Origin of the sequence: uncultured Bacteroides sp., assembly GCF_902472605.1 — a bacterium.
Classification (GTDB): Bacteria; Bacteroidota; Bacteroidia; order Bacteroidales; family Bacteroidaceae; genus Phocaeicola.
Genome location: NZ_CABROP010000013.1, coordinates 1 through 57,671 on the forward strand (window position 1 = coordinate 1; position 57,671 = coordinate 57,671).

Consider the following 57,671-nt stretch of genomic DNA (forward strand, 5'->3'; position numbering starts at 1 on the left):
TTATCTTTGGGATATATTGCTTGATTCCCTAAGATACAAAAAATTAGGGAGACGGGCAAGTCCTGACTGAGCGAAGTTGGGGCTTGCCCGATTTTTTTTCCAGACACAAAAAAGGCCATCTCAATTATATTTCAATTTGAGACAGCCTCTTTTTTTTTGCCCTGACGGGAAGGGAAACGGAAGCTTCCGAATGATGGCCGAAGAGGTTCTCCTATTGTACTCTTTTCCTTTTGGCTACTGTGTCGGTAGAATATATCGCTTTAAAGTTCTTTTCCTTCTTTCTTACGCCGTTTCGGTTCTGTGATAATATCTCTTTGTCTTTTCCTCTTCACCTTTCTTATAGCGCCTTAAATGGCTGAAGATTTGAATTTAATCCGTTTTTCTTGTTAAAAGTTTCGTTTATGCTTGTGGATTTAAGAAAAAGCATTACATTTGCGGTGTACTATTAAACTATTACACTAATATCATTAATCAACAACATGAACACGTCTATGATAAGAATCGAAGGATTGACCTTCAGTTATGGAAAGAGAGCTTCCATTTTCCAGGATTTTTCCCTGGAAATGGAGGCAGGAAAAGTGATAGGCCTTTTGGGAAAGAATGGGACGGGCAAGTCAACTTTACTTTATTTGATAAGCGGTTTGTTGCGTCCGCAAGGTGGTAATGTCTGGATGAAGGGGGTAGATGTACAGAAGCGTCTGCCGGTGACTTTGTGCGACCTATATCTGGTTCCGGAAGAATTTACCTTGCCTAATTTGAGTCTGAAACAGTTTGTAAAGGTAAATGCTCCGTTTTATCCTCGTTTCAGCTGGGAACTGTTGCGGACCTGTCTGAATGATTTTGAGCTGAATGAGGAGATTCACTTGGCAGAGCTGTCCATGGGACAGAAGAAAAAGGCTTACATGTGTTTTGCCTTGGCCACCAATACTTCCTTACTCCTGATGGATGAACCGACCAACGGACTGGATATTCCTTCCAAAAGTCAGTTCCGTAAAGTCATCGCTTCGGGTATGACGGAAGAGAAATCGGTGGTGATTTCTACGCATCAGGTAAGAGACATTGACCGTTTATTGGATCAGGTAGTGGTAATCGATGGGAATGAGGTGTTGCTGAATCGTTCGGTGGTAGACATTACGGACAAACTCTTATTTGCGGAACAAGGGATGAATGAGCCAACGGATGATGCCCTTTTTGTACAGCCATCCGTACATGGAAACAGCGTGATATGGCCTAACCTTTCGGGAGAAGAAAGTCCGTTGAATCTGGAATTGCTGTTCAACGCCCTGTTGACGGAACGTGGGAAAATACAAGCGATATTTAATGATAAATAAACGACACGACATGATGGATACAACTTTTAGTATAGTACGCGTGCGGAATATTATGCGACGCGATTTGATAGAGAACTGGAAAAGTAACCTTTATGGTTTGCTGGGTATTTTTGCGGCCTTCTTTTTCCCGATGTTGGGCCTTTTACAGTCGGCAGAGGAAGGCTTTCCAGAGATTTATTCCTTTCATCGCTTTTGTGGCAATATGTTAGGAGTAATTGGCATGGTAGTAAGTTTTGCGATGCTTTTTTATGCTTCCCGAATTATGAAATGCATGGACAGTAAGGAGAAACGCATCTCTTATTTGCTGCTTCCGGCTACGAAGCTGGAAAAATTCTTTTCACGGGCTGTATTTGTGACCATAGGTACTTTGTTGATGGTGCTGGTAGCCTTGCTGGCATTGGAACTTACTCATTACCTGTTGCTGCCTTTGTTTGATTTACCGGCGATATATAGCCAGCCAATATTAGTGGAAGTCTTTTCCATGAAATGGACTACACATGCTTCGGTAGACGCAACAGGCGAACCCGTATATTCTTGGTGGCTGATGCAACTGCTCGGATGGATATTCTGCCTGTGGAACCATTCTCTCTTTATCTTGGGAGGAAGTTTCTGGTATAAACATCCTTTCCTGAAAACCATTGGAACCTGTCTGGCAGTGACGATTCTCGGAGGAATCTTGTTTGCCAGTCTGGCAGAAGGAGGAGCTTTAATTCGTCTTTCAGAGTGGATAAAGGAGCACTTTCAGGATACCCCTCAATTTGTAGATGGTGTGTTGGCTATAATTACTATTTTCTTCTTTTTATTTACTCTTTTCAACTGGTGGCTGTCGTACCGACTGTTTACCCGTTCACAAGTAATTAAACGAAAACTGTGGCGTCTATGACTTTTAAAGAGAATAAACCGATTTATTTGCAGATAGCCGACCGCATCATGGATGAGATTCTTCAGCATGTATATGAGGAAGAGGGACGCATCCTGTCGGTCCGTGAATATGCGGGCGTAGTGGAGGTCAATGCCAATACAGTGGTCCGTACGTACGACTACCTGCAAAATCAAGGTATTATTTACAACAAGCGGGGATTAGGCTATTTCGTGTCCCCTGGGGCTGCACAGAAGATTGTGGCACTTCGGAAAGAGACCTTCCTCCAGCAAGTATTGCCTGATGTATTCAAGGAGATGTATTTGCTGCATATCCCGATGGAAACCTTGGCAGAAATGTATGAAGCTTATCAAGAAGAACGGAGGAAGTCTGAGTAAGTCTGGGGAAGATAAAACTGGTACTGATGATTTTTGTAAGGAATCGGTGTTACAACAGGAAAGATATATAATCGCTGATAAGAAGACCAGACATCGCAGCAAGCCCAATCGTAAGAGCAATGTTGAGATGACGGTTCTTTTGAATGCTGTTAGATAAAAAGAAAGGAGCTGAAGTAGGAAAGAAATCAAATATTCCTCTCTTCAGCTCCTTTTTATTTTATGTGCATTATAGTCGGATTATAGCGTCACTGTATGCATAATTTTGTCTAAGGCACCGGCATTGTCTCGTACATAGTTTCCGGCTTTCTTGCCTGCTTTGTCCAAGGCCTCGTAATTGGTCAGGAACTCGTCCATGATTTTCTTGAAGTCTTCCGCTCCCTGTATTTCGAAGCCACCCTTGCATTGCAGCAAGCCCTGTGCTTCGCGGAAACGTTTGTTGTTCGGACCGAAGATGACTGGCATACCGTATACCGCCGCTTCCAGTACATTGTGGATACCGACTCCAAATCCTCCTCCGATGTAGGCGATTTCTCCGTAGCGGTAGATAGAAGACAACAGACCGAAACAGTCAATCAGCAGGCAGTCGGCTTCTTTCACCTTTTCCTCTGTGGCCTGCGTGTAACGCACGACCGTACGGTCCAGCTTGCCGATAATCTCTTTCAAATGGCTTTCGTCAATCACGTGGGGAGCGATGATGAGTTTCACCTCCGGATGTGCGTTGAAGTACGGGATGAAAATATCCTCATCCGGTCCCCAAGAACTGCCGGCTACAAAGGCGGTATGGTTTCCTTTGAACAGTTCCACCAAAGGAAGTTCTTTGGCCTGATGACAGATTTCCAGTACGCGGTCGAAGCGAGTGTCACCGACAATCGTTGTATTCGTGATGCCGATGGACTGCAACAGTTTCACGGATGCTTCATCCTGTACAAAGAGGTGGGTAAACGTGTTCAGTACCTTGCGGTAGCTTTTCCCATACCAGCGGAAGAAAATCTGTTCTTTCCGGAAGATGGAAGACACACTGTAGACCGGAATATTCCGTCGTTGCAGTTCCGTCAGGTAATTCTGCCAAAACTCATACTTGATGAAGAAAGCCATGTAGGGCTGGGCCAGATCCAAGAAATGCTTCACGTTGCCCGGCGTGTCCAGCGGAAGATAGCAGACGATGTCCGCTCCTTTGTAGTTCTTCCGTACCTCGTATCCGGAAGGCGAGAAGAAGGTCTGGAGAATCTTGTATTGCGGATATTTTTTCCGGATTTCCTCAATCAGCGGACGGCCTTGTTCAAATTCTCCCAAGGAAGCCGCGTGAAACCATAGGTACTTTTCGCCGCGCACAATTTGTTTTTCCAGTATGCCGAATGCTTCTTTTTCCCCTTTGACCATCAGGGCCACCTTCTTATTAAAAAGTGCAGCCAATCTGACTGCACTTGTATAAAGGGCGATAATAAGATTATAAATCATGTCTTCGTTTATTTGAGTACCTCTACTGCACGGCGCATACGTGCCACTGTTTCTTCCTTGCCCAATACAGCTGAGATATCAAACATGTGAGGACCTTTTCCTTCTCCTACCAGTGTCAGGCGGAAAGCGTTCATGATGTTACCCATGTGATAACCTTTGTCCTCAATCCATTTCATGACCACTTCTTCCTGATGAGCCAGTGAGAAGTCATCCAGTGATTCCAGCAGGTCAGCCAGTTCAGTCATGCGTGCGGCTGAATCTTCTTTCCAGCGTTTTTTCACCGTCTTTTCATCGTATTCTGTCGGAGCCACGAAGAAGAACTTGCAAGTGTCCCACAATTCCTTGATGAAGCTTACACGACCTTTCATCAGTCCGACTACCGTCACTACCTTGTCCATCGGTGCATCGATGCCGTGCTCTTTCAGAATCGGCATGAACAGTTGGGCGATTTCTTCGTCACTCTTCATCAGGATATATTCATGGTTGAACCATTTTCCTTTTTCGTAGTCAAACTTGGCACCGGCCTTACTGCAACGGTGCAGATCGAACAATTTGATCAGTTCGTCCATCGACATGATTTCCTGGTCGTTGCCCGGGTTCCATCCCAACAGGGCCAGGAAGTTGATAACTGCTTCCGGCAGATAACCTGATTCACGGTATCCGGAAGAAACTTCCCCTGTCTTCGGATCGTGCCATTCCAATGGGAATACCGGGAATCCCAGACGGTCGCCGTCACGCTTGCTCAGCTTGCCGTTTCCATCCGGTTTCAGCAGCAGCGGCAGGTGAGCGAATTCCGGCATGGTGTCTTCCCAACCAAATGCACGGTACAGCAGTACGTGCAACGGAGCAGAAGGTAACCATTCCTCTCCACGAATCACGTGGGAGATTTCCATCAGGTGGTCGTCTACGATGTTAGCCAGATGGTAAGTCGGCAGTTCGTCAGCAGATTTATATAATACTTTGTCGTCGAGGATAGAAGAGTTGATGACCACTTCTCCACGGATGATGTCGTGTACATGCACGTCTTCGTTCGGCTCAATCTTGAAGCGGACTACGTACTGTTTGCCTTCTGCAATCAGCTTGTCTACTTCTTCTTTAGGCATGGTCAGCGAGTTGCGCATAGACATACGTGTGGAAGCATCGTACTGGAAGTTCGGAACTTCCTTGCGTTTGGCTTCCAGTTCTTCGGGCGTGTCAAATGCGATGTAAGCCTTTCCGTTGTCCAAAAGCACCTGTACATACTTCTTGTAAATGTCACGGCGTTCCGACTGGCGGTACGGGCCATAGTTTCCTCCAAAGCTGACACCTTCGTCGAACTTGATGCCCAGCCATTTGAACGATTCGATAATGTATTCCTCAGCACCCGGAACGAAACGGTGTGAGTCGGTATCTTCAATACGGAAAACCAGTTCTCCCCCGTGCTGGCGGGCAAACAGATAATTGTACAAAGCGGTACGTACGCCGCCGATATGCAACGCACCTGTGGGACTCGGTGCAAAACGGACTCTTACTTTTCTTTCTGACATTGTGGTTTTTATCTAAAAATACGCCGCAAAATTAATCTAATTTTCCCGTTTTTTTCTTATTTTGCACGCAAAATATCTTTTTGACATGAAAAGTTTACAGACCGAACGACAGTTTTCCTATAAAGGATTGTTATATAAATTAGGTATATTCATCGTAACCGTTAGCGTAATTGTCTATTTTCTGCCGCGTGAGGGGAGGTTCAACTATCAATTTGACATCAACAAACCTTGGAAGTATGGACTGCTTCAGGCCTCGTTTGACTTTCCTATCTATAAGGAAGATGCTGAAGTGCAGCGCGAGCAGGATAGTATCATGCGTCTGTACAGTCCGTATTACCGGTTGGACAAGACCGTGGGCGAACAGATGATACAGCAGTTTAAGAAAGCCTATACTGACAGCTTACATCGCATCATTCCTGCACCGGCTTATGAGCATCACATCGAACGCTTGCTGAAAGTGGTGTATGAAAAGGGTATCTTTGCGCCCAATGATTGGGAAAAGTTACGGAAAGACAGCGTACATGCCATTCAGTTGGTGGATAAGAATACGGCCAATCAGGTGGATGTACACAGTCTTTACAGTTTCAAGACTGCTTATGAGACCTTGATTTATTCGGATACGCTTCATTATCGGAGGAGTTTGTTGCAACGGTGCAACCTGAATGAGTACATTGCTCCGAATTTGGTATACGATGCGTCGAAGTCGGAGGCTGCCAAACAAGATTTGTTGTCTGAACTGTCGTGGGCTAACGGCTTTGTGATGAATGGACAGAAAATTATTGACCGGGGGGAAATTATCGACAGTCGTACCTACAACATTCTGAAATCACTGGAGAAGGAGTGGAACAAACGTAGTGAGACCGTGTCAGAGAAGCGGCTGACTCTGTTGGGCCAATTGCTTTTTGTGGCCTTGCTGGTAGGCTGTTTCATGATTTACTTGGAATTGTTCCGGAGAGATTATTACAAGAAACACCGGATGTTGGTTCTGCTGTTCATTATTATGATTGCCTTTCCGGTTATTTCTTCCGTCATGGTGGAACATGCCTTTATGAGTGTCTATATTGTACCGTTTGCCATGATACCTCTGATTATCCGTATTTTCCTGGATTCCCGTACGGCATTTATGGCTCACATCATTACCATTCTGCTGTGTTCCATCTGTTTGCGTACGCCCCATGAGTTTATCTTGTTGCAGACGGCGGCAGGCATGGCCGGTATCTATAGCTTACGGGAACTGTCTCAGCGTTCCCAGCTGTTCCGTAGTGCGTTGATTGTGGTATGTGCCTATTGCTTGATGTATCTGGCCCTCGATTTGATACACGTCAGTGAAATCGCGCAGTTGAGTACGCACATGTACATGAATTTTGTATTGAATGGCATCCTGCTGTTGTTTACGTATCCGTTGTTGTTTATTCTGGAAAAGACCTTTGGCTTTACCTCGAACGTGACGCTGGTGGAATTGTCCAATATCAACAACAAGCTGATGCGGGAAATGTCGGAAGTGGCACCGGGTACGTTCCAGCATTCCCTGCAACTGGCCAATCTGACGGCTGCCGCAGCCAACCGCATCGGAGCCAACAGTCAGCTGGTACGTACAGGAGCCATGTACCATGACATCGGTAAGATGATGAATCCCGCTTTCTTTACGGAAAACCAGTCGGGCGTGAATCCGCACGACCAGCTCAGCTACAAGCAGAGTGCACAGATTGTCATCAGCCATGTGACCGACGGAATGAAACTGGCCGACAAACACGACTTGCCGCAGGTGATTAAAGATTTCATCTGTACGCACCACGGGAAAGGGCTGACCAAGTATTTCTATATCTCCTATCAGAATGAACATCCGGATGAGGAGGTCGATAAGGAAGCCTTCCGTTATCCGGGACCTAATCCGTTTACCAAGGAACAGGCTATTCTGATGATGGCCGATTCAGTGGAGGCCGCTTCCCGAAGTCTGCCGGAGTATACGGAGGAAAGTATTTCGGCCTTGGTGGAGAAAATTATCGACAGTCAGGTAAACGAAGGCTATTTCAAGGAATGTCCGATTACGTTCAAGGATATTGCTACGGTAAAGGCAGTGTTCAAGGAGAAACTGAAAACCATGTACCACACCCGCATCAGCTATCCGGAACTGAAGAAATAAGAATGACAGAAAAGAAAAGAGTCACGGCGTCAGAAAGGGATGCCGTGACTCTTTTTTATATACGTCCGAGACGTTTCAGACTTTAATCAGTTTATATTTCGGTACCAGTGCTTTCATGACGCACCATGCAATCAGATAAGCCACGGCACAGATGCAGAAGATAATGAAGTAGCCGGCTTCTTTCCCTTCGAATCCCAGGAAAGCCATTTTAGTCGCTTCTGCATAATCGAATAGGATACCTGAACACATGTTGATGAGGAAGGCTCCTACACCGCCTGCCATTCCGCCGATACCGATGATGGTAGCTACCGCACTCTTGGGGAACATATCGCTACCTACGGAGTAAATGTTGGCCGACCAAGACTGGTGGGCAGCTCCGGCAATACCGATGATGATGACCGGGAACCAGTAGGAGATATTACCTAACGGCTGGGCAAACAAGGCCAGCAACGGGAAGACGGCAAAAATCAGCATGGCTTTCATGCGGGCGGCATACGGGTCTTTTCCGGTCTTGTTGATGATGATGGTCGGCAGTTTGCCGCCGTAGATGGAGAGCATGGTGATGGCGTACAGTACAAAAATCAATAGTTGGGCAGTAGAACTGTCGGATGAGAAACCGTACACATCGGAGATGTAAGCCGGGGTCCAGAAGAGGAAGAACCACCATACGCCGTCGGTCAGGAACTTACCGAGGGCTACGGCCCAGGTCTGCCGATAAGTGAAACACTGCCAGAGGGTAAGCTTCGGCTCATTTTCCGTATGGTGAGAGGCATCTTCATTCTCTTTGTCCTGCTGGATGTAAGCCAGTTCCGCGGCATTGACACGCGGATTTTCCTGGGGTTTCTTGTATACGAACAGCCAAAGGCCCATCCAGATGAAACCCAACGCACCGATGACGATGAAAGCCATTTCCCAGCCGTTGCCTACGCCGATACTCTTGAAATAACTGGCCAGTGAAGGAATACTGACCGGGGCAATGAGCGCGCCTACGGTAGCTCCCGCATTGAAAATGGAAGTAGCGAACGCGCGGTCCTTTTTCGGGAAATATTCGGCGGTCACTTTGATGGCGGCCGGGAAGTTGCCGGATTCGCCTACCGCCAGCACGATGCGGGCCGCAATGAAATAATATACGCTGGTAATGGCGATGGTAGAGGTCAGGGCACCGGAAGCGGCAAGCATGTCATTTACATCCTGAAGGCCTACACTCATTTCGGTAGCCCAGCCGCAGAGGGCATGCAGGCAGGCACCGACCGACCAGATGGCAATGGCCCATAAATATCCTTTTCTGCTACCCAACCAGTCGACGAAACGGCCGGCAAAGAGATTCGCAATGGCATAGATGATGGAAAAAATGGCGGTGATGGTTCCGTAGTGTGTGTCTGTCCAGTGAAATTCAGGAGCAATAAAGTCTTTCCACGTGAGGGAAAGTACCTGACGGTCCAGGTAGTTGACTGTAGTGGCGAAAAACAGCATGAAGCAAATAATCCATCGGTAATTGCTTATTTTTTCGCTGGTTGTTTTAAATGTACTCATATGCTGATATTAGATTAAAGATATTTCTTTTACAAACGTTTTGCTTGTAAGTACGGATAAGAGAATTCAGACCGATATGGGCTGAATTCTCGAAAACATTTGGTAAAATTGAGTATGGTTTTCTTCCAAACAGGAAGAAGATGTGTTATCTCATTTCTGTGTATTGGATTTTGTCCATGTCGCCATAGTCCAGGTTTTCCCCGGCCATTCCCCAGATGAACATGTAGTTGCTGGTTCCGGCAGCTGCGTGAATGGACCATTCCGGCGACATGATAGCCTGTTCGTTGGCCATCCATACCAAACGTTCTTCCTGAGGTTGTCCCATCAGGTGGCAAATCATGTTGCCTTCAGGCACATTGAAGTAGAAATAAGCTTCGATGCGGCGGCTGTGTGTATGGGCCGGCATAGTGTTCCACACGCTTCCCGGTTTCAGTTCCGTTAATCCCATTTGCAGCTGGCAAGGACCTTCTTCCAGCACGTTTTTCACAATTAGCTGGTTGATGACGCGGTCGTTGCTTTCTTCCATCTTGCCGGCAGCAAAAGAGTTTGCTTTCAGCGAGCCCTTGCGCCCATCGATGGTAACCCACTGGGTCTTGTATTCTTTGTGGGCGATGGCAGAATTGAGGTAGAACTTGGCCGGTTGGCTGGCATCCTTGCTCTTGAAGGTCACTTTCTGTTTGCCGCGGCCTACGTAGAGGGCCTCCTTGAATTTCAGCTCATATTCCTTGCCGTCTACCGTAACAATACCGTCACCGCCGATATTGATGACGCCCAGTTCCCGGTTGAACAGGAAGTAAGGAGCTTTCAGCGGATCGATGGCATCCAGTGACAGTTCTTTGTGGACCGGCATGGCACCGCCGAAGATGAAACGGTCGTACATGGAGTAGGTGACGTTGATTTCATCGGCCACCAGCACTTTCTCCATCAGGAAGCTGCTGCGCAGCCTTTGGGTGTCGTAGGTTTTTACATCTTGCGGATTGCAGGCGGTCTGCATCCGGTAGTTTACCTGGGCATGAGCCGAAAGAGCCGCCACGCCCAGCATCATAGCCATTGCTAATTTTTTCATAAGCGCTTTATTTGTTTTTTATTCTTTATTCTGTGAAGTTTCGTGCAGGATACGTCGGCGGTTGTATACGGCCATGCCTAAGGTGACGAGGACCAATACCACCGAACCGATTATCTTGAGATGATAGACTGCATGGAAAATTACCCAGGAGAAGATGCTTGAGGCAAAGTCGAGGGCGCCTCCCTGGAATCCTTCCGGTATCTGTACGGCAGTGTCGTGTGTCTTGACAAAAACATCCTGGGCGGCTTGTGTGAAGAACGGGGCCAGGTCGGTCACGAAATACAGACCAATAACCAGAGCCACCAGTCCGACGAGGAAGGTTTTCAGCACGTTGCCTTTGGTGATAGGCAATACGGCTGGGAATAGATAGAACATGCCGGCCAGTGAAGCCAAGGGCAAAAACTGGTTGCCGGGCAGAACCACCGACAGGAACAAAGTGACCGGAATCAGCAGAAGGGAAACCACCAGGGTGGTAGAATGGCCGATGACCAGTGCCGGACTCATGCCGATGTTCAGGCTGGTACTGTGCTTGAATTTGCGGGCAATCAGTTCACGGGTGGCGTCGGAAATCGGGCGCAGCCCCTCAATGAATAAGGAAGTGATACGCGGAATCAGTTCCATGACTGCTCCCATCTTGATGCCCAGTCCTAAGATGGACGGAATCCCGTCAATCAGTTCCTGGGTGTTCTTGCAGGCCAGGGCTCCGATAAGGCAGCCCACGATTACGCCGAGAAACAACGGCTCTCCCATGATGCCGAATTTCCTTTTCATTCCTTCCGCATCGATATTGAGCTTGTCGAAGCCCGGAATCTTGTCGAGTAGCTTGCTGAGGACGAGGGCAAAGGGCACAAATCCCTGACAGAAAGGCTGGGGAATGGATATGCCCTCCATTTTTTCATAATAAGTCTGAAATTGCTTGCTGGTCAGGTCGGCCATAATCAGCGTGAGAATATAGCAGATGATGGCCGAGAAAAATCCCCACCAGATGTTTTCCGTAGCAAAGTAGACCACCGCGCCGATGAAGGCATAATGCCAGTAGTTCCACAGGTCGATGTTGACCGTTTTGGTCGTCTTGGTCAGCAGCATGAGGATATTGATGCCCAGGCATACCGGAATGATGAAGGCTCCCACGGAGGTATTGTAGGCCACGGAGGCGGCAGCAGGCCAGCCCATGTCGAAAATACCCAGGCTCAGGCCATAAATTTCGGTCACTTTCTTCAACGGTTCCCCTAAGCTGCTGGTTAAAAGTGCCGTTACCACAGAGAGTCCCACAAAACCTACTCCGACCAACAAACCGCTTTTCAGTGCTTTGCCGAATTGAATCCCAATACATACGCCTAAAATGGTAAACAGGATAGGCATCATCACGGCTGCCCCAAGCCCGATAATATAGCTAAAAACTTGTTCCATGTTTTTCTTTTCGTTCCCTCTATCAGGTGGATTTCAGGTTAAAAATAAATGATTGCGTGTCAAAATTACGTCCTTTTATTCTAATATCCAATTGACAAGACCTTAATTTTCGCAACTTTGCCGATTAAATAACATTTTTTCGTTTACGCACACGGATATGTTTTCTCAAAGAATCCATTGCGATTTGTGTCAATTTGGTGGATGAGGGTATCCGTAGGAAGAAAAGGGACGGGGAAAGATTAAATGCGAAATGCAGAAGAACTAAAAAAGAAATGGCAGTGCAGTTTCTCTGTTTCACAGTGCGGGATTTGTATCCCACACTGTGAAATATATATCCCACACTGTGGTTTTTGTATCCCACAGTGTGAAACAGAGAATTCATGGGCGTGTGGAGGCAAATTCTCCGATGCGTTTAGGGGTTTTCGGTCTCCTGGATGAAGATTTTTCCGTTCTTCTTTTGTATCTGTACCTGGCTGCCTTTGGCGTTCAAGTTGAAAGGAGTCACTTCGTCGGTACGGTTGTCCACCACCATCAGGGTGTTTTCTTCGGCAAAGCGTTTCACCTGGAATTTGACGGAACTGCTTCCTAAAGTGGAATTAAACAGCAGGCTGTCATTGATGTAGACCGAAAGGCTGTCGCCGGTGAAGGAATCGGCTATCTCTATGGCATAAAGTCCTTCGAAAGTCTTGGTCTTGTCATCATTTTTTGACTGTCCCCGGAAACCTAAATACAAGAAGAGGCATACGATGAAGAAGACGCCGAATGCCAGGATTCCGTTGCCTATCATGAATTGCTTGTTGCTGTTGATACTTTTGTTGTTCATAAATTAAGGTAATTAAAAAAGCGATATTACCCTGCAAAGTAAGTTATTTTCAGTTTGTTTATCGTGTATGTTATAATTTTTTTTCTACATTTGTCCCGAAAAATATAAAAAACGGAATACAGAATATCATGCAAAATAACCTGGTCATAGTGGAGTCTCCGGCAAAAGCTAAGACAATCGAAAAGTTTTTGGGGGAGGGTTATAAAGTTATGTCAAGTTACGGACATATCCGCGACCTGAAACAGAAGGCGTTTAGTATCGACATAAAAGATCATTTCAAACCGATTTACGAAATACCGGAAGATAAGAAGAAACTGGTGTCCGAATTGAAAGAGGAAGCGGCCAAGGCCGATATGGTATGGCTGGCATCCGATGAGGACCGGGAGGGAGAGGCTATTTCCTGGCACTTGTTTGAGGTGTTGAAACTGGATCCGAAGAAAACGCGACGTATTGTATTCCACGAAATCACAAAGACAGCTATCCTGAAGGCAATAGAACACCCTCGGGACATCAATATTGATTTGGTCAACGCGCAGCAGGCACGACGGGTACTCGACCGTATTGTAGGTTTTGAATTATCTCCTGTACTGTGGCGGAAAATCAAGCCGGCGCTTTCGGCCGGCCGTGTACAGTCGGTGGCTGTACGCCTGATTGTGGAACGTGAACGTGAAATCAATGCATTTACCAGTGAGGCTTCTTACAAAGTGGTCGCTGTGTTCAAGGATGCAGAAGGGGCCATTATCCGTGCGACGCTGGGACGTCGCTTCAAGACAAAAGAAGAAGCCCGCCAGTTCCTTGAAAAGTGCAAGGATGCTGATTTCACCATCAAAGATATCATTACCCGTCCGGTGAAGAAATCGCCGGCTCCTCCTTTCACCACCTCTACGCTTCAGCAGGAAGCAGCCCGGAAATTAGGCTATACGGTAGCGCAGACCATGATGCTGGCGCAGCGTCTGTATGAAAGCGGATTGATTACTTATATGCGTACTGACTCAGTGAACCTTTCTGAACTGGCACTGTCTACCAGCCGTGATGCGATTCTGTCCATGATGGGCGAACGTTATGTGCACACACGGCAATATGCCACCAAGACAAAAGGAGCACAGGAGGCCCACGAAGCCATCCGTCCGACGTATATGTCGAATGAATCCATTGAGGGTACTTCGCAGGAGGTACGTCTGTATGAACTGATTTGGAAACGTACGCTGGCTTCTCAGATGGCCGATGCGGAACTGGAGAAAACCACGGCTACCATCTCCATAAGCACCTGTGACGATGAGTTTCAGGCAGTGGGTGAAGTCGTTGTGTTCGACGGTTTCCTGAAAGTGTATAAGGAATCTTTTGATGAAGAAACCGAACAGGAGGATTCTACCGGGCTGCCGAAAATGGAGGTGGGCGAGAACCTGCAACGTGAAGAAATCTCGGCCGTACAGCGATTCAGCCAGGCTCCGGCACGCTATACAGAAGCCAGTCTGGTGCGTAAGTTGGAGGAACTGGGCATTGGACGTCCGTCTACGTATGCCCCGACCATTTCCACAATCCAGCAAAGAGGTTATGTGGAGAAAGGCAATAAGGAAGGTGTGAAACGGGAATATTCCTTGTTGAGACTGAAAGGAAAGGACGTGAAGGAAACCGTGCAGACAGAAATGAGCGGAAGCGAAAAGTCCAAGTTGATTCCGACCGATGTAGGTTGTGTGGTCAATGACTTCCTGATGCAGTATTTCCCGAAGATTATGGATTATAACTTCACGGCCAGCGTGGAGAAAGAGTTTGATGAAGTAGCCGAAGGTGAAAAGAAATGGACCGACCTGATGGAAGTTTTTTATGAGAATTTCCATCCGCTGGTAGAAACTACACTGGCCACGAAGACCGAACATAAAGTGGGTGAACGTATGTTAGGTACAGACCCGAAGACCGGGAAACCGGTTTCTGTAAAAATCGGCCGTTTTGGACCGGTGGTACAGATTGGGTCTTCCGAAGACGAAGAAAAACCGAGATTTGCCCAGTTGAACAAGGGACATTCCTTGGAAACCATCACTTTGGAAGAAGCGCTCGACTTGTTCAAACTGCCTCGTACCTTAGGGGAACTTGACGGGCAGGCCGTTTCGGTAGGAGTAGGCCGTTTTGGTCCTTATGTACGCCACGGCAACGAGTTTGTGTCTATTCCGAAGGACAAGGATCCCATGGCGGTGACCTTTGAGGAAGCAGAGCAGATGTTGCGGGAAAAGAAGGAACAAGAGGCCCAGAAGATTATCAAGCAGTTCCCGGACAATCCGGACATGCAGATTCTGAACGGCCGTTACGGTCCTTACATTGCATATCAGAAGAAAAACTATAAGATTCCAAACAACGTGAATCCAGCCGACCTGAATCTGGAGGCTTGTTTCAAGGTGATTGAACTGCAAAACCAGAAGGCGGAAACGCGGAAAATGAAAGGAGCAAAAGCAAAGAAAAAATAATGAAAAGAGTTTTCTTGATTGGCTATATGGGTTCGGGAAAGACCACACTGGGAAAAGCTTACAGTGCGGCTACCGGACTACAGTTTGTCGACCTTGACTGGTATATTGAGGAGCGTATGCACAAGTCCATTTCCGACTTGTTTGCGGAAAGGGGAGAAGAAGGCTTCCGCCTGCTGGAACAGCGGATGCTCCATGAGGCCGGAGAGTTTGAAAACGTGCTGATTGCATGCGGGGGAGGAACTCCTTGTTTTTTCGATAACATAGATTATATGAATCATACAGGCGAGACAGTATTTCTGGATGTATGTCCGGAGGTACTGTTCCGTCGTTTAAAGATAGCAAAGGCCAAGCGTCCCTTGTTGGCGAACAAAACGGACGAAGAGCTGATGCAGACCATCACTTCCGCCTTGGAAAAAAGACTGCCTTATTACACGAAGGCGAAATGGCGTTTCAATGCGGAGGAACTGGAAAGTTACGAACAGATTGACAAGGCGGTAGACCGCTTGAAGAAATTGATAAATTAAAGAAGTATAAATCTAGACTTTATGTAGTGAAATGAGAAAATGGCGTATTGAAGACTCTGAAGAGCTCTACAACATTACGGGGTGGGGCGTTTCATACTTTGGTATCAATGAAAAGGGTCATGTGGTAGTCACTCCACGCAAAGACGGGGTAGCCGTCGATTTGAAAGAACTGGTAGATGAATTGCAGCTCAGGGACGTGACAGCGCCCATGCTGGTACGTTTCCCGGATATCCTGGACAATCGGATTGAGAAAATATCCAATTGTTTTCATCAGGCTTCCGAAGAATATGGCTATCAGGCCGAAAATTTCATCATTTATCCGATCAAGGTAAACCAGATGAGACCGGTAGTGGAGGAGATTATCAGTCATGGAAAGAAGTTCAATCTGGGACTGGAGGCCGGTTCCAAGCCGGAGCTTCACGCCGTAATTGCCATCAACACGGATTCGGATTCACTGATTATCTGTAATGGCTATAAGGACGAAAGTTATATTGAACTGGCGCTGCTGGCGCAGAAGATGGGCAAACGGATTTTTCTGGTAGTAGAAAAGCTGAATGAACTGAGGCTCATTGCCAAGATGGCCAAGCAGCTGAATGTGCGTCCGAATATCGGAATCCGGATTAAACTGGCTTCTTCGGGAAGCGGAAAGTGGGAAGAAAGTGGAGGCGATGCCAGCAAGTTTGGCTTGACTTCCAGTGAACTGCTGGAAGCCCTCGATTTCTTGGAGAAAAAGGATTTACGGGACTGCCTGAAACTGATTCATTTCCATATTGGCAGTCAGGTGACTAAAATACGCCGCATAAAGACTGCATTGCGCGAGGCTTCACAGTTCTACGTGCAGCTGCATCAGTTAGGTTATCCGGTAGAATTTGTGGATATTGGTGGTGGACTGGGAGTGGATTATGACGGTACCCGTTCTTCCAACAGCGAGAGCAGTGTGAACTATTCCATTCAGGAATATGTGAACGACTCAATCTCCATCATGGTGGATGCCAGCAACAAGAACAACATCCCGCATCCGAACATCATCACGGAGAGCGGACGTTCGCTCACGGCCCATCATTCCGTCTTGATTTTTGAGGTGCTGGAAACGGCTTCTCTGCCTTCCATGGATGAGGATTTTGTGGTGAGCAAAGACGATCATGAACTGGTGCAGGAACTTTATCAGATTTGGGATAACCTGAGTCAGAGCCGGATGTTGGAGGCTTGGCACGATGCGCAGCAAATCCGGGAGGAATCGCTCGATTTGTTCAGTCACGGTATCGTCGACTTGAAGACACGGGCGCAGATTGAACGGATGTACTGGTCGGTGACACGTGAAATCAACCAGATAGCTTCGAACCTGAAACATGCCCCGGATGAATTCCGCAACTTGGACAAATTGCTGGCCGACAAGTATTTCTGCAACTTCTCACTGTTCCAGTCATTGCCGGATTCCTGGGCCATCGACCAGATTTTCCCAATCATGCCGATTCAGCGTCTGGACGAACGTCCCGACCGTACGGCTACATTGCAGGACATCACTTGCGACTCGGATGGAAAGATTGCCAACTTCGTGACCAGCCGGAATGTGGCGCACGATTTGCCGGTACATACCATCAAGGCGAAGGAATCTTATTATATAGGGGTTTTCCTGGTAGGAGCTTATCAGGAAATCCTGGGCGATATGCACAATTTGTTTGGTGATACCAATGCCGTACACGTGAGTGTGGACGACAAGGGCTACAGCATTGATCAGGTGATTGATGGCGAAACTGTGGCCGAGGTACTCGATTATGTGCAGTATAACCCGAAAAAACTGGTTCGTACACTGGAAACTTGGGTGACCAAGTCGGTGAAGGAAGGACGTATTTCTTTGGAAGAAGGAAAGGAATTCCTGGCCAACTACCGTTCCGGATTGTACGGATATACTTATTTGGAGTAAAATAGGAGATAAGCTATGAAAGAGAAACTGACAGTCATAAAGGTCGGAGGGAAAATCGTAGAAGAGCCTGACACATTGAATCAGCTGTTGAACGATTTTTCTTCCATGCCCGGTTATAAGGTACTGGTGCACGGAGGAGGCCGTTCGGCTACCCGTATTGCCGCCCAACTGGGCATTGAGAGCCGGATGGTGAATGGCCGGCGCATTACCGATGCCGATACCTTGAAAGTGGTGACCATGGTCTACGGAGGCTTGGTCAACAAGAATATCGTGGCCGGTTTGCAGGCAAGGGGCGTGAATGCCGTCGGATTGACGGGAGCCGATATGAACGTCATCCGTTCCGTGAAGCGTCCGGTAAAGGATATCGACTACGGTTATGTAGGCGATGTGGAAAAGGTGGATGGAGCCGCTTTGACCGATTTGATTCATCGGCAGATTGTGCCTGTCATGGCTCCATTGACGCACGACGGTCACGGCAACCTGCTGAACACGAATGCTGATACCATTGCCGGAGAAACGGCAAAGGCCTTGGCCGAATTCTTTGAGGTGACACTGGTCTACTGTTTTGAAAAGAAAGGCGTGCTGCGCGACGAGAATGACGACGACAGCGTGATTCCGGTGCTAACTCCCGACTTGTTCAAGCGTTACGTGGACGAAGGTGTGATACAAGGAGGCATGATTCCGAAGCTGGAAAATTCTTTTTCGGCCTTGGACGCCGGAGTTTCGCAGGTTGTAATTACCTTAGCATCAGCCATTCATAAGGACGCTGGAACCATTATCAGAAAATAATTAAAAAAAATCGACGGGTGGGTGTAACTTTTATGAAACTCACCCGTCATTATTATAGAAAGCAATGCAAGAGATCAGTTTTCGTGACGATATCCTACCGCTGAAGGACAAGCTTTTCAGATTAGCCCTGCGTATTACGTTTGACCGGGCTGAGGCGGAAGACATTGTTCAGGATGCACTGATTAAAGTGTGGAACAAACGCGATGAATGGGCGCAGCTGGAATCGGTAGAAGCCTATTGTCTGACCGTTGTCCGCAATCTGGCCATTGACCGGAGTCAGAAAAAAGAAGCTCAGAATCTGGAACTGACTCCTGAAACGCAAGAAATGCCGGATGCATTGACTCCTGAAAGCCAAATGGAACGGGATGAACAGTTCCGGCTGGTGCATAGGCTGATAAATGAACTTCCTGAGAAGCAACGGACCATTGTACAGCTCAGGGATATTGAAGGTAAGAGTTATAAAGAAATTGCGGAGGTGCTGGACATTACAGAAGAGCAAGTGAAAGTAAACCTTTTCAGAGCTCGCCAGCGCATCAAGTTAAAATATAGTGAAATAAACGATTATGGACTATAAGTACATTGAACAACTTCTGGAACGCTATTGGAACTGTGAAACTTCTGTAGAGGAAGAACAGATTCTACGGATTTTCTTTCAGCAGAAAGAGCTTCCTGCTCATTTGCGCCGTTACCGTTCTTTGTTTACTTATCAGGAGGCAGCAGGCGAGATGAAGCTGGGTGAAGATTTTGATCAGCGTGTACTGGCAGAAATTGAACGCCCGGTGGTAAAGGCCAAACGACTGACGCTGTATACGCGCTTTATGCCGTTGTTTAAGGCTGCAGCCATGATGATTCTGCTCTTCACGCTGGGTGGTGTGGTAAAACATGCGGCAGGTGACGGAGATACTTCAGGCATCGTTTATGTATACGACCAATACGAGAATCGTCAGGGAGACCCTCAGGTTGCCTATGAAGGTGATTCGTTGAGAACCTTGATGAAAGAAACTTCTCCCAAGCCCCGGCTGGAGGAGAACAATAACAGATAGAACATTTTCATTTGCTTTTATATAAATATAGTTAGTGCTTATTAGAACTTAAAACAACAATGAGGCTGTGAAGTTTCAATTCTCTCAAAATTAATCTACTAACTAGATAAAAAAGGATTACCGCGTGAGCAGTAATCCTTTTTTGTTTGGAGCTGGTCCGGAAACTTCCGATGGGGAAAGAGGGGAATATTCTTTTTTCGCTATTTTTGCATCAGATTTTGAATAAGGTTACTACATGTTTACAGTAATAGGTTTCATGTTCGGTGGAATGGCAATAGGCTTTCTGCTTCGTCGTCAGAGATTATCCTGGATTAGTAGGGTGATTACCGTCTTGATCTGGGTACTTTTGTTCCTGTTAGGAGTCGAAGTGGGCGGAAACCGCCGGATTGTGGAAGGGTTGGCCACCTTGGGAAGAGAAGCGTTGATGATTGCCCTGGCTTGTGTGCTGGGAAGTTGTGTCCTGGCTTGGGGATTGTGGCATTGGCTGTATAAGAGGAAAGGGAGACGCGTATGAAAGGAAGCTTGATTATTGTAGGCTTTTTTGTATTAGGAACCTTGTGTGGAGCTTTTCATCTGCTTCCTTTCGAGGTGGGGGAGAGTGACATCAGCTTCTATGCGTTGTGCGGTTTGATGTTCAGTGTGGGATTGAGCATCGGAAATGATCCGCAGACTTTGAAGAACTTCCGGGCCTTGAATCCGCGACTGGTTTTTTTGCCTGTGGCCACTATTTTGGGCACGTTAGCAGCCGCAGCCTTGGTCAGTTTGCTGCTGCCCCACCGGAGTATGGCCGATTGCATGGCAGTGGGGTCCGGTATGGGTTATTATTCGTTATCCAGTATTTTTATCACCGAGTATAAGGGACCTGAATTGGGGACGGTGGCGTTGTTGTCGAATATCTTTCGTGAGATTATGACGCTGTTAGGTGCTCCTTTGCTGGTTCGCTGGTTTGGCAATCTGGCACCTATCTCCTCGGGAGGAGCCACGACGATGGATACGACTTTGCCCATCATTACCCGTTGTTCCGGACAGCAGTTTGTCATCGTGTCCATCTTTCATGGGTTTGTGACCGACTTCAGCGTACCGTTTCTGGTCACTTTCTTTTGTTCTTTATAGAAGTGCCTCCGTTATCGATAAAAAGACAGCCCCCGGCATTAAATTTTTTTTCGTGCCGGGGGCTGTCTTTTTCTTTATCAATGTAGTCGGAAGAATCAGTCTTGATAGTATACTCTCTTTACACGGCTGGAAACGCTCGTCAGGATTTCGTACGGAATTGTTTCCAATATATCCGAGAGTACCGTTACCGGAAGATCGTCGCCGAAGATAATGGCTTTGTCACCTTCCTTGCAGTCGATGTCTGTCACGTCAATCATGCACACATCCATACAGATGTTTCCTACGTAAGGAGCTTTCTGTCCGTTGACCAGGCAATAGCCATGTCCGTTGCCCAAGTGTCGGTTCAGGCCGTCGGCATATCCGATAGGAATCGCTGCGATACGGGAATCGCGTGTCAGAACACCTTTCCGGCTGTAACCCACGGTGTCGTCAGCAGGTACATTGTGGATTTGCAGAATAGTGGTCTTCAGGGTGGTGACATTATGGAGTATCTTATTGGTAAACGGGTCAATGCCGTAGAGTCCGATTCCCAGACGGACCATGTCGAATTGTGCGCCCGGATAGCGTTCAATACCCGCCGTGTTACAGATGTGGCGGATGATTTTATGCTTGAACCCTTGTTGAAGTTCGGTTGAGGCTGCTTCGAAAGTTTCTATCTGGTGGCGGGTAAAGGCATCGAAACGTTCTGCATCACTTCCTACCAGGTGAGAGAATACAGACCGGGGGATGACCGCACTTTGTTTTTGCAGGCGTTGTACAAGCTGAGGCATCTCTTCTGGGGCAAATCCTAAGCGGTGCATGCCGGTATCAATCTTGATGTGAATCGGGAAATTGCTCACTCCTTCGCGTTCGGCTGCCTTAATTAGTTCTTCCAGCAGATGGAAGCTGTATACTTCCGGTTCCAGGCGATAGTCGAACATGGTTTTGAAGGCGGTAATCTCCGGGTTCATAATTATAATGGAGCTGTTGATACCTGCTTTTCGCAAGTCGGCTCCTTCGTCGGCTACAGCTACAGCCAAGTAATCTACTCGTTGGTCTTCCAAGGTCTTGGCGATTTCAAAAGAACCGGCTCCATAGGCGGAGGCTTTCACCATGCAGACCATCTTGACTCCCGGTTTCAATTTGTTCCGGTAGTGGTTCAAGTTATCTACCAAGGCATTCAGGTTGATTTCAAGGATGGTTTCGTGTACTTTCAACTCCAATGCGTCGGTAATGTCATCGAAATGGAACACACGGGCACCTTTAATCAGGATGTCTTCGTTGTGCAGTTGATTGAGCAAACCAGAGTTCAACAGTTCAGCCGTGTTCAAAAAGAAATCTTTCTGAATTTCAAACCGGCCGGCTGCCGCAGAAATCTCTTCTCCGACTCCGATGATATGGTCTACTTTTCGGCTGTGTACTAGGTCGGCCACTTGACGGTAGAGTAACTTGCTGGTTTGTCCGCTTTCCAGCATGTCAGAAAGAATCAGTGTACGCTTGCGGGCTTTGTCTTCCGAACGTCGCATCATGAAATCCAGTGCAATGTCAAGAGAGGCAAAGTCGGAATTGTAACTGTCGTTGATCAATGTACAACCGTTTTTCCCTTCTTTCACTTCCAGGCGCATGGCTACCGGTTCCAGGTGAAGCATGCGTTCGGCGATGGCTTCGGGCGGAACCATCAGGTAGAGCGCTACGGCCAAACAATGGAGGGAGTTCTCAATGGATGCATCGTCGATGAACGGAATGCGGTATTCCTTGAAGAATCCCAGGTAACGGTATTTGATGGTAGTGCCTGTATCGTCTTTCAAGATTTTCTCGATGAAGAGCGGACGTTCTGAATCTTTGGTAGACCAGGCAATTTCACGGGCTGTGAACAAGGATTTGGTCACGCAGCTGGCAATGAGTTCGTTGTCACCGTTGTACACAATGACATCGCAGTCCTTAAACAGTTGCAGCTTTTCCATGCACTTTTCCTGCAGGGAAGAGAAATTCTCCTGATGTGCTCCGCCGATATTGGTCAGAATGCCGATGGTAGGTTGGATGATGGGACGCAGAGCTTCCATTTCACCCATTTCAGAAATACCGGCTTCAAAGATGCCCAATTCAGTATGTTCGTTCATGAGCCATACGGACAGAGGCACGCCAATCTGTGAGTTATAGCTTCTTGGAGAGCGGGTAATGACACGGTCAGGACTGAGCAGCTGATACAACCACTCTTTGACGACGGTCTTTCCATTGCTTCCCGTGATACCGATGACAGGTACCTGGAACTGTTCCCGATGCTTGGAAGCCAGTCGCTGCAAGGCTTTCAACGGGTTGGGGACAATCAGAAAATTGGCGTCCTGGTAAGAGGAAGCCGTTTCAGGTATTTCATTCACGACGAAATTGCGTACTCCTTTCTGATAGAGATCTGGGATGTACTTGTGGCCGTCGTTACGTTTTGTTTTCAAAGCAAAAAACAGGGTCTCTTCTGGAAAACACAAAGATCGACTGTCCGTTAGGATCCAGTCGATGGTCGCGGGCGTGTTTCCTCTGCGTTCAGCTCCCAAGATGGAAGTTATTTCTTCAATTGTGCTTGACATGACTTTATTTCCTTTTGAACATCTAAGTACGGTAATTTTTCTTTTAACTCCTCTATCTTTAACAGTATTTGACTTAAAAAGGTTTGATAGGCTTCCGTTTCGGGATTGAAAGGCTTGTGGCCCAGTCCACGTCGTATCTTTTCCCATTCTTTCAGGAAAGAGAGGGTGGAAGGAGTGAAACAACAATTGCTGAAACATTCCCAAATGTATTGGATGGCGAGGGGAGACGGATGCATCATGTCGTCGGCATAGAAACGGTAATCTCGCAGTTCATCCATCATAATCTCATAGGAGGGAAAATAGTGGCAGAAATCGAGTTCCTGACAGATTTTGTCGGTAGCCAGTAACAGATTGGCCTTGCTGAGCTGGTTGCCGTGAAGTCCGTCTTTGAGGTGACGGATCGGGCTGACTGTAAACAGGCATTGCAGGTTGGGTCGGAGTGTGTGAAGCTGTTGGAGAAGGGGAATATAGGCAGCAGCAATTTCCTCCGCACTGACCATTCTCCTGTCAAAGAGACGGGCTGGCAACTTGTGGCAGTTACCTACAATGGCTCCATTTTCTTTCCATGTATACACGAAGGAGGATCCCCAGGTGATGAGTATCCAGTCGGCTTGTAGCAGATTCGCATGCCCTTTACGGATGCGTTCGTTGATTTTTCCCAGGCATTCTTCCTGTGAGGCAGCTGAAAAACAGCTGTGATGCATCAGGCTGTACCATGTACCGTCTGTATGGCGCAAATCCTTCGGCTCGTAACAAGTTCCTTCCAGCAGGCATCGCATGGAAGTGGCAATCGACAGAGGATTGTATAATACTCCGAAAGGATTCATGTCGCAGGTGAATTTGTTCTCCATCAGCAGATTACCGATATGCTCGGAAAAGCAGGAACCCCAAATCATCAATTTGTCAGAATGATGTAGCTTCGGGCCCTTGACTGGCAGTTCAACTTTTGTCCTAAATTCCATAATCAGAGAAAATTTACTGCAAATGTAAATACATTATGTATATTTGTGCTATTTTTGTACGATTAAAGTTAACGAAGAACAAGGATGGAACAGACGACTTCATACGATTTGTTGAATAAGATAGATAGCCCTGAGGATTTACGGAAACTTTCTGTCGAGGCGTTGCCGGAGGTCTGTCATCAACTGCGCAATAAGATTATAGATGAGTTATCTTGCAATCCGGGACATTTTGCGTCCAGTCTGGGGGTTGTAGAACTGACGGTAGCTCTTCATTATGTATATCAGACGCCCTACGACCGCATTGTTTGGGATGTGGGTCATCAAGCCTACGGGCATAAAATCCTGACGGGGCGTCGCGATCGTTTCTATACCAATCGAAAATTAAACGGCATTTGTCCTTTCCCTTCTCCTGCGGAGAGTGAGTATGATACTTTCACTTGTGGGCATGCATCTAATTCAATTTCTGCGGCACTCGGAATGGCTGTAGCGGCTGCCCGAAAAGGAGAAGATAACCGTCATGTGGTGGCGGTTATCGGCGATGGGTCCATGAGTGGCGGCTTGGCTTTCGAAGGCTTGAACAATGCATCTTCTACTCCGAATAACCTTCTGATTATCTTGAACGATAACAATATGGCCATCGACCGTAGTGTGGGAGGTATGAAGCAGTATTTGATGAATCTGCATACCTCCGAAGGATATAATCGGTTGCGGAATGCGTTGTCGCAGAAACTTTACCGTTTGGGAATTTTGAACGATGAGCGCCGGAAGAGCCTGATACGTTTCAATAACAGTCTGAAATCCATGCTGATGCAACAGCAGAATATCTTTGAGGGACTGAATATCCGTTATTTCGGTCCGATAGACGGACACGATGTGACGGCCCTGACAAGGGTGTTGCGAGAAATCAAGGATATGAAGGGTCCGAAGCTGCTGCATATCCATACCCGTAAGGGAAAAGGCTTCAAGCCGGCGGAAGAATCGGCCACGGTATGGCATGCTCCTGGCCTTTTTGATAAAGAGACCGGGGAACGTATTGTTTCCGATACCACGGGGATGCCTCCCTTGTTTCAGGAAGTATTTGGAAATACGTTACTGGAACTGGCCCGGAAGAATGAGAAGATTGTGGGTGTGACACCGGCTATGCCATCAGGTTGCTCCATGAACATTATGATGAAAGAAATGCCCGACCGGGTATTTGATGTAGGTATTGCAGAAGGTCATGCCGTTACTTTCTCCGGTGGAATGGCGAAGGAGGGTTTATTGCCGTTCTGTAATGTATATTCTTCTTTCATGCAGCGGGCATACGATAATATTATCCATGATGTGGCCATTCAGAAGTTGAATGTGGTGCTCTGCCTGGACCGTGCCGGCTTGGTGGGAGAAGACGGACCTACCCATCATGGGGCTTTTGATATGGCTTATCTGCGTCCGATACCCAATCTGGTCATTGCCTCTCCTTATAATGAACATGAATTGCGACGGTTGATGTATACGGCACAACTTCCCAATATGGGACCTTTTGTCATCCGTTATCCTCGTGGACGAGGTGTGCTGACCGACTGGGAATGCCCGTTGGAGGCAGTAGAGGTGGGCAAAGGAAGAAAACTGAAAGATGGAACCGATTTGGCTGTCATTACCATCGGACCGATAGGCAATAAGGCCGCTGCTGCGATAGACCGGGCCGAAAAGGAACTGGGTTGCAGCGTGGCTCATTATGATTTGCGTTTCTTGAAGCCGTTGGACGAAGAACTACTGCATGAAGTCGGAAAGAAATTCACACGTATATTGACCGTGGAAGATGGAGTCCGTACCGGCGGTATGGGTAGTGCCATACTGGAGTTTATGAGTGACCATGGCTATTGTCCACAGGTGAAGCGACTGGGGTTGCCTGATCGTTTTGTGCAGCATGGTCCGGTCAAGGATTTGTATGCCATTTGTGGCATTGATGAGGAAAGTATATTAAACACAATTACTCAGATAATCAAGATATGAAAATTATTATAGCAGGTGCGGGTGCGGTCGGTACTCACTTGGCCAAACTGCTTTCGGGCGAAAAACAGGATATTATCCTGATGGACGAAGACGAGGGCAAACTGAGTGCCATGGGAAGCAACCTGGACCTTATGACGGTAAACTTGTCGCCCACTTCCATTAATGGTCTGAAAGAGGCTGGAGTAGCTGGAGCAGATTTGTTTATCGGGGTAATGCCCGATGAGAGTCGCAATATGACAGCTTGTATGCTTGCCACCAGTCTGGGCGCGAAGAAGACTGTGGCTCGTATTGATAATTATGAGTACCTGCTGCCTAAGCACAAGGAGTTTTTTGCCAAATTGGGTGTACATTCCCTGATTTATCCGGAAATGCTGGCAGCCCGTGACATTGTAGATGCCGTAAAGATGAGCTGGATTCGGCAATGGTGGGAATTTGCCGGGGGGGCGTTGGTTCTGTTGGGAACCAAGATGCGCGAGCAGGCAGAGATTCTGAATGTGCCTTTGCATGAGCTGGGAGGAAGAAACATACCTTTCCATATTGTAGCCATCAAGCGAGGGAATGAGACGATTATTCCGCGTGGTGATGATGTGATTAAGTTGAATGATGTGGTCTATTTTACGACGACCAAGAAATACATTCCTTATATCCGTAAAATCTCCGGAAAAGAGAATGAGGCGGATGTGCGGAATGTCATGATTATGGGCGGAAGCCGCATTGCTGTACGTACGGTGCAATACATGCCTGAGTACATGAAAGCCAAAATTATTGAAAGCGATCTTGCCCGGTGTAACCGGTTGACAGAACTGGTGGACGATGGAGTCATGGTGATTAATGGAGACGGGCGTGACATTCAGCTTTTGCTGGAAGAAGGCATCAAAAACACAGAAGCCTTCGTGGCACTGACAGGTAATTCTGAGACCAACATCCTGGCCTGCCTGGCTGCCAAACGGATGGGAGTGACCAAAACGGTGGCGGAAGTGGAAAATGTGGATTATATCAGTATGGCTGAGAGTCTGGATATCGGAACGGTCATCAATAAGAAATTCATTGCGGCCAGTCACATTTACCAGATGATGCTCGACGCGGATGTGTCGAATGTGAAATGTTTGACTTTTGCCAATGCGGATGTGGCAGAGTTTATTGTCAAGCCGGGAGCGAAGATTACAAAGCAGCCGGTAAAAGATTTGGGCTTACCGAAAGGAGCTACGATCGGTGGACTGATTCGGAATGGAGAAGGTATTCTGGTTACCGGTAATACTATGATTCAGGAAAACGATCATGTGGTGGTTTTCTGTCTTGGAATGATGATTAAACGGTTGGAAAAATATTTTTAACAGCCTTTTCTCGTGCTGTAGTGGTAGACGAATGAGTCTGGATACGTTATCCCAAATAAAAAGACTATGGAATTACGTATGCAGACTCATTTGCTTTTTGTCCTGTGGACCTGTGTGTTTCTTTTTTCCGGATGTGGTACTTATCCGGTGGAGGAAGAACCTGAAACGGTAGAGACCGTTGACTCTTGTGAAATGGATGTCACTTTATCCAATGCTTCGCTTTTCACTTCCCTTTATCCTTTACATCTTTATTTGTTTGATACGAAAGGAGAGTCCGTCTGGAAGGAAGAGATTCAGAATCAGGCGGAGTGGCCTGTATTATCTCAGATAGCCGGAGACTATGTGTTGACGGTAATCTCTGGACTTTCATCCGAAGATTACCTGCCACCGATGAGTTTGAACTCCAGGCAGATGCTGACTTTTGCGCAGGGAAATTATGCACATACGCCACTGGTGATGGGGAAAAATTCGGTACGGCTGAGAAATGATGTCAGGGTATCGGTTTCCTTGTCGTATGCAGTAGCCGCTTTATATTTGTCTTTTGAGGGAATACCCGATGAGGCGGTAGAGGTGGAGGCCCGTATTTCCCCCGTCAGTTCCGGAATTACTTTTGAGGGGAACAGGAGTAATGACGGTCAGTTTGCTTCTGTGGTATGTCAAAAAGAGAAAAATGCCTGGAAAGCAGGCCCGATTTATATTCTTCCTTCCGAGAGTACTCAGACGCATCTCTCACTCAATGTCAAGACAGAGGCTGAAGAAACCGTATATGGTTATTTTTTCAATTATTCATTGGAGGCTGGAAGACCATATCGTTTTGTCAGTACGGGCAAAGGAGAGATTACGTTGGAAGGAAATGCGGCTGTTCAGGACTGGGTGACAGAAACCTTTGAAGAATTCCCTTTTGAACATATGACGCAGGAAGACGACTGGGACCAGCCGGAGGTAGAGGTGCCGGGAGAAGAGGAAGGAGGAAGTGAAGATATAAATGGGGGCAATGCAGATTCGGACGAAGATGCAGGAGGTACGAACGAGGATGGAACAGTCGGCGGAGATTCCGATGTGTTAGTATCAGAGGAGTTGCCTGAATCGGAAAGTATCTGGGGACCTTTCTTTGTGTGGAAAGTAGAGGCTGTTTCTACGAGTGAAGTCATCGCTACGTTGGTTTCTCCCCGGCAGTGGTTATTGAAGAGAGCGGAGGCTATCCAGGTTTGTGAAGCGTATGAAGTGGACGGAATCACAGGATGGAGAACCTTTACCACGGAAGAGGCAAAAGAGTTCCGCGACCAGTATGATGATACGATACTTACACTGAGCGATATGTTGTGGGATAATGGATTGGACCGTTTTAATAAATATGATTGCCGTTATTTGTGTAATGACTTTCATTCAACCTTCTGTTTTTATAATACTAAAATTCTAAACTCTGGAGAGACAGTAGAATACGCGTTACGTTTAGTCAAACAGGTACGGATAGAAAAGGCGAAATAGAATTCAGACATAAAAAATCCCGTCACCTGGCTGAAGGAGCCTGTGGTGGCGGGGATATATCGTTAAATCAAGTGTTGGGCTTCCAGTTCTTTGGCCACGTTTTCCACTTCTTCATACCATGCCTCTCCAAATTTGCGGATAAGCGGTTCTTTCAAGAACTTATAGACCGGCAGATTTTCTTTTTTCCCCAGCAGTACCGCTGACTTGCATACATCCCAGCGATGATAGTTCAGCGCTTTATACGGACCGTAGTCGCTGACACGGATGGGGTAGAGGTGGCAGGAAATCGGTTTGTAGAAGCTGCATTTCCCTTCGCGGAATGCTTTTTCGATGGCACAATAGCAGAAGCCTTTTTCATCGTAGCAGGTAAACACACAGTCTTTTCCGTTGACAATGGAAGTGACCAGGTCGCCGTCTTGGTCGGTGTAGACCACTCCCTGCCGGTTGATGACTTCCTGGGCTTCCGGTGAAAGGCTGTCCCATATCACGGGAAGCACTTCTTCCAGCTTTTCCACTTCTTCCAGTTCTACAGGGGCTCCTGCATCCCCTTCGATGCAACATTCTCCCTTGCAGGCATTCAGGTCGCACAGGAATTTTTCTCTGAAAATGTCCAGGCTTACTATTACGTCGTCAATCTGTACCATACGTTCATTTTTTTGCACGGCAAAGATACGAATCTTCTGCCATATCCCGTCAGGTCTCGGTCGAAAATCGGTGCATAACCTTGGGATAACTTCTGTTTTCCAAAGGTGGCGGGCCGGGAAAAATATACTACCTTTGCAGTCCGAAAAAAGAAAGAGGTAGATATGTTGTTGCCCTATTTACATAAAGAGTTGGTGGAGGCCGGATGTGATGAGGCCGGACGCGGTTGTTTGGCCGGAGCAGTCTATGCGGCAGCCGTCATTCTGCCTCCCGGATTCCGCAATGAAATGCTGAACGATTCCAAGAAACTGACGGAAAAGCAACGCTATGAATTGCGTACGGTCATTGAGCAGGAAGCTACGGCGTGGGCGGTAGGAGTGGTATCACCCGAAGAAATTGATAAAATCAACATCCTGAATGCCTCTTTCCTGGCTATGCACAGGGCCATTGCCCAGTTGAAGGTGGTTCCCCAGCATCTATTAATTGACGGTAACCGCTTCAATCCTTATCCGGGTATCCCGCATACCACTATTGTAAAAGGAGACGGGAAATACCTTTCCATTGCGGCAGCCTCCATTTTAGCAAAGACGTACCGTGATGATTACATGAACCGTCTGCACGAAGAATATCCGATGTACGACTGGAAAAGCAACAAGGGCTACCCTACCAAGAAACACCGTGCCGCCATCGCCGCTTACGGTACGTCTCCTTATCACCGGATGAGCTTTAATCTGTTAGGCGACGGCCAGCTTTCCTTCGATTTTTAAGATGTGGAAAACAAGACAGCCTGTTAATAACCTGTCGAAGTTATTAACAAGCTGTTGAAAACTCTGTTTGTTTTACACCGTTTCCTGGATGGACAGAAAGAAAAATATGCCTGTAGCTATCATCAGGAAACCAATCAGGGCGTAGAACCAGCGGGCTTGTTTCCGTCCCACATTTCTCACAATAAACTGGGTGTTCTTTGCCGTGAAAAACCAGTTCCAGTTGCAGATGGCCGCCAGTAGGGACAAGAGCCCTACCAGGACAAACAAGGCCTGGATGAAATAGTGTACTCCCATTTTTAATCGTTATTCTCGTCGAAACGTACCGTGCGGGTACCGTCTTCGTTTTCGTCGATGTGTACGCTGACTGCATCTCCCGGAAGCAATTCTTCAATCAGTTCCGGCCACTCGATGAAGCAGAGTGCGCCGCTGTAGAAGTAGTCTTCATAGCCCATGTCGTACACCTCTTCCAGTTTCTTGATGCGGTAGAAGTCAAAGTGATAAATCAGTTCTCCGTTTTCATCCGAACGGTATTCGTTGACAATGGCGAATGTCGGTGAGTTGATAACGTCCGTCACGCCCAGTTCTTCGCATACGGCCTTGATAAAGGTTGTCTTTCCTGCCCCCATCTTTCCATAGAAGGCAAAAACCGTGTTGTCACCCATGGCTGCGATGAATTTCTTGGCAGCTTCGTGGATGTTTTCCAGTGAATCAATTTTTATTTCCATATACTGTGGTTTTAACTTGAATGCTTATATTACAAAATTAGGATAAATCTCAATCATTGTGCTCTTTTCTTACGGAGCATGCAAAATAATTTGGCAGCTACATAAATCAAGATGGATACGAAAATGATGGCCGCTCCTGAAGGTACCCGCAACTGGTACGACAGCAACAGTCCGCCCAGGCATCCCAGGTAGCCGATGCCGATGGAAAGCCAGATGATGCGTTTGAAGCTGTACGTAAAGAGGTTGGCCGTCATCTGCGGAAGCGTCAGCAGGGAAATGGCCAGTACGATACCCACCATCCGGAGACAGGCCACGATGGTCAGGGCAATGAACGCCATCAACGTATATTCAAAGGCACTCACGGGAAGGCGTTGGGATCGGGCAAATTCCCGGTCGAAGGCGATGGCCGTGATGGGCCGGAGAAACAGAGAGAAGAAGACTATCAGTACCAGGCTCAATGCCACCAGCAAGTAGATGTCGCCTCGGGTGATGGTCAGGATATTGCCGAAGAGGAACGAAGAAAGGTCGGGCGTGAAGCCGGGAGCTAAGAAGCTGAAGATAATTCCCACGGCCATACCGAATGTCCAGAACACGGCAATGGCCGAATCTTCACGCATGTCGTTGCGCTTGCTGAGCCATTCCACGCCGAAAGCCGACAGCACTGAAAACACCGCCGCACTCAGAATCGGAGAGATACCGGCGTAGAGTCCGATACCGATGCCTCCGAATGAGGCATGCGTGATACCCCCGCTGATGAATACCAGCCTTCGGGTTACGATGTACGTACCGATGATGCCGCAGGCGATGCTGGCAAAAAGGCTGCCCAGCAAGGCATGCTGGAAAAACGTATAATGCAACAATTCGAGGATATTCATGGGCCAGTGAGGAGGTTAGTGGAAACGGCGTTCCCCGACTATCAGGAACAGCTCGTCTTTCAGTTCGTCGGGAATCTCCACGCCACGGAGTTGCAGGCTGCGGCACCATCCGGCCACTTCCTCCTCCTTCATGGTGTACATGATTTCCCGGAATTCATCAATCTCTTCTTCCGTATAGGTATCCGACGGATGTCCCTTGAAACGGTCCAGTTCTTCATCGTCGTAATACTCAATCTTTTTGCTGACGGCTGCCAACAGACTCTCTTTTTCGCAGACCTGATGCTGTCCGCAGCATTCCCCGTCCACCGTCTTGACTTCCGGGGCTTCGGTCAATTCTCCACGGTCGATTTTCTTTTGTATGGAACGGTTATAAAAGTATCCGGCCACCAGTCCGAAGAGAACGACTCCAATTAATACAATGACTAAAATCCACATGATACAATCAATTTTGAGTGAAATGGAAACCTGCCTTCTGCAAATCTTCCCAGAAACGGGGATATGATTTGGAAACCACCTGCGGATTGCGTACACACAAAGTTCCTTCCCGCAGGACAGCCGGGGCAAAGGCCATGGCCATGCGGTGGTCTTCGTACGTGTCGATGACCGGTGGGTTCTGTGGTTCGCACCGTTGGCCTGTCCATGAAAGTACGGAACCGTCGCTTTCTTCCAGCACGTAGCCCAGTTTGCGCATTTCTGCGATTAAGGCTGCCATACGGTCGGTTTCCTTGATTTTCAGACTTTGCAACCCCGAAAAGCGGAAAGTGACTCCCAACATGGCACACGTCACCACGAAGGTCTGCGCCAAATCGGGCTGGTTCACGAAATTATACTCCATGTGCTTCACGCAGGAATGGGTCTGATAGAGTGTGACAGTCTGTCCTTCCCTTTTTGTACCGACCCCCAGCTGCTCGAACAGTTCGGCCACCTTGGAATCGCCCTGCGGACTCTGATTAAAAAGTCCCGGAAGGCTTACGGTAGCATCCTGTGTGGACAAAGCTACTATCTCATACCAATAGGAAGCCGCACTCCAGTCGCTCTCTATATAATAAGGTAAGGCCTGATAGGGAGTAGGTGCCACATGAAGACTGCAATCGGAAGTCCATTCCACTTCTGCTCCGAAATCCCGCATTACCTTCAGCGTCAGGTTGATGTAGGGACGTGACACGATTTCCCCACTGAGGGTCAGGTCCAGTCCTTTCTCCAGCATCGGGCCGATCATCAGCAAGGCCGAGATGTATTGGGAACTCACATTTCCCGGAAGGGTCAGACGGCTGCCTGTCAGGGGCCGTCCGGAAACTTTCAGAGGAGGGTAACCTTCGTTTTCCACATACTCGATGTCCGCTCCCAAGCTCCGCAAGGCATCCACCAAAATCTGGATGGGACGTTGCCGCATCCGTTCCGTGCCCGTCAGAATATGCGTGCCGGGAGTCACTGAAAGGTAAGCGGTCAGAAAACGCATGGCAGTTCCCGCTGCCATGATGTCAATGACTTCCGGCATGTGAGCCAGTGCTTCGGTCATGACATGCGTATCGTCGCAGTCGGACAAGTTCTCCAGTTTGCATGGACTTTGTGCCAGCGCGTGGATAATCAGTGCCCGGTTACAGATACTTTTGGACGAGGGCAACTGAATGGTTGCCTGTATATGTTCCGGGGGAGTGAGGGTTATGCACTTCATGTTCAATCAAATCTTTGAATCGCAAAGATACATAATTTTATGCACTCGCATCACCCGTCTCCTTATAAAATCTCATTCCTTCTCCGTAGGTGTATTGATAGTTTGGGAAGTATGGCTGGCGATGTATTCGCCCGGTTTCATGCCAAACTGTTTCTGGAAGCACTTGCTGAAGTACGACGGGTTGTTGAATCCCACCATGTAGCTCACCTCGTTGATGCGGTACTGGTTCTCCAACAATAGGGAGGCCGCTTTCTTTAACCGGATAATCTGAATCATCTCGTTCGGCGTGGTGTTGGCCAGCCCTTTTATCTTGACGAACAGTCCCGAACGGCTGATGCACAGTTTCTCGGCCAGAAAATCCACCGAAAGCTGGTCGTTGTTCAGGTTCTCTTCAATCAGATGGTTCATCTTTTCCAGGAACACCTTGTCGGTTTGGTTGGCGGCGATGGAATTGATGGAAACGGTCGGCATTTGCGAGAATTTCTGTCTCAGTTGCAGGCGCAGTTCCAGCAGGTTCTTGATGCAGGCTTCCAGGTATTGCAGGGAGAACGGTTTTTCGATGTACGCATCCGCCCCGCAGTTCATGCTGGTAATCTTGGCATCCGTACCGGTTTTGGCCGTCAGCAGGATGAACGGGATGTGACTTGTCATCTGGTTGCTTCGTACCGCCTTACACAGGTCAATACCGTTCATGTGCGGCATCATCCAGTCGCTGATAATCAATGATACCTCCTGCTCTTTCAACTTATGCAGTGCCTCGGTACCGTCGGATGCCGTTACAATGGTGTAGTTGCTCTGGAAATGGGAGGACAGGAAATGAAGCATGTCCTCGTTGTCGTCCACAATCAGCATGATGGGCAGCACTTTGGCTTGAGGGGTCGCATCATGCTGTTCGGGGATAATGTCTTCGGGTAGCGGGCCAGCCGATAAGATTTCTCCGTTTTCGGTAGCCTGTTTTTCTTGTTTTTGTGGAAGAGTAATGCTGAATACAGAGCCTACACCTGGTTGTGAGGTCACTTCCACTTTTCCGTTATGAGCTTCTACGATACCTTTTACGATGCTCAGTCCGATGCCCGTGCCCGGTTTGTTTTCGGATGCCTGATAGAAAGGCTTGAAAATCTTGCCCAGCTCCTCTTCATTCATTCCTTTCCCATTGTCTTTCACTTGAATGGAGAATAACTGCTGCTCAGGTTGTGCCTCGAAACGGACCTCAATCATATTTTGCGTATACTTGTTGGCATTGGTCAGCAAGTTGCTCAGCACTTTTGTGATGGCCTCGTTGTCCACGTCGGCATGGAAATCCTTGTCCGGATAGACCACGGAGAAACTGACTCCTTTCTGGTGAAGGGTCGGGGAGAAGCGTTCGCACACGCTTCCCATCAGCTCCCGTATGGATTGCGAAGTGAAGCGCATCCGCATCTCCTTCTGTTCCACTTTCCGGAAGTCGAGTAGTTGGTTCACCAGATAGAGCAGGCGCTGGCTGTTACGGTCGATGATTTCCAGTTCCTGCCGCTCGTTGGATGGGATGTGTGTGGATTGCATCACTTTCTCCAGCGGACCGATGATCAGGGATACCGGCGTACGGATTTCGTGGGCAATCATGGTGAAGAAATTGATTTTTGCTTCGTGTATTTCTTTTTCTTTCTTGCTGTTCAGTTCGTCGATGGCCATGGCATGTTTCTTTTCACTCCGGCGCACCACGTAGCGCAGCAGTAGTCCGATGGAGAGGACAAACAGCAGGAAGTAGCCGATTTTGAACGGCAGTGAAAAGTAGAACGGGGGATGTACAATGATACGGATGGAAGTACCTTCTTCGTTCCATACGTTGTCATTGTTTGAGGCCTTGACCCGGAAGGTATAAGTACCTGCCGGCAAGTTGGTGTAGGTGGTGCTGTGTTGAGGACCTACATAGTTCCATTCCTTGTCGAAGCCTTCCAGAATGTAGGCATATTGGTTTTTCTGTGGAGTGCAGTAGCTCAGTGCCGCATAGGTCAGCGTGATGACATTGTCTTTGTAGGGAAGATGGATTTCTTCCAGGTGGTCAATGGCTTCTGGCAAGATGCCCCCTTCTTGTGTTTCTATTTTTTTGTTAAAAATTTCCAGTCCGGTCAGTACCACATTCGGCTTTTGCGTGTTCAGTTTCAGTTGGTGCGGATAGAATGTATTGAAGCCGTTGATACTGCCGATGAAGAATTCTCCGTTGCGGGTTTTCAGGGCTGAGGCCATGATGAAGGCTTCACTTTGCAGTCCGTCACTCTTGGTGAAAATCTGTGTGGCTCTTGTGGTGGGCGTGTATTTCACCAGTCCTTTGGCCGTAGTAAGCCACAGACAGTCTTCTCCTTCTAAGATAGCATTGATGCATTCGTTGGGTATGTTCAGGGGATGATAGGAGAATGTGTTCTTGAGAGGATTAAATAAGTAAAGTCCTTCTGCAGTGGCTACCCACAACTCATTTTCACGGTTAATACAGATATGGTTAATAGTTGGGCAGTTCAGCCCTTCAGATTCGCCATATTTTTTCCATACCTGATTCTGTGGGGAGAATTTAAAGACTCCTTTACCTTGGGTGGCAATCCAGATGTTGCCTTTGGCATCTTCTGCTATTGCAATAATCAGGGCATCCAGGTTCTTGACTCGTGTAAAACTATTGTTCTGCGGATTATATAAACAGATTCCGCTCATAGAGCCGGTCCAAATTTGTCCGTGACTGTCCTGAAAAATGCAATAGATACTGCTTTCGTCCAGTCCGTTTTCTCCACTGTATCTTCGGATGTGCCCGGTGGCTGTCTGCAAGACGTATATTCCGTCGCTATAGGTACCAATCCAGAGTTCTTTTCCTGTATAGCACAAGGCATGGACATTTTTGTGGGTCAGTTGCTCCCTTCCGGGAAAGTTGACAAACTGGCCCTGAGATGGAGAATAGCAACTCACTCCCGCATCGTCCGAGCCAATCCATATCTCTCCGTTTTCTCCTTCACAGAAACGGCTGATGATTTGTCCGTTGAAAAAAGGAAAATTGTCCGTCCCGGAATACCCTATGAATTGTCCGCAATAAGGGGGAAGGTAATTCACACCGTTGTAGTAAGTGCCTATCCATACACCACCTTCCCGATCTTTTAGCATCGGATAAATGAATTTGTCGGACAAGGACTCGTTGCTCTCTCCGTATTGGTCGTAAAGGAAACTTTCCTGAGTAATCGGGTTAAAGATGGTCAGGCCTTCGTCGGAGCCTATAAAGAAAGTTTCGGGAGAGTATTCCAGGAGGGAATGGATGTGCCGTATGCCTATTCCTTTTTCAGAAACTAAAAACTTCTGTACTTCGTGTGTTTGTGGATTTAACTTCCAAAGCCCTTTTTCCCAAGTCCCAATCCAAAGGTTATGGGACGAGTCTTCACAGAGAGCCATGGAATATACTCCTGTAGATTCTCCTTTGATGGAAAATTCTTCAAACGTATTATGGGCTTTGTTGAGCCGGCAGAGTTGATAAGGACCGGATACCCAGATGTTGTTTTGAGTATCGTTCAATATACGGATAATGATATTGTTATTCTGAGGAATTTCATATTGTATCAGTTTGTGGGTTTGAGTGTTATATTGAAATACGCCTTGCTTGCGGGTGGCAATCCATATATTCTTTTCCTTATCTTGAATAATATGAGTTATCCATGAGGCTATGCTTGTATTATCGATTGTTTTTTCCAGAAAGGGGGTAAAGTTGTCCTTTACCTGGTTGTAGATATACACTCCGTTTTCTGTGCCTAACCATAATTCATTGGTGTTGGTCTCGCAGATGGCATTTATGGAACTGGCATGAAAATCAGGATAAAGTGGGTTGTTTTTTTGATAGAAGACAAATTGATTCCCATCAAATCTGCTTAGTCCATTATCTGTTCCCAGCCAGATATATCCTTTCTGGTCTTGCAGAATGGAGGCTATGCCATTGGAAGAAACCCCATTTTCGATGTTGTAATGGCGGAATTGGAAGTGAGTGGGAAGCGTGGCATTTCCACATAGGCCGACTAACAGGAAAATGAATAAGCAATAAAGTGTCCTCATACGTATACCTTTTTAAAAACTGTGCAAAGTTCATTAAAATAGATGAATAAGGCATATAAAATAATTTAAAAAAGATAATGTAAGAGTCTAATTGTGGAATTTCCAAAATGAGGATGGGAAATCAGTTGGAACAGGCCTTTCGTTTTTGTCGTATGTCTTGGTATTTTTTTTAAGAAGGAGGTGATGTCTTTTATGTTTCCTTATGCGAAAACGTATGTTTCCCACAGCGGAAACGTACGTTTCCCGATAGAGAAACGTATATTCTCCTTGCGGGAAACATAAAAGTTGCAAGGAGGAAATGCTTTTTATGGCAAGGCGTTTTTCGTTTTACGGTGTAGGGGTGGATTTTCTTCTATTTTACCTTCATTAGGTTTGGGAAAAGGATGATAAAATCGTCCGAAGATATGCTATAAAAGTCTATTTGTATTTATATAATATATTTATTTACAGCATGTTATGTGTTTGTAAAATATTTCTTTCCATGCGACTATTTTTGTAGCTGAATGGATGATATTTTTACCCATCTTTCTTACTAAAAGCTACTTTTGCTAAAAGAAAATAAAAACCCAATTTATACAAAATGAAGAACAGACTTTTGATATTGATGAGTGGAATCGCAGTGGTGGGAATTACTTCCTGTACCAAGCCTGCTTATCAACAGCCGGATGCTCCGATTCAGGAGGTCCCGTTTACCCAAGTACATATTAGTGACGGTTTTTGGTCGCCTCGTATTGAAACGAACCGTACCGTTTCTATTCCTTCTGCGTTTAAGGAATGTGAGAAAAACGGTCGTTTCGACAATTTCGCCATTGCGGGTGGATTGAAAAAAGGAGAGCATCGCGGGGATTTCTCTTTCGATGATACCGATCCTTATAAAGTAATAGAAGGTGCCTCCTATTCACTGGCTGTGAAATATGATCCTAAATTGGACCATTACTTGGACAGTGTGATTAATATCATTGCGGCAGCTCAGGAACCGGACGGCTATCTGACCACCTGCGTCACCAACAAATGCTACCGTCTTTCCGGATGGTGGGGACGTTCCAAATGGGAAAAACTGAACAGCCATGAACTGTATAACAGCGGTCACATGTACGAGGCTGCCATCGCACACTATCGGGCAACGGGCAAACGAACCTTCCTCGATGTGGCTATCAAAAATGCCGACCTGGTATGCAAGGTATTCGGTCCGGGCGAGGGACAGAAGCACGTGCCGTCGGGACATCCCATCATCGAAATGGCATTGTGTAAATTATATAAGGTAACGGGCGACGAGAAATACCTCAACATGGCGAAGTATTTCGTGGAAGAAACCGGACGCGGTACCGACGGTCACAAACTGAGCGAATACAGTCAGGACCACAAACCGATTCTTCAGCAGGATGAAATCGTAGGTCATGCCGTACGTGCCGGATATCTTTATTCAGGTGTGGCCGATGTGGCAGCCTTGACTAAGGATACCGCTTATTTCCATGCCTTGACCCGTTTGTGGGACAATCTGGTGAGCAAGAAATTGTATATCACCGGTGGTATGGGATCTCGGGCACAGGGAGAAGGTTTCGGACCGAACTATGAATTGCAGAACCATACCGCTTACTGCGAGACTTGTGCCGCCATTGCCAATGTGTACTGGAACTACCGTATGTTCCTGGCTACCGGTGAATCCAAATACATGGATGTGCTGGAACGAGCTTTGTATAATGGAGTAATTTCGGGTGTGTCATTGAGCGGTGACAAGTTCTTCTATGACAATCCGCTGGAATCCATGGGTGAACACGACCGCCAGCCTTGGTTTGGTTGCGCTTGCTGTCCGGGTAATATCACCCGTTTCATGGCTTCCATTTCCAATTATGTATATGCCACTCAGCAGAACGACATTTATGTGAACCTGTACATTCAGGGAAAAGCAGAAATGAAGACGGCCGACAATAAAGTAACACTGGAACAGACCACCCAATATCCGTGGGACGGCAAGATTGCCATCAAAGTCACTCCAGAGAAAGAAGGTAAGTTTGCCATCCGTCTGCGTATCCCCAGCTGGGCAAAATCGGCTCCGGTAGCTTCCGACCTGTATGCGTATACAGATGCTGCTAAGAAATATACGTTGAAAGTCAACGGTTCCGACGTGAAAGGCATGGAAGGTGACGGTTACGAAACGCTTGTCCGCACCTGGAAACCGGGCGATGTGATTGAATTGGATTTGCCGATGGATGTCCGTCGTATCACGGCCAACGACAAAGTGGAAGTCGACCGAGGTATGGTAGCTTTGGAACGCGGTCCGATTATGTTCTGTCTGGAAGGGAAAGACCAGCCCGACAGCATCGTGTTCAACAAGTTCATTCCGCGTGACGCCAAGATAAAGGCTACTTACGATGCTAACCTGCTGAAAGGGGTAATGGTATTGAGCGGAACTGCTAAGGAACTGGGTAAGGACGGTAGTGTGAAAGATGTACCATTCCGTGCCATTCCTTATTCTACATGGGATAACCGCGGGTCTGACCAGATGGAAGTCTGGATTCCGGAGACGAAGGAATACGCTACTCCGACACCGGAACCGACCATCGCTTCCAAGGCCAAGACATTTACTATTCAGGCCGCTATCCAGAAAGATGCACCCGAATCGGCAGCCGTAATGTCATATGCATGGGGTGTGAACGACCAGTGGGAACCCAAACGTTCTTCCGATACTTCCAAACCTTATTTCTACTGGTGGTTGAAAGACGGAACACTGGAGTCTCTGGCCTACGAGTTTGACCAGCCTTACACGGTTTCGAAAGTAGAAGTCTACTGGCTCGACTTTGACCATTACGACGGCAATTTCCGCGTACCGCAAAGCTGGAAGCTCTATTACAAGAACGGAAATTCCTGGAAAGAAGTAGAAACTAATGATCAATATGGCGTAGAAAAAGACAAGTACAACGTAGTCAACTTCAAGCCGGTCAAGACTACCGGATTGAAAATCTCTGCACAGCTTCAGAAAGGAGCTTCGGGAGGTATTATAGAATGGAAAGTAGAGTAATTTATTAATCCTTAAATACAAACAAGATGATTACACATTTAAATCGCATGTTGTTTAGTCGTGCATTTGTAAAAGTGTCGGCATGTGTGGCGCTTTCTGCAGGTTGCCTGCCTGTGGCAGCTTATGCGGAATCCAATGGAGCACCGGTGGTAGAGGCTGTGTTGCAGCAGAAAGCCATTTCCGGTACGGTAGTAGATTCAAAAGGTGAAGCCATTATTGGTGCGAATGTAATGGAAAAAGGTACCACGAATGGTACGATTACGGACCTTGATGGTAAATTCAGTTTGAATGTATCGGCGAAAGCGGTACTTCATATCAGTTACATTGGTTATAAATCGCAGGATATTCCTGTGAGCCAATTGAAGAAAGGAGCTGTCATTACGTTGAAGGAAGATACCGAAGTGATGGATGAAGTAGTGGTGATTGGTTACGGTACGCAGCGTAAAGGCGATGTGACCAGTGCGATTGCTTCTGTGAAGGCGGAAGATTTTACGGCAGGTAAGATTACCGATGCAGCCGACTTGGTAAAAGGTAAGATTGCCGGTTTGAGTGTGACCAATTCTTCTGGTGACCCGACAGCCACTTCCAGCATCATGTTGCGTGGTATTACTACCATTAAGGGAAGTGTCACTCCGTTGGTGTTGGTGGATGGAGTAGAAGGTTCACTTACCACGGTGGCTCCCGAAAACATTGAATCCATCGATGTGTTGAAAGATGCGTCTGCGGCAGCAATTTACGGTACACGAGGTGCGAACGGTGTAATCTTGATTACAACCAAGACGGGAAGACGTGAATCCAAGGCGAGTGTTTCATATTCAGGCTATGTTTCTTTGTCAGACTGGTTTAAGACAGCAGATTTCATGGATACGCACGACGTGATTTATGGGCTGACTCCGTTTGAATACGAAGGTTATGATACAGACTGGCTGGCAGCCGTTACCCGTAAGGCCGGTTTCAAACACAACCATTCTTTGTCTATTGAAGGAGGTTCCAAAAATTCTACTTATTCTGCCAACGTGACTTTCAGCGATGAACAGGGTATCATGCGGAAGAGTGACAACCAGAACCTGAAAATGCAGATGGACTATACTCAATATGCCTTGAATGACATCTTGAAGTTCAACGTCAATATGTTGTATGGCCGTCAGACCTATACGAACAATAACAACTCGTATGTCTATCGTCAGGCCATCATCCGCAACCCGTCTTCACCGATTTATAATGAAGATGGTTCTTACAATGAGAACTTTGACAAGCTGTATTACTACAATCCGGTAGAAATCCAGAATGAGCTGATTGGAGATACAAGAGTCAATTGGGCTCGATTGACCGGAAATATTACCGTAGAACCCATCAAGGGGTGGAAAACAAACTTGATGTTGTCTACCAAAGAGAATATAACCCGTGGAGAAACGTATTATTCAAGTAAATATTACGACCAGGCTCAACAGAAAGTGAACGGTTATGCTTCGAAATCTGAAGGAAGTTCCCGGAGCAACAACTTGGAACTTACGTCAAACTATGATTTTTCTATCGGAAAACATCATGTAAATGCATTGGTCGGTTATAGCTACTTGTACACCGTAAACGATGGATTTAGTGCTGGAAACGGTGATTTCCCGACTGAGGCCTACTTGTATAACAACTTGGGCTTGGGTAATTATCTGACAAATGAGAAAGCACCTCACGCTTCAATGGGGTCTTATAAAAACGACAATACATTGATTGGTTTCTTCGGACGAGTCAGTTATGGTTATGCCGACCGTTATAATTTGATGGTGAGTGTACGTCGTGAAGGTTCTTCCAAGTTTGGTGCCAACAATAAATGGGGTACCTTCCCTTCTGCTTCTGCCGGATGGACAATCAGTAATGAGAAGTTCATGCAGAACACCAAGCATTGGCTGGACAACTTGAAGTTGAGATTCGGTTTTGGTGTGACAGGTGTGATACCGGGTGATTCTTATAAGTCACTGTATTTGTATAATTATGATTCATACGGTGATGTGATGTCACAAGACGGTGAATGGATAAAGACTTTGGCTATTGTCCAAAATTATAACCCGAATCTGAAGTGGGAAACCACTCGTGAGTTCAACCTTGGTTTGGACTGGAGCGTATTGAGTGGCCGTTTAAGCGGTTCTATCGATGTCTATGACAAGAAGACATCTGACTTGCTGTATGACTACGCTGTTCCTGTACCACCTAACTTGTATGGTACAACAACTGCTAACGTAGGTCAGATGCGTAATCGTGGTATTGAAATTATGATTAATGCTATTCCGGTACAGACGAAAGATTTTGAATGGAGTACGACATTGACACTTTCACATAACAGCAACAAACTGTTAAGCCTTTCTAATGATTTGTATGAGACGGATAACTTCCAAGAATTGTATGGAGGTTTGGGTGAACCGATCAGTACCCCTACTCACTGTATGGAAGTAGGGCATCGTTTGGGCGATTTCTGGGGCTTGAAGTCCGTGGGAGTAGATAAAGACGGATTTGTCTTGGTAGAAGTAAAAGATGATAATGGAAACTGGACAGTGAAACCTTTCAATACCAATTTGAATGTGGAAAGTAACCGTCAGCGTTTGGGTAACGGTCTGCCGAAGGTCTATGCCGGATGGAACCATACCTTCCGTTACAAAGGTTTTGATTTGAGCTTGCAGTTCACTGGACAGTTCGGTTATCAGATTTTGAATGCACAGCGTTGTTTCTACGAAAACAACTCCATTGCCTACAACCGTTTGAAATCTGCCGCCAACTATTATCCGGCAATCAATACGGATATGACTCCTGTAATTGACGAAGCTACGGGTGAACAGAAGATGGTTCGTCTTTCAAATTCCATGTCACAGGGTTATTGGAGTGACCATATTGAAAATGGTGATTTCGTAAAATTGTCAAGTGCAACTATTGGCTATACAGTGCCGTTGAAAGGAAATCTCCGGAAATATATAAATAATTTACGAGTTTATGTATCAGGCCAGAACCTGTTCTGTATTACGGGATATTCAGGTCTTGACCCGGAAGTGGACAATGCCTTTATGACACCAGGTGTTGATTATCAGGATAAATATCCGACCACTCGTTCATTTACTTTTGGCTTGAATGTTAACTTTTAATTGATGTAGATTTATGAAAAATTTGAGATTCAAACATATATTGGTAGGATTGGCTGCAAGTTCTTGTTTGACATTTGGTTCATGTACAGATTTGTCAGAGAATTTATATGATTCGTTGAACGAGAGTAACTTGGACTTTACCAGTGAAAATGATGTGAATGCATTGATGGGGCAAGCTTTTGCACAATTCCGCTACATTTATTGGGCATGGAATGGCTATTTTGACTTGCAGGAAGAATGTAGTGATACATACATGACCCCGAAACGAATTGGCATTGGCTGGGGTGACCTGTATGTGAATATGCATAAACATGATTGGGATTATAACTTGGGCCACATTGATGGTTTCTGGAACTATGCGTATAAATGCATCGGATATTGTAACCAGTGTCTGGATGTCCTGCCGGAAGCAAATGCTGCGGATAGAGCCCAATTGCGTTTCCTTCGTGCTACCGTATATTATATGTTGATGGATGCATTCCGCAATGTGCCATTGGAGACAACAAGAAATGTCCCTGATGGGTATCTTCCGGCTCAAAGTTCGGCACAGGATATTTTTGATTTCTGTGTGACTGAGCTTTCAGAAATCAAAGATGATTTAGGTACAGAGCACGTGTTTGGCTATGCCAACCGTTATGCGGCTTGTATGACATTGGCCAAATTGTACCTGAACCACAATGCTTATTTTGGGGGTGATGATAACTTTTGGTATGAGAAAGCTTATACAGAAGTAAATGAGGTGATTAACGATGGAGGTTATTCGTTGGCCGAAAATTATCTGGATAACTTTAAACATGACATTGATTCTTCTCCAGAGGTGATATTTGCCATTCCTTTGGATATTACGCATGCCTCTCATAATTATCTGTCCAGTAAGTGTCTGCCGCAATCAGGTTTGGCTGCGTATGGTTGTACCGGTGCGGCTCAGAATGGTAGCTGCGCTGTGCCCCAGTTCATTGATACTTATGATGCTGAGGATAAACGTCTGACTGATACCTGGGCTGGTGGCATTCAGAAAAATGCGGTGAAGAACTCCGATGGAACTTATACTCCGCAGGCTGGTGATCCGATAGAGTTTACTGCAGATGACTGGTCGGGTACCGGATACTTGAATTATAATAAAGATGTACATTCTATTGACAATCCGGGTGCTTATCAGCAGGAAGGTTACCGTTTTGTCAAGAGTGAAATCTGTTCAGGTACCGATGGTACGTATGGAAACGATGTGGCATTCTATCGTTTGGCCGATGCGATGTTCATCAAGGCCGAATGTCTGCTGAGATTGGGCGGATACAACGGTGAAACAGAGCAGACAGCTGCCGATTTGATTACGGAAGTTCGTAAACGTTCTTTCGACTCTGTGGCAAAAGCCACTCGTACTGTAGCACAGCTGAAAGGTGGAAGTGTGTATGATTACGGTCACCGTGAATATACTTGCGAAGGTTTTGCTAACTGGGACAGAGCTTCTTATGTATCTACACAGGAAGGCGGTAGTGATATTATTCTCGGTGGTTTGCTGGATGATCTTGGCTGGGAGTTTGTAGGTGAACACCATCGCCGTCAGGATTTGATTCGTTTCAAGATGCAAGATGGACGGAATGTATTCAATGGAAAATCTTGGTTCTGCAAGGATGCGACTACTGAAACCAAATGGGATTATTTCCCTCTTCCTAAATCAGCTTTGGATGCGAATATTAGTTTGAAACAAAATGAAGGTTATTCTGGTAATTGATTAAGATTATGAAAAAACATTTATTATATGCGGCATTATTGGGTGGTTTGTGTTCTTTGGGAGTTACAAGCTGCGGGGATAATGAAGATGTTTCGAGAGAGCATGTGCTTACCGATGCTGAAATCGCAGAAATGGCGCGTCAGGATTCCATCGAAGAAGCGCAACGAAATCAGATTAATGCAGATTTGATTTTGGAATATACAGCAGATATCACGTTGAGTACCGTAGCGTATGATGGGGCTCAGGTTACGGTGGAGACAGATAAAATAGCTGAGTTGTTTGGAATTTCAGAAGAAGACCTGTTGGCAGGTATCGCCTTGGAATCTGGAGCACCTGAGATTACAGGCTTTGCCATTGAAGGTTCTACCCATGCCGATAATATGACGGCTTCAAACAGTAACTCTACTTGGGGGCATTGGTTTGATGCCGATGGAAATGTAGTGGCCTGGGGTACTTCTGCCATGGTTTGTTGTGAGTTCAATACGGAAGATAAGTTCTTTAATGTAATGCAGTATCCGGGCCACCTGACCGATGGACAGACTGTAAAGGTAATTGAAGGCTTGAAGTATGGTGAAAAACGTGTGGCAGTGGTTATTACGGTAAATGCCCATGGAGCAGCAGCCATTACGGCACCGGTGGTTTCTACTCAGAAACTCAGTATTGACGTGAATCCGGCAAGTACATACGATTTGAACAATGTAGAGTTTAATGCCGATCAGGTAAAAGCTGACTTAGGTATCTCATCAATGGATGATATCGAGAAGTTTGTGGCTGTGAAATCTGATGGAAGCTATGCACAGGAATCAGATGCCGGAACAAATGGTTTCTGGTTCGACGTGGATGGATATGCCAGCGGATATTCTGACAACTCTCGTATCTATACATCCTATGGAGGTGATGAATGGGTTGAAAATGAAATCGGTATCGGCCAATATCCGGGCAAGACGGCTGTGGGAGATTCATATACATTCAACTATGGATTCCTGGCCAACAATAAGATTGTAATGATGGAAATCACAGTCAATGTGGTAGCTTACAATGACCCGGAAACCGCTCCGGAAGGGACACCGGAAGAAAAGACCATCGATGTGACACTGACCAAGAATTATACCACTGATTATGCGAATGTGCAATATGATATTCGGGATGTGCTTCGTCAGGCCTTTAAGATGACGACTTATCAGATTCACAGTGCACGTGTTTCAGGTGATTTGAAAATCTATTGCAAGGAGGAATCTTCAGAAGACCCTGAATATACTGCAGATGTTCCGGGATATTGGTTGGGAGAAGATGGTTCAGCTGTCAAGTTTGCCGAAGGTCTTGGCTGGGTAAGCTTGGGAACCAGCGAAACAGAATTGTACCTGTATGGAGGTAACCATCCTGAAAATGTATCACCTACAGCCGGAGCTACCGTGAAGACTACTTACATCATTACTTGTAACGGTGGAAAAGTGACGGTGAACCTGACATTGCAGATTGATCCTCAGGTAGAAGAGTGAGAATCATTGATTAATTAATAAAAAGGGGAAGATGTGTTTGATTGTTTATGGTTAAGCACATCTTTCTTTTTTAATAAACAGTTTTATGAAAAGCACATTGAGATGGATAGGCTTATGCTTGCTCTCATTTTTATGGGTGGTTTCGGTGAATAGCTGTAAAGAAGAGGAGCAAGTGCAAGGCGAAGAGATAAAAATAGATGAAACTTCATCGCAACTGACATTGGAAGCGGAAGATACTTCTGCCTCTGTGAAGTTTACCGCCGTATCGTCGTGGAAAGCATCGTTGAAAGAGGATTCGGCAGCTGATTGGATTACACTCTCGGAAACCAGTGGAGTAGGAGGAGCCATCACGTTGAACCTGACGTTCTCCATCAATGAAAATGAGGCGGCGAGAACGGCCACTTTGGTGCTTTCTTGTGGAAGTACCGTGAAAGAAATTGGCATCACGCAGGGAGGAGGTTCCTTGCAGGTGATGGACGAGTCGGAGGTGGAAGATTTCGACAAATACTACAAGCCGGCAGAGTTTGAAGGTATGGACATGTTGCGCAGCGATGCCAAATGGTCGTGGTTCCGTTCCAAACAGAGCGAACATTTCTTCGTGTTCTGGGAAGCCGGATTTGGCGATGACCCGAATGCGGAAACGGTACCTGCCAATTTGCGGGTAGACATCGATGACCTTTTGAAAAAGGCCGAGCAGTTCTATAAGACCAATATCGAAAAGCTGAAGTTTGCGGAAACCGGACAGGGCAAATCATTCCTGGACCGCTACAAGATGGAAATCTATCTGTTGTATCAGGAAGAATGGCTCGCTACGGGTTCCGGGTACGACAATACCATTGGGGCTTTGTGGGTAAATCCAAGTACGTGCCAGCCTGTGGGGTCTACCATAGCGCATGAAATCGGGCATAGCTTCCAGTACCAGGTGTATTGTGATAAATTGTGTCAGGGAGGAAATGACGATCTCAAGTCGGGTTTCCGTTACGGATATGAAGGAAGTAACGGTGGAAACGGTTTCTGGGAGCAATGTGCCCAATGGCAGTCGTTCCAGGATTACCCGGAAGAAATGTTTACCTCTTACGATTTTGATGTGTGGTTGAAGAATAATCACCGTCATTTTGAAAACGAATGGATGCGTTATGCCAGCTACTGGTTACAGTCTTATTGGGTGATGAAGCATGGCATTGAGACAATTGGTAATATCTGGAGAGAGTCTGTGTATCCGGAGGATGCCATCTCGGCTTATACACGGTTGTATTGCAATAACGATTGGAACAAGACGAAAGAAGAGCTGTATGATTATGCCAGCCGGATGGCTACTTTCGACATCGATGGGGTACGTGAATATTCCGATGGGTATCTCGGACGGTATCACACCACATTCTATACAAGTGGAGACTATTATCAAGTGGCGTATGCCAATTGTCCGGAAGCTACCGGTTTCAATGTGATTCCTTTGAACCTGCCGGAAGCCGGCAATACGGTGGTGACAGCCGATTTCGTAGGACTGGAACCAGGTGCCGCATTGGCAGCGGGTGATCCGGGTGAGTACATGGAATCGGAGGCTGTGAAGGGTACAACCACGAAATACAATACGGCAGGAAGTGCCGGGAATATGGGCTGGATGTATGGTTTCGTGGCATTGAAACAGGATGGAAGCCGGGAATACGGTGAAGCGCATTCGGATAAGAACGGGAAAGTTTCCTTTAATGTACCGGCTGGCACGCAGAGTTTGTATTTCATTGTACAGGCAGCTCCGCAGGCCTATACGGTTCATCCGTGGGATGAAAAGGAATTGACCGACCAACAGTTCCCGTATAAAGTGAAGTTCGAGCATACGGATTTGTTGGGAAACGTGACGATTGACCCGGATGCAGAGCCCCAGAACCTGACACTGACGTACGACGTTTCTTTTGCGGCGAGTGCGACAGATTATAATGGGACTTCTGTCAATATTTCTGAACTGGGAGACCTCACAAAAGTAGCGCAGGCACTGACCATGCAGCCTTCACAGCTGACATCGTATATGTTATCCGCAAAAGCAGAGCCTCAAGAGGGAAAAATTGCCTTTGCTGCAGTAAAGGCAGACGGTAGTCTGGACTACAATACGACAGCCAACGGATATGGCTTCTGGTTTGACAGCTTGGGTAATTCCATTGGATGGGGAAGCGACAATGACAGTAAGGTGTATGTGGAATACGATGCGGAGAACTTTATTTTCTCCATCGGGCAATATCCAGGAAAATCGGCTTCCGGTGATACTTATACCGTGAAGGAAGCCTTGGTTTATACCGAAGGAGGAAAACAGTATCGGATAACTTTTGTCTTTAATATTCATATCAAATGAACAAACGATTTATAGGAGCATTTCTTTTAGCGGCAGTGTGTACTGCCGCTTTTTCACAATCGGTGTGTCCCGTTGATTTGTGCAATAACAAACTGAGAGGGAAGGAAATTTACATTCCCAAGGATTTGCAGGGCATGGACCTTCATAACCCGGACTCCAAATGGAGTTATCAACGGATGTGCTGCACGGACAATGTGGCGGTGTTCTGGGAGAAAGGATTCGGCAATGACCTGGCGAATCCTCCTCAGCTGGAAGGACACGACATGCATGTGGACTTGAACAACCTGACGGACAAGCTGGAATATTTTTATACGTTTTTCCGGGACTCCCTGCAATTTACCAAGCCGGGGTCGAAGAGCGACCGTTACCGGATGATGGTCATGATTAACTATTCGCTCGAGGGAACGGCCTACGGCGGGGATTATGACCAACAGATTGGAGCTTTGTGGGTGGCCCCCAACCGTATCCAGGATGAAAAGCTGAACTGTGTGGCACACGAACTGGGCCACAGTTTCCAATCGCAGATTTCGTGTGACGGGGAAGGGGAGGCTTGGGGCGGCTCTGGTTTCTTCGAGATGGCTTCACAATGGATGTTGTGGCAGGTCAATCCAGACTGGCAGACCGATGAAAAATATCACTGGGATGCATTCACGAAACTGACGCACAAGGCTTATCTGCACCTGGAGAATATCTATCACTCTCCGTATATCTTAGAGTATTGGGGAGTGAAGCGGGGACGTCCCATTATTGCCGAACTTTTCCGGAAGGGAAAAAAGGGAGAAGACCCGGTGATGACGTACAAACGGTTGACGGGGCTGTCACAGGAGGCTTTCTGTGACGAGATGTTCGATGCCAGCCGCCATCTGGTGAATCTGGACTTTGAACGGGTGTGGAAGAATACCCGGCCTTATGCCAACCAATATGATTGTAAGCTGACGAAGCAGGCAGATGGATGGTATCAGGTACCTGCCGAGGTTTGTCCGGAGAACTACGGCTTCAATGTCATCCCGTTGGTGGTACCGGAATCGGGAACGAAGGTAACCTTACAATTTGAGGGATTGAAAGGTTCACAGGAAGGTTATGTATCGGTTCATCCGGAAAAAGCGGGTTGGCGGTATGGTTTCGTAGCTGTAAAGGCGGACGGAACAAGTCTGTATGGTGAAATGAGTGCCAAGCAGAAAGGAAAACTGACTTTTAAAGTACCTGAAAACGAGAAGTTAGTATATTTGTGGTTGGTAGTGATGGGGGCACCGGAGGAGCATTGGATGAATCCTTCGCCTCGGAGCGGGGAAAAAGATGCACAATGGCCTTATCGCATCAAATTGAAAGGTACGGATTTAAAGAACTAAAAGGATAAAACTATGTTTGCAAAAGAAACGTATGTCGCCCGCAGGCGGCAATTGAAGGAGAGTGTGGGCTCAGGCCTGCTCCTCTTTTTAGGGAACGACGAGTGCGGAATGAATTATGAGGACAACACGTACGATTACCGGCAGGATTCTTCCTTCCTGTATTTCTGGGGTTTGTCGTATGCCGGATTGGCTGCGGTAATTGATATTGATGAGGGGCGTGAAATCATTTTTGGCGACGAACTGACCATCGACCATATTGTGTGGATGGGTACGCAGCCTACCTTACACGAGAAAGCACAGCGGGTAGGGGTGACGGAAACGCGCCCGCTGGCCGAACTGAAGACATACGTGCAGAAAGTGGTGGCACAAAAGCGGATGGTGCACTATCTACCGCCCTACCGTGCCGAGCATCGGTTGAAACTGATGGATTTGTTAGGAGTAAAACCGGGAGCGGAGCTTCCTTCTGTACCGTTTATCAAAGGGATTGTCGACTTGCGGAATCACAAGACGGAAGAGGAAATTGCGGAGATTGAACGGGCTTGCAACGTAACGGCAGAAATGCACCTGGAAGCCATGCGGGTGTTGCGCATCGGCATGAAAGAGTATGAAGCGGCTGCGGCTTTGGAGGCAGTGGCTCGGGCGAATGGATGCCGTCTGTCTTTCCCGACTATTGCCACAGTGTGCGGACAAACGCTCCACAACCACTATTATGGTCATACGGTGAAGGAAGGTGATATGCTGTTAGTGGATGCAGGAGCCGAAACGGAGATGGGCTATGCCGGAGACATGTCGTCTACCATCTGTGCCGGAAAGAAATTCACCAGCCGCCAGAAGGATGTGTACGACATTCAGGTGGCAGCGCATCGGGCGGCAGTGAATGCCTTGAAGCCGGGAGTGTATTTCCGGGATGTGTATGATTTGGCTTGCCGGGTGATTTGCGAAGGCTTGAAAGGGCTGGGCTTGATGAAAGGCAATCCGGCAGATGCCGTGGAACAGGGAGCGCATGCCATGTTCTTCCCTTGTGGACTGGGCCATATGATGGGACTGGATGTACACGACATGGAGAACTTAGGTGAAGTGTGGGTAGGCTATGACGGACATCCCAAGAGTACGCAGTTCGGACGGAAGTCATTGCGTTTGGCCCGTAAACTGGAACCGGGTTTTGTGCTGACCATTGAACCGGGTATTTATTTTATTCCGGAGCTGATAGATTATTGGAAATCGGAGCATCGCTTTACGGATTTCATCAATTATGAGAAACTGGAGAGTTACCGTGATTTTACGGGCTTGCGTAACGAAGAGGATTACTTGATTACGGCCACCGGGGCACGGCAACTGGGACAGAGAATTCCATTGACAACCGAAGAAGTGGAGGCCCTGAGATGACGAACGATAACAAAGCAATTGCGTGTGCCTGTGTAGCGGTGTTGAGCTGGTCGACGGTAGCCACGGCGTTCAAGATGGCGTTGCGTTATCTGACGCATTTTGAAATGTTGTGGGTGGCCAGCCTGACCTCGCTGGTGATATTTACGGTGTTGCTCACCGTACAGCGGAAATGGAGACTGCTGGGAAACCTGACTGGGAAGCAATGGCTGTATTATGCGGCATTAGGGCTGCTGAATCCGGTAGCTTACTATTTGGTGTTGTTCAAGGCGTATGAACTGCTTCCGGCACAGGTGGCGCAGCCCATCAATTATGCATGGCCGATTGTGCTGTTGATTTTGCTGGCGCTGTTTGCCGGGCAGCCGATTCCGAAAAAGAAGTACATCGGTATGTTTGTGTCGTTGGCAGGGGTAGCTTTAATTTCCATTGGTACAGGTTTTGAAGGTGAAATGACCGTGTCGGCCGAAGGTTTTCTGTTGGCGGCATTGAGTGCGGTGCTGTGGGCTGCCTACTGGATGTTCAACAACCGGAATAAGGTACAGACGGACGGCAGTGTGGTGCTGTTTCTGACTTTCCTGTTCGGTTCGGTTTATTTGTCTATCGGCGCGTTGTGTGTCGGATTGAACTTGCATTCTTTGACCGGAGTGTTGTCGGGCATGTATGTGGGAGGTTTTGAGATGGGTATCCCGTTTATCTTCTTCGGACTGGCCATGCGGAAGACCTCCAATCCGGCGTTGATCAACCAGTTGTGTTACCTGTCTCCTTTCATGTCATTGTTCTTCATCTCCGTAGTGCTGGGCGAACGCATCGTTTTTACCACCTACATCGGATTGGTGATGATTGTGTTAGGCATCGTGTTTAACCAGTATTTTGTGAAGACCAAGAATCAGGCAAAAATCGTCCAGTAGGATGAAAAAATAGTACAAAATCCCTTCTTCTAAGTGTAGGAGAAGGGATTTTGGGATGATATTGTTATCGTTTCAGACTTCCCTGTCAGAAACTTATCGGTCTATCTTTTTTCTTTGTAATCGGAAAAAGTAAATATTCTGTGGGTATGAAAAATACATCGTTTTTAGTGAGTGCCGTTTTTTTATGGCTTTGCGGTTGTCTGTCTGTAATGGCAGCCAGCAATAAAAAATATGTGGTGCAGTCGCCGGATAAACACCTGAAGGTAGAGGTCTCATCCGGTGCAAATGGGTTGACTTATTGTATATATCATAAAGACTCTCTTATTGTTGTAGATAGTAAATTAGGGCTAATTCAAGAAGGAAAGGCGTCGGCCTCGGCCGGCGGGGAGAAAGTGATTTCTTCCAAAACGAAAAAGATGATTCAGGACATCGATGCACCTTTTTATCGCTTCAAGTCGTTTCGTGCGATTTGCAATGAAATGAACTTGAAGCTGAAAGGTGGCTGCGGAGTTTATTTCCGTGTCTACAACGACGGAGTGGCTTATCGCTTTTATACTTCTTCAAAAGAGGATTTGATTATTAAGAATGAAATAGCGGAGTTCCGGTTTGCCGGTGATTATACAGCTTATCTTTCGTATTCTACAAATAAGGAAAAGCCGATGGCGATGGCATTCCAGAATACGTATGAGGTAAAACCGTTGTCGGAAGCACCGCAGGAACTGGCCTTCTTGCCGGTCACGGTGGATTGCAAGCAGGTAAAGGTGACGTTGCTGGAGTCGGACTTGGAGGCGTATCCGGGTATGTTCGTGCAGCCGGATGGGAAGCAGGCATTGAAAGGGGTGTTTGCTCCGTATCCGAAGAAAACGGACTTTTATCCCTGGCGCAAGCAGGAGTATGTGACGGAAACGGAAGATTACATTGCACATGTAAAGGGTGACCGGACGTATCCGTGGCGTATTTTAGCTATCACGGAAAAAGATACGGACATGCCGGTGAATAACTTAGTGTATGCTTTGGCTTCGCCGAACCGTATCGGTGACTGTTCATGGGTGAAACCGGGAAAGGTGGCCTGGGACTGGTGGAATGACTGGAACTTGAAGGGAGTACCTTTCAAGGCGGGCATCAATATGGATACATATAAATATTATATTGACTTTGCCTCTCGCAACGGACTGGAATATGTGGTACTGGACGAAGGATGGTACGATCCGAAGAGTGGGGACATGCTGAAGACGATTCCGGAACTGGATTTGCCGGAACTGGTCCGCTATGGAAAGAGCAAGGGCGTGGAACTGGTACTCTGGACGGTATTTAACGTATTGGATTCGCAGTTGGATGAGGCTTGCCGGAAATATTCGGAAATGGGTATCAAGGGATTCAAGGTGGATTTCCTGGACCGGGATGACCAGACGGCAGTAGAAATGATTTATCGTATTGCGGCAAAAGCGGCCGAATACAAACTGATGCTGGACTATCACGGTATCTATAAACCGACAGGGCTGAACCGTACGTATCCGAACGTGGTGAACTATGAGAGTGTGTTCGGCATGGAGGAAATGAAATGGAGCGAAGTGGAAAAGAATATGCCGCTTTATGACGTGACTTTCCCGTACATTCGCTTGATGGCGGGATACGTGGATTATACGCCGGGAGCCATGCGGAACTTGTCAAAACGTGACTTCCAGCCGATGTATTCTACTCCGGCCAGCATGGGCACACGTTGTCACCAGCTGGCAGCTTATATCGTGCATGATTCTCCGTTCACGATGTTGTGCGATGCACCGACGAATTATCAGAAAGAGCAGGAGTGTGTAGACTTTATCAGTTCGATACCGATGGAGGTGGATTCTACTTTTATTTACTCAGGTAAGCTGGGTGAGTCTATCGTGACGGTTCGTAAAAAGGATATCAACTGGTATATCGGTGGAATGACGAACTGGGACGAGCGGGATATCACCTTGGACTTCTCGTTCCTGGGCAAAGGGGAGAAGTATAGATGTACGCTGTTTAAAGACGGTATCAATGCTTCTCATCAGGCGGAAGATTACGTAAAGCAGACCTGCATTGTAGATGCCAATACAAAACTATCTATCCATCTGGCTTCAGGAGGTGGTTTTGCCTTGAAACTGGAACGCACGTTTGTGGCTGATGTGAAACCTTCGGCCGTGCCGGAAGGAAAGGGAATCCCTTCTTTCTATAAGAAATACTTGGCAGTGGACGGTTTGTACATTGTATCCTCAGAACATGTGCGTGATGAGGCATTGGAAAAAGCCTATGAGATCATTTCACTGATGACGGCAAAGCGTCCGGACGTTAAGAAAGAGATGGTGAGCAAGGGATGCCATGTGATGATAATCGGAGAGCATGAAGAGGTGTGCGACTTGCCGGAATATGCGCATATCTGCAATTCACCGGAGAACATCGCTTACTGGAACAAGCGGGCCAGAGGATTTGGCGGAGCACCGGAGGATGATTTCTCGGCCAGCTGCGGAGAAGAGAACGTGTTGGCTCTGCCGGGTGACCGGTATGTGGGCGAGAATATCCTGATTCATGAATTCGCGCATTTGTTCCATACTATTGGCATTGTGGGGGTAGAACCTGATTTCAACGACCGTTTGGAGAAATGTATGCAGCATGCCATTGCCAAGGGGTTGTGGAAAGATACGTATGCCATCTCAAACAAGGAAGAGTATTTTGCAGAGTGTGTGCAGTCGTTCTTCAACTGCAACCGTTATTCGGAGACTCCCAATAAGGTACATAACTCCATGAACCGTCGTACGAAACTGAAATCGTACGATCCGGAGATGTATCAGTTGCTGAAAGAGTATTTTTATGAGATAGAGATACCTATTTTGAATGAAGTTCACCTATAATAAGAAAAAGAGAAACACAATGAAAAAGCAAGTTCTGACGGGTTTGTTTTTGGGAATGGCCTTGCAGGCGATGTATTCGCAGAAAGTAGAGTGGAATACACCGGGAGCAGGCAATCCTTTTATTCCCGGTTATTTTGCAGATCCTACTGTAAAGAAATTTGGAGACACGTATTATGTATATGCCACGACCGATGGAAGTGGGGCCGGCTTTGGCCCTGCACAGGTGTGGTGTAGCAAGGATTTTGAGAACTGGACCATTATGCCGATGAACTGGCCGAACAGTCACTGGATTTGGGCACCGGATGTGATGAAGCATACAGACGGGACTTATCGGATGTTCTATTGCCAGCCGTGTAATGTGTATGAGGGAATGGCTGATACCCCACGTGGCCCGTGGAAGAATGTGCTCGGCGAGAGTGAAGCAGTGCTGGTACCTGATCGGTTTGTAAAGAATGCCATCACATTGGACGGGCAGTCGTTTGTGGATGACGATGGTTCCGTGTATCTGTATTGGGGAACATGGGGTATTTACAAAGGCTTTGGTTGCGGGGCGGGAAAAATGACACCCGATATGAAAGGTTTTGTGGAAACAAAGCTGATTCCCAATACGGAAGTCAAGGACTTTTTCGAGGCTCCGTTTGTCATGAAGCGGAACGGAATCTATTATTTCATGTATTCTTCTGATTCTTGTCATGACAGTACCTATCATGTACAATATGCCACAAGTACAGTAGGGCCGCTCGGTCCTTATACGTACAGAGGTACGGTACTGAAAACCTCGGCCGACGGTACGGTGCATGGTCCGGGACATCACAGTATTCTGAAGGAAGGCGACAATTACTATATTGTCTATCATCGTCACGACAATCCTCATTCTAATCGGGGATTCCATCGCCAGCTTTGCATAGACAAGCTGGAGTTTAATGCCGATGGCTCGATTGTACCGGTGGAAGGGACACACAGCGGAGTCGGTGCTTTTGCCAAAAGTATCTTGAAATCGAAGAATCTGGCATACGGGAAACCGGTTAAGGCTTCTTCGTATTATGATGCGAATTTCTTGCCTGAATATGCGGTGGATGACAATAACGGGACGTTGTGGCGTCCGAAAACGATGGGGCAGGAATGGATTGAAATTGATTTGCAGAAGGTGGAAAAGATACGTACCATCTGGACACAGTTTGAATATGGTACGTCGTATTATCAATACCTGATTGAAACCTCAGTGGATGGAAAACAGTGGAAAGTCTTTGCAGACAAGCGTGACAATTACCTGGCTGGAAGTCCGATGGTGGATTTTGGAGAAACGGATGCACGTTATGTACGATTGACAACCACGGGTACACAGAAAAACGGTTTTGCCGGTGCATTGTGGAACATCAAGGTATTTGGGGAATACGAAACAGCTTCTCCTCAGCTGTGGATGGGACTCTCTGGACTGGATTGGAACGGTACGGGATGGAAGAACGACGGTGGTATGCTGGGTGGTATTTTCCGTCTGAAAACCGGACAAGTTTCCCGCAAGCGTATAGGAGGACAAGAAGCCATTGTCTTGGCGCCGGGTACACAGCTGGAATTTGAATCTCCGGTCATCAATAAGAAGGAAGCACATACAGCCACTGTCTGGGTATATGAAAACAACCATTGGACTTCCAAGTCGGCAGAAGACTATGTACAACGTGGGAAAGTGATGATTCAGTCCGCAGACAAGGAACTGGCCTTGACAAATTTCCGTTATTATAATTGGAAGCAGGAAGAAGCAGAGAAAGCGTATGATGCGACGGTTGGACTGGTACGTGTGGAGGCTTCCGACCGTGTAAAGAAGGGATTGCTGGTCTCTATGACAGCCGAAGATTTCGCCGTAGGAGATACGGTACCGTATATTCCGAATAAAGGAGTAGTGGAAGGTTATTTCGAGGCACAGAAAGCGCCGGTAGTGGTGGAGGAAGTGCAAGGTAAGAAGGCT

41 protein-coding genes (1 of these 41 running past the window's edge) are annotated in these 57,671 nt (G+C 47.0%); 26 read left to right on the plus strand and 15 right to left on the minus strand.

What is annotated here, in order from left to right; genetic code table 11:
* The first annotated feature begins 491 nt into the window (after positions 1-491).
* Genes RDP42_RS04540 through RDP42_RS04550 form a run of 3 tightly spaced genes read left to right on the plus strand, consistent with a single transcriptional unit; the run spans position 492 to position 2,588 of the window.
* A complete protein-coding gene (locus tag RDP42_RS04540) occupies positions 492-1,331 on the plus strand; it encodes an ATP-binding cassette domain-containing protein (RefSeq protein WP_308762717.1) in 840 nt (279 codons plus the stop codon).
* Positions 1,321-2,214, plus strand: coding sequence for a hypothetical protein (locus RDP42_RS04545; protein WP_308762718.1), 894 nt, complete (start codon positions 1,321-1,323; stop codon positions 2,212-2,214). Before RDP42_RS04540 ends, RDP42_RS04545 begins: the two co-directional genes overlap by 11 nt.
* Positions 2,211-2,588 (plus strand): GntR family transcriptional regulator, encoded by a 378-nt coding sequence (locus RDP42_RS04550; RefSeq protein ID WP_308762719.1) that lies wholly within the window; start codon positions 2,211-2,213, stop codon positions 2,586-2,588. The genes RDP42_RS04545 and RDP42_RS04550 overlap by 4 nt, the downstream gene beginning before the upstream one ends.
* Before the next feature lie 237 nt (positions 2,589-2,825).
* Here the strand turns inward: RDP42_RS04550 and RDP42_RS04555 are convergent, their stop codons facing one another.
* Both RDP42_RS04555 and gltX read right to left on the minus strand, forming a co-directional pair.
* The gene (locus RDP42_RS04555) at positions 2,826-4,046 is read right to left on the minus strand and encodes a glycosyltransferase N-terminal domain-containing protein (RefSeq protein ID WP_308762720.1); all 1,221 of its coding nucleotides are present in this window, start codon (positions 4,044-4,046) and stop codon (positions 2,826-2,828) included.
* Positions 4,047-4,054: 8 nt separating this feature from the next.
* Positions 4,055-5,572, minus strand: coding sequence for a glutamate--tRNA ligase (gltX, locus tag RDP42_RS04560; protein WP_308762721.1), 1,518 nt, complete (start codon positions 5,570-5,572; stop codon positions 4,055-4,057).
* Between the two features lie 85 nt (positions 5,573-5,657).
* Between gltX and RDP42_RS04565 the strand changes: the two genes are divergently transcribed.
* Complete coding sequence (locus tag RDP42_RS04565) at positions 5,658-7,715, plus strand: HDIG domain-containing metalloprotein (protein ID WP_308762722.1); 2,058 nt, start codon at positions 5,658-5,660, stop codon at positions 7,713-7,715.
* Between the two features lie 75 nt (positions 7,716-7,790).
* Here the strand turns inward: RDP42_RS04565 and RDP42_RS04570 are convergent, their stop codons facing one another.
* The 4 genes from RDP42_RS04570 to RDP42_RS04585 all read right to left on the minus strand — a co-directional run bounded on the left by RDP42_RS04570 (position 7,791) and on the right by RDP42_RS04585 (position 12,547).
* Complete coding sequence (locus RDP42_RS04570) at positions 7,791-9,248, minus strand: MFS transporter (protein WP_303915320.1); 1,458 nt, start codon at positions 9,246-9,248, stop codon at positions 7,791-7,793.
* A gap of 145 nt (positions 9,249-9,393) precedes the next feature.
* On the minus strand, positions 9,394-10,314 hold the full coding sequence (gene kduI, locus RDP42_RS04575; RefSeq protein WP_308762723.1) for a 5-dehydro-4-deoxy-D-glucuronate isomerase: 921 nt from the start codon (positions 10,312-10,314) through the stop codon (positions 9,394-9,396).
* A gap of 18 nt (positions 10,315-10,332) precedes the next feature.
* Complete coding sequence (locus RDP42_RS04580) at positions 10,333-11,724, minus strand: PTS transporter subunit IIC (protein WP_308762724.1); 1,392 nt, start codon at positions 11,722-11,724, stop codon at positions 10,333-10,335.
* A 412-nt stretch (positions 11,725-12,136) separates the two neighbouring features.
* The gene (locus RDP42_RS04585) at positions 12,137-12,547 is read right to left on the minus strand and encodes a hypothetical protein (protein WP_308762725.1); all 411 of its coding nucleotides are present in this window, start codon (positions 12,545-12,547) and stop codon (positions 12,137-12,139) included.
* A gap of 128 nt (positions 12,548-12,675) precedes the next feature.
* Here RDP42_RS04585 and topA point away from each other — a divergent pair, with 128 nt between their 5' ends.
* The 8 genes from topA (at position 12,676) to RDP42_RS04625 (ending at position 20,399) form a co-directional block, all read left to right on the plus strand.
* The gene (gene topA, locus RDP42_RS04590; protein WP_308762726.1) at positions 12,676-15,006 is read left to right on the plus strand and encodes a type I DNA topoisomerase; all 2,331 of its coding nucleotides are present in this window, start codon (positions 12,676-12,678) and stop codon (positions 15,004-15,006) included.
* Entirely contained in the window at positions 15,006-15,530 is a 525-nt protein-coding gene (locus RDP42_RS04595) for a shikimate kinase (protein ID WP_308762727.1), read from the plus strand. The genes topA and RDP42_RS04595 overlap by 1 nt, the downstream gene beginning before the upstream one ends.
* Before the next feature lie 31 nt (positions 15,531-15,561).
* Positions 15,562-17,454, plus strand: coding sequence for a biosynthetic arginine decarboxylase (gene speA, locus RDP42_RS04600; RefSeq protein ID WP_303915302.1), 1,893 nt, complete (start codon positions 15,562-15,564; stop codon positions 17,452-17,454).
* Positions 17,455-17,469: 15 nt separating this feature from the next.
* On the plus strand, positions 17,470-18,243 hold the full coding sequence (gene argB / locus RDP42_RS04605) for an acetylglutamate kinase (protein WP_308762728.1): 774 nt from the start codon (positions 17,470-17,472) through the stop codon (positions 18,241-18,243).
* A gap of 64 nt (positions 18,244-18,307) precedes the next feature.
* On the plus strand, positions 18,308-18,817 hold the full coding sequence (locus tag RDP42_RS04610) for an RNA polymerase sigma factor (RefSeq protein ID WP_204480174.1): 510 nt from the start codon (positions 18,308-18,310) through the stop codon (positions 18,815-18,817).
* Positions 18,807-19,286 (plus strand): hypothetical protein, encoded by a 480-nt coding sequence (locus RDP42_RS04615; protein WP_303915294.1) that lies wholly within the window; start codon positions 18,807-18,809, stop codon positions 19,284-19,286. The genes RDP42_RS04610 and RDP42_RS04615 overlap by 11 nt, the downstream gene beginning before the upstream one ends.
* A 235-nt stretch (positions 19,287-19,521) precedes the next feature.
* Positions 19,522-19,800, plus strand: a complete 279-nt coding sequence (locus RDP42_RS04620; RefSeq protein WP_308762729.1) for a LysO family transporter — start codon at positions 19,522-19,524, stop codon at positions 19,798-19,800.
* Positions 19,797-20,399 (plus strand): lysine exporter LysO family protein, encoded by a 603-nt coding sequence (locus RDP42_RS04625; protein WP_204476067.1) that lies wholly within the window; start codon positions 19,797-19,799, stop codon positions 20,397-20,399. The genes RDP42_RS04620 and RDP42_RS04625 overlap by 4 nt, the downstream gene beginning before the upstream one ends.
* 95 nt (positions 20,400-20,494) lie before the next feature.
* Here RDP42_RS04625 and RDP42_RS04630 read toward each other — a convergent pair whose 3' ends face one another.
* Positions 20,495-22,960 (minus strand): bifunctional UDP-N-acetylmuramoyl-tripeptide:D-alanyl-D-alanine ligase/alanine racemase, encoded by a 2,466-nt coding sequence (locus RDP42_RS04630; RefSeq protein ID WP_308762730.1) that lies wholly within the window; start codon positions 22,958-22,960, stop codon positions 20,495-20,497.
* Positions 22,936-23,922 carry a GSCFA domain-containing protein gene (locus tag RDP42_RS04635; RefSeq protein ID WP_308762731.1) on the minus strand — a complete coding sequence of 329 codons (987 nt, stop codon included), beginning with the start codon at positions 23,920-23,922 and terminating at the stop codon, positions 22,936-22,938. The genes RDP42_RS04630 and RDP42_RS04635 overlap by 25 nt, the downstream gene beginning before the upstream one ends.
* 84 nt (positions 23,923-24,006) lie before the next feature.
* On the opposite strand from RDP42_RS04635, the gene dxs reads away from it, so the two are divergent.
* The 3 genes from dxs to RDP42_RS04650 all read left to right on the plus strand — a co-directional run bounded on the left by dxs (position 24,007) and on the right by RDP42_RS04650 (position 28,736).
* Entirely contained in the window at positions 24,007-25,914 is a 1,908-nt protein-coding gene (gene dxs, locus RDP42_RS04640; protein WP_308762732.1) for a 1-deoxy-D-xylulose-5-phosphate synthase, read from the plus strand.
* Complete coding sequence (trkA, locus tag RDP42_RS04645) at positions 25,911-27,248, plus strand: Trk system potassium transporter TrkA (RefSeq protein WP_308762733.1); 1,338 nt, start codon at positions 25,911-25,913, stop codon at positions 27,246-27,248. The genes dxs and trkA overlap by 4 nt, the downstream gene beginning before the upstream one ends.
* Positions 27,249-27,314: 66 nt before the next feature.
* Complete coding sequence (locus tag RDP42_RS04650) at positions 27,315-28,736, plus strand: FimB/Mfa2 family fimbrial subunit (protein ID WP_308762734.1); 1,422 nt, start codon at positions 27,315-27,317, stop codon at positions 28,734-28,736.
* A 62-nt stretch (positions 28,737-28,798) separates the two neighbouring features.
* On the opposite strand, the gene RDP42_RS04655 is transcribed toward RDP42_RS04650, so the two are convergent.
* Positions 28,799-29,380, minus strand: coding sequence for a DUF3109 family protein (locus tag RDP42_RS04655; protein WP_308762735.1), 582 nt, complete (start codon positions 29,378-29,380; stop codon positions 28,799-28,801).
* Between the two features lie 162 nt (positions 29,381-29,542).
* Between RDP42_RS04655 and RDP42_RS04660 the strand changes: the two genes are divergently transcribed.
* On the plus strand, positions 29,543-30,145 hold the full coding sequence (locus RDP42_RS04660) for a ribonuclease HII (protein WP_308762736.1): 603 nt from the start codon (positions 29,543-29,545) through the stop codon (positions 30,143-30,145).
* Between the two features lie 72 nt (positions 30,146-30,217).
* On the opposite strand, the gene RDP42_RS04665 is transcribed toward RDP42_RS04660, so the two are convergent.
* The 6 genes from RDP42_RS04665 to RDP42_RS04690 all read right to left on the minus strand — a co-directional run bounded on the left by RDP42_RS04665 (position 30,218) and on the right by RDP42_RS04690 (position 37,476).
* A complete protein-coding gene (locus RDP42_RS04665) occupies positions 30,218-30,439 on the minus strand; it encodes an immunity 17 family protein (RefSeq protein WP_308762737.1) in 222 nt (73 codons plus the stop codon).
* A gap of 2 nt (positions 30,440-30,441) precedes the next feature.
* Entirely contained in the window at positions 30,442-30,870 is a 429-nt protein-coding gene (tsaE, locus tag RDP42_RS04670) for a tRNA (adenosine(37)-N6)-threonylcarbamoyltransferase complex ATPase subunit type 1 TsaE (RefSeq protein ID WP_022354878.1), read from the minus strand.
* A gap of 53 nt (positions 30,871-30,923) precedes the next feature.
* Positions 30,924-31,745, minus strand: coding sequence for a metal ABC transporter permease (locus tag RDP42_RS04675; protein WP_303915263.1), 822 nt, complete (start codon positions 31,743-31,745; stop codon positions 30,924-30,926).
* 15 nt (positions 31,746-31,760) lie between these two features.
* A complete protein-coding gene (locus RDP42_RS04680) occupies positions 31,761-32,180 on the minus strand; it encodes a phospholipase (RefSeq protein ID WP_204476078.1) in 420 nt (139 codons plus the stop codon).
* Positions 32,181-32,187: 7 nt separating this feature from the next.
* Complete coding sequence (locus tag RDP42_RS04685) at positions 32,188-33,420, minus strand: 3-phosphoshikimate 1-carboxyvinyltransferase (RefSeq protein WP_308762738.1); 1,233 nt, start codon at positions 33,418-33,420, stop codon at positions 32,188-32,190.
* A gap of 72 nt (positions 33,421-33,492) precedes the next feature.
* On the minus strand, positions 33,493-37,476 hold the full coding sequence (locus RDP42_RS04690; RefSeq protein WP_308762739.1) for a two-component regulator propeller domain-containing protein: 3,984 nt from the start codon (positions 37,474-37,476) through the stop codon (positions 33,493-33,495).
* Between the two features lie 580 nt (positions 37,477-38,056).
* On the opposite strand from RDP42_RS04690, the gene RDP42_RS04695 reads away from it, so the two are divergent.
* From RDP42_RS04695 to RDP42_RS04740, 10 genes are all read left to right on the plus strand, one after another.
* Complete coding sequence (locus RDP42_RS04695) at positions 38,057-40,495, plus strand: glycoside hydrolase family 127 protein (protein WP_308762740.1); 2,439 nt, start codon at positions 38,057-38,059, stop codon at positions 40,493-40,495.
* 26 nt (positions 40,496-40,521) lie between these two features.
* Positions 40,522-43,620: a TonB-dependent receptor gene (locus RDP42_RS04700; RefSeq protein ID WP_308762741.1), complete on the plus strand. Its 3,099-nt coding sequence runs from the start codon at positions 40,522-40,524 to the stop codon at positions 43,618-43,620.
* 13 nt (positions 43,621-43,633) lie between these two features.
* Positions 43,634-45,352 carry a RagB/SusD family nutrient uptake outer membrane protein gene (locus RDP42_RS04705; protein WP_308762742.1) on the plus strand — a complete coding sequence of 573 codons (1,719 nt, stop codon included), beginning with the start codon at positions 43,634-43,636 and terminating at the stop codon, positions 45,350-45,352.
* A gap of 8 nt (positions 45,353-45,360) precedes the next feature.
* Positions 45,361-46,851, plus strand: coding sequence for a DUF4859 domain-containing protein (locus RDP42_RS04710; RefSeq protein WP_308762743.1), 1,491 nt, complete (start codon positions 45,361-45,363; stop codon positions 46,849-46,851).
* An 85-nt stretch (positions 46,852-46,936) separates the two neighbouring features.
* Complete coding sequence (locus RDP42_RS04715; protein WP_308762744.1) at positions 46,937-49,195, plus strand: DUF6055 domain-containing protein; 2,259 nt, start codon at positions 46,937-46,939, stop codon at positions 49,193-49,195.
* Positions 49,192-50,544, plus strand: coding sequence for a DUF6055 domain-containing protein (locus RDP42_RS04720; RefSeq protein ID WP_308762745.1), 1,353 nt, complete (start codon positions 49,192-49,194; stop codon positions 50,542-50,544). Before RDP42_RS04715 ends, RDP42_RS04720 begins: the two co-directional genes overlap by 4 nt.
* A 12-nt stretch (positions 50,545-50,556) precedes the next feature.
* Positions 50,557-51,930 (plus strand): Xaa-Pro aminopeptidase, encoded by a 1,374-nt coding sequence (locus RDP42_RS04725; RefSeq protein ID WP_308762746.1) that lies wholly within the window; start codon positions 50,557-50,559, stop codon positions 51,928-51,930.
* A complete protein-coding gene (locus RDP42_RS04730) occupies positions 51,927-52,835 on the plus strand; it encodes a DMT family transporter (protein WP_308762747.1) in 909 nt (302 codons plus the stop codon). Before RDP42_RS04725 ends, RDP42_RS04730 begins: the two co-directional genes overlap by 4 nt.
* A gap of 146 nt (positions 52,836-52,981) precedes the next feature.
* The gene (locus RDP42_RS04735; protein ID WP_374046916.1) at positions 52,982-55,708 is read left to right on the plus strand and encodes a glycoside hydrolase family 97 catalytic domain-containing protein; all 2,727 of its coding nucleotides are present in this window, start codon (positions 52,982-52,984) and stop codon (positions 55,706-55,708) included.
* A 55-nt stretch (positions 55,709-55,763) separates the two neighbouring features.
* A protein-coding gene (locus RDP42_RS04740) for a family 43 glycosylhydrolase (RefSeq protein ID WP_374046917.1) crosses the window boundary here: on the plus strand, positions 55,764-57,671 show its 5' portion. It continues 471 nt past the right edge of the window; 1,908 of the gene's 2,379 nt are visible here — the first part of the coding sequence; the start codon lies at positions 55,764-55,766; the stop codon falls past the right edge of the window.

Excerpts from the sequence above, each read along its gene's own strand:
- kduI (WP_308762723.1), bottom strand. The coding sequence starts at position 10,314 with ATGAAAAAATTAGCAATGGCTATGATGCTGGGCGTGGCGGCTCTTTCG.
- RDP42_RS04680 (WP_204476078.1), bottom strand. The coding sequence starts at position 32,180 with ATGTGGATTTTAGTCATTGTATTAATTGGAGTCGTTCTCTTCGGACTG.
- RDP42_RS04585 (WP_308762725.1), bottom strand. The coding sequence starts at position 12,547 with ATGAACAACAAAAGTATCAACAGCAACAAGCAATTCATGATAGGCAAC.
- RDP42_RS04715 (WP_308762744.1), top strand. The coding sequence starts at position 46,937 with ATGAAAAGCACATTGAGATGGATAGGCTTATGCTTGCTCTCATTTTTA.
- RDP42_RS04735 (WP_374046916.1), top strand. The coding sequence starts at position 52,982 with ATGAAAAATACATCGTTTTTAGTGAGTGCCGTTTTTTTATGGCTTTGC.
- RDP42_RS04685 (WP_308762738.1), bottom strand. The coding sequence starts at position 33,420 with ATGAAGTGCATAACCCTCACTCCCCCGGAACATATACAGGCAACCATT.
- RDP42_RS04565 (WP_308762722.1), top strand. The coding sequence starts at position 5,658 with ATGAAAAGTTTACAGACCGAACGACAGTTTTCCTATAAAGGATTGTTA.
- RDP42_RS04730 (WP_308762747.1), top strand. The coding sequence starts at position 51,927 with ATGACGAACGATAACAAAGCAATTGCGTGTGCCTGTGTAGCGGTGTTG.
- RDP42_RS04655 (WP_308762735.1), bottom strand. The coding sequence starts at position 29,380 with ATGGTACAGATTGACGACGTAATAGTAAGCCTGGACATTTTCAGAGAA.
- speA (WP_303915302.1), top strand. The coding sequence starts at position 15,562 with ATGAGAAAATGGCGTATTGAAGACTCTGAAGAGCTCTACAACATTACG.
- RDP42_RS04690 (WP_308762739.1), bottom strand. The coding sequence starts at position 37,476 with ATGAGGACACTTTATTGCTTATTCATTTTCCTGTTAGTCGGCCTATGT.
- RDP42_RS04635 (WP_308762731.1), bottom strand. The coding sequence starts at position 23,922 with ATGGAATTTAGGACAAAAGTTGAACTGCCAGTCAAGGGCCCGAAGCTA.
- RDP42_RS04720 (WP_308762745.1), top strand. The coding sequence starts at position 49,192 with ATGAACAAACGATTTATAGGAGCATTTCTTTTAGCGGCAGTGTGTACT.
- RDP42_RS04580 (WP_308762724.1), bottom strand. The coding sequence starts at position 11,724 with ATGGAACAAGTTTTTAGCTATATTATCGGGCTTGGGGCAGCCGTGATG.
- RDP42_RS04700 (WP_308762741.1), top strand. The coding sequence starts at position 40,522 with ATGATTACACATTTAAATCGCATGTTGTTTAGTCGTGCATTTGTAAAA.
- RDP42_RS04540 (WP_308762717.1), top strand. The coding sequence starts at position 492 with ATGATAAGAATCGAAGGATTGACCTTCAGTTATGGAAAGAGAGCTTCC.
- argB (WP_308762728.1), top strand. The coding sequence starts at position 17,470 with ATGAAAGAGAAACTGACAGTCATAAAGGTCGGAGGGAAAATCGTAGAA.
- RDP42_RS04650 (WP_308762734.1), top strand. The coding sequence starts at position 27,315 with ATGGAATTACGTATGCAGACTCATTTGCTTTTTGTCCTGTGGACCTGT.
- RDP42_RS04620 (WP_308762729.1), top strand. The coding sequence starts at position 19,522 with ATGTTTACAGTAATAGGTTTCATGTTCGGTGGAATGGCAATAGGCTTT.
- gltX (WP_308762721.1), bottom strand. The coding sequence starts at position 5,572 with ATGTCAGAAAGAAAAGTAAGAGTCCGTTTTGCACCGAGTCCCACAGGT.
- RDP42_RS04570 (WP_303915320.1), bottom strand. The coding sequence starts at position 9,248 with ATGAGTACATTTAAAACAACCAGCGAAAAAATAAGCAATTACCGATGG.
- RDP42_RS04660 (WP_308762736.1), top strand. The coding sequence starts at position 29,543 with ATGTTGTTGCCCTATTTACATAAAGAGTTGGTGGAGGCCGGATGTGAT.
- RDP42_RS04665 (WP_308762737.1), bottom strand. The coding sequence starts at position 30,439 with ATGGGAGTACACTATTTCATCCAGGCCTTGTTTGTCCTGGTAGGGCTC.
- RDP42_RS04710 (WP_308762743.1), top strand. The coding sequence starts at position 45,361 with ATGAAAAAACATTTATTATATGCGGCATTATTGGGTGGTTTGTGTTCT.
- RDP42_RS04630 (WP_308762730.1), bottom strand. The coding sequence starts at position 22,960 with ATGTCAAGCACAATTGAAGAAATAACTTCCATCTTGGGAGCTGAACGC.
- topA (WP_308762726.1), top strand. The coding sequence starts at position 12,676 with ATGCAAAATAACCTGGTCATAGTGGAGTCTCCGGCAAAAGCTAAGACA.
- dxs (WP_308762732.1), top strand. The coding sequence starts at position 24,007 with ATGGAACAGACGACTTCATACGATTTGTTGAATAAGATAGATAGCCCT.
- RDP42_RS04610 (WP_204480174.1), top strand. The coding sequence starts at position 18,308 with ATGCAAGAGATCAGTTTTCGTGACGATATCCTACCGCTGAAGGACAAG.
- RDP42_RS04545 (WP_308762718.1), top strand. The coding sequence starts at position 1,321 with ATGATAAATAAACGACACGACATGATGGATACAACTTTTAGTATAGTA.
- RDP42_RS04595 (WP_308762727.1), top strand. The coding sequence starts at position 15,006 with ATGAAAAGAGTTTTCTTGATTGGCTATATGGGTTCGGGAAAGACCACA.
- tsaE (WP_022354878.1), bottom strand. The coding sequence starts at position 30,870 with ATGGAAATAAAAATTGATTCACTGGAAAACATCCACGAAGCTGCCAAG.
- RDP42_RS04725 (WP_308762746.1), top strand. The coding sequence starts at position 50,557 with ATGTTTGCAAAAGAAACGTATGTCGCCCGCAGGCGGCAATTGAAGGAG.
- trkA (WP_308762733.1), top strand. The coding sequence starts at position 25,911 with ATGAAAATTATTATAGCAGGTGCGGGTGCGGTCGGTACTCACTTGGCC.
- RDP42_RS04675 (WP_303915263.1), bottom strand. The coding sequence starts at position 31,745 with ATGAATATCCTCGAATTGTTGCATTATACGTTTTTCCAGCATGCCTTG.
- RDP42_RS04705 (WP_308762742.1), top strand. The coding sequence starts at position 43,634 with ATGAAAAATTTGAGATTCAAACATATATTGGTAGGATTGGCTGCAAGT.
- RDP42_RS04615 (WP_303915294.1), top strand. The coding sequence starts at position 18,807 with ATGGACTATAAGTACATTGAACAACTTCTGGAACGCTATTGGAACTGT.
- RDP42_RS04625 (WP_204476067.1), top strand. The coding sequence starts at position 19,797 with ATGAAAGGAAGCTTGATTATTGTAGGCTTTTTTGTATTAGGAACCTTG.
- RDP42_RS04555 (WP_308762720.1), bottom strand. The coding sequence starts at position 4,046 with ATGATTTATAATCTTATTATCGCCCTTTATACAAGTGCAGTCAGATTG.
- RDP42_RS04550 (WP_308762719.1), top strand. The coding sequence starts at position 2,211 with ATGACTTTTAAAGAGAATAAACCGATTTATTTGCAGATAGCCGACCGC.
- RDP42_RS04695 (WP_308762740.1), top strand. The coding sequence starts at position 38,057 with ATGAAGAACAGACTTTTGATATTGATGAGTGGAATCGCAGTGGTGGGA.